Genomic DNA, 56784 nt, shown 5'->3' on the forward strand with positions numbered 1-56784 from the left:
CACGATCACGGGTCTACCTCGGGTGATGAGGACCAGTTCGCCAAACAGCAGTGCTGCAAGGACTTCTGTGGCGGTCTTGGCATCGTTTGTGAAGCTCATGACGTGGGCGGACCCGTCGTGTCTTCCATCCGGCAGTTCGTCAACGATCAAAGTCTGGTTGGCGAACTGCCGACCCTCCACCGGCCGCCTAACATCTGAATAGCGCTTAGCCCGTCGTGACGGGTCCGGAAGGCATGCCGTGGCGACAGCCGCGCCTGCCGGTCGATATCTGCTATTCGGATTTTTAAGATGAAATCTTCCATATTCGTGGTGGGGCTGCCCCTGTTGGTGGGCGGCTGCGCATCCACACCTCCCGATGTTATCTCGTCGGCGGACGTCAGGGAGACGTACTCGGTGCGTCCTCTTCGATATCGTTCGCCCATATCTGGCTTCGTTGCTCGCCAGCCGGTCGATCCCAAGCCCTGGCGGCAGCAGAACGAGCAATCGTCTCCGAAGAACGGAGACGCATCATGATCGCGATCAACAGGGCAATAGCTCTCACGGCCCTCCCGCTGATCCTTGGCGGCTGTGTCACCAACGCCGAGTACGCGAAGAAAGAAGCGGGCTTTTCCACCGTCTCCGCCAAGGTCGGCGGCGTCGCTTCCAAGCAGACCGTTTGGGTGCAAAATCAGCAACAGGCCCAGGCGGCTTCATCCCAGGTCAAGGCGATTCTTGCTCGGACGAAGGTGCTCGACACGGAGACAGCCGTTCAGGTGGCGCTGATCAACAACAAGGGCCTTCAGGCAGCCTATGCCGATCTGGGCGACAGCGCAGCTGATGCTTGGCAATCGACGATGCTCCTCAACCCGACCGTTTCGATTGGTTTCTCCGGCATGGGTGCGCCCGAATTGGAAGCATTCCGGACAATTGAAGGGGCGATCACGACCAATCTTCTGGCTCTGATGACCAAGAAGCGGGACATAGACATCGCTGATACCCGCTTCCATCAGGCGCAGTTGAATGCTGCGGTCAAAACGCTCCAGCTCGCGGCGGACACCCGCCGGGCTTGGATCAACGCGGTCGCGGCGTGGGAAAATGTCGGGCAACTACAACGCGCCCAGGCGGCGGCCGATGCAGCCTCAGAACTCGCAGAGAGGCTTGGCGAGACTGGTGCGATGACCAAGGGAGCCCAGGCCAGAGAGCACGTCTTCGTCGCCGAGTTGGCGGGGGAAACCGCAAAAGCCCGGTTGTCCGCTCGCCTCGCCAAAGAGGAACTTACCAGGCTGATGGGCCTCTGGGGGACCGATGTCGACTACCAGGTCCCCAACAGCCTTCCGGCGCTGCCCAGGTCGCTGGCCAAACGGGATGCTATCGAAGCCGAAGCGCTGCGGAACCGCATCGACCTCCAGGCAGCTCGTCTGGAGCTGGAGGCTACCGCACGCTCCTATGGGCTCACCGAAGCCACGCGCTATGTCACGGACCTCGAAATCCTGACGGGCGTCGAGGCCGAACGCGAAGTCGAGGATGGCAAGAAAAAGTGGGAGACGACCGCCGCTGTAGAGTTGGAGTTCGCTATCCCAATCTTCGACACGGGCAAGGCGCGGATGCGCAAGGCCGAGCTAGACTACATGCGGGCCGCCAACCAGTTGGCCGAGAAGGCTGTGAACGTCCGCTCCGAGGCGCGGTCAGCCTACGAAGCCTATCGCTCGAACTACGACATCGCCCGGCATTACCGCAACAACGTCGTGCCACTGCGCACCAAGGTCGAGGAAGAGTCGCTCCTCACCTACAACGGCATGATCACCAATACCTTCGAGCTGCTGACCGATACCCGGGACAAGACCAATTCGATCCTGCTGTCGGTCAACGCGAAGCGCGACTTCTGGCTCTCCGAGGCGAACCTTGCACCGTCGGTTTACGGAGGCGGCTCCGCCGCAGCTCCGGCTGAGACCGAAGTCGCATCGTCTTCGGTAGCGAGCGGCGGCGGTCATTGAGAAAGGACATCCAGATGTTCAACAGAAGACAACTTTTCGGCGCTGGAGCTGCGATGCTTGCGGCAGGTGCCTGGACCAAAACATCGGCAATGGGATTGCCGGATGCGCCGACAATGGATTCGGCGGATATGCAGCCGCCACTGCATCCGACCTCCGGTCCCGACTACCAGCCCGTCGTGACCCTGAACGGCTGGACACTGCCTCATCGGATGAACAACGGTGTCAAGGAGTTCCATCTGATCGCGGAACCCGTCGAGCGCGAGATGGCGGACGGCATGACCGCCTACCTCTGGGGCTACAACGGCCAATCACCAGGACCGACCATCGAGGCGGTCGAGGGTGACCGGGTTCGCATCTTCGTCACCAACAAGCTGCCGGAACACACCACGATCCACTGGCACGGCATGATCTTGCCATCGGGTATGGACGGCGTCGGCGGCCTGACGCAGCCGCACATCCCGGTCGGGAAGACCTTCGTTTACGAGTTCGACCTCGTGAAGTCGGGCACCTTCATGTACCACCCGCACTCTGACGAAATGGTCCAGATGGCAATGGGCATGATGGGCTTCTTCGTCATCCACCCCAAAAACCCGAAGTTCATGCGCGTCGACCGTGATTTCGTGTTCCTGCTCAACGCCTACGACATCGATCCGGGCTCCTACGTTCCGCGCATCATGGAGATGACGGATTTCAACATGTGGTGCTGGAACAGCCGCGTGTTTCCAGACATCAGCCCCCTGGTGGTTTCGAAGAACGACCGTGTGCGAGTGCGCGTCGGCAACCTGACGATGACCAACCACCCTGTCCACATGCACGGGTACGACTTCGAGGTCACCTGCACCGATGGCGGCTGGGTGCGTCCTGAAGCGCGCTGGCCCGAAGTCAGCATCGATATTCCCGTAGGCGCGATGCGAGCCTACGAGTTCGATGCCAAGTATCTCGGCGACTGGGCGATCCACTGCCACAAGTCCCACCACACGATGAATGCGATGGGCCACGACATCCCGACCTTCATCGGTGCCGACAAATCGAAGGTCGCGGAGAAGATCAAGAAGCTCCAACCAGACTACATGCCAATGGGAACCAAGGGCATGGCCGATATGGGCGAAATGGAAATGCCCATTCCCGAGAACACCGTTCCCATGATGACGGGCTGGGGTCCACACGGCCCCATCGAAATGGGCGGCATGTTCTCGGTCGTGAAGGTCCGCGAGGGTCTCTCTGCGGACGATTACTCCGATCCGGGCTGGTACGAGAACCCGCCCGGGACGCAGGCATGGGAGTGGACCGGCCAACTGCCGGACGCGACCAAAGCCAAAGATGCGAAAACGCAAATCACGCCGAAGCCGAGCAACGGCTGAGGTTCCAATCTCCCAACCCGAAAAAGGATCAGGCATGAAGAATTATGTACTAGCGCTGGCAATCGCCGCACTTGCGACCCCGGCCCTGGCCTCCGGCAATCACGCAGGCGGACACGGTGAAAAGATGGCCGTCGGTGATCCGGGCGACAAAGCCAAGGTTACCCAGACCATCCGCGTGACCATGAAGGAAACGGACGACGGCAAGATGCTCTTCCAGCCTGCCGTCTTCAAAGTCCGCAAGGACCAGACAGTGAAGATTTCCATCAAGAACGCTGGTCAGTCGGACCACGAATTCGTGCTCGATCGGGAAGACAAGATCATGGAGCACAAGAAGGTCATGGAAAATTTCCCGGAGATGGAACACGCCGATCCCAACTCAATCCGCCTTGCAGCCGGCGAGAGCGGCGAGATCATCTGGACGTTCACGACCGACGGTGAGTTCAAGTTCGCCTGCCTCATCCCCGGCCATTTCGAGGCTGGAATGCACGGCGATGTGACCGTGGCCGCCAAGTAAGGTGAAGGAGTAGAACAATGAAGAATATCCGCAAGATCGCGTTTGCCGTGACCCTGAGCATTGCAGCCGCATCCGGCGCTTTCGCCCAGGAGTTCACCAAGGGCGTCGTCAGCAAGATCGACGCCAAGGCGGACAAGATCACCATCAAGCACGAGGACCTGAAAAACCTCGACATGCCCGCCATGACCATGGTGTTTCGTATGAAGGACCCGGCGCTCCTTGAAAAACTACAAGTGGGCCAGGACATCGAGTTCGTGGCCGAGCGGGTCGACGGCAAGCTGACCGTGACAGAAATCAAGTGATCTGACGGAGCCCGGGTCGCACCGAGGCCCGGGCTCTGTCTGTTCGAAATTCCGGTCGATCGTATGCTCGGATAGCGTTGCTGCAGCCGATGTCAAAACACGGTTTTCCTTCAGGAGGAAGCCATTGTGCTTTCGAAAATGCATCGCGATCTTGCGTGAGGACGCGATGCGGCGTTTGAACATAGGCGCAGCATTCCAGGTGATTGCAGCGTTCCGGCTCTTCCCCGCGGGTGTGTCCGCCCTGGCGGCTTGAAACCGCCTGTGGTTTGCCTACCTACCATCACATTGCCTATCTTGAAGGAGCGCAGCCATGGAACTTTCCGTGGTGCCCATCGTCAAGCCGGACGCCGCCAACTTCATTTTTGGCCAGTCGCATTTCATCAAGACGGTGGAAGACATCCACGAGGCACTTGTTGGTGCGGTTCCTGGCATTCGCTTCGGGCTGGCTTTTTGCGAGGCCTCGGGCAAGCGGCTGGTGCGATGGTCAGGCAATGACGAATCCGCGATCGCCCTTGCACGGGACAATGCACTTGGTATTGGCGCTGGCCACACGTTCCTGATCTTCCTCGGGGACGGATTTTTTCCCGTCAACGTTCTGGCTGCGGTGCGCTCGGTGCCCGAGGTCTGCCGCATCTACTGCGCGACGGCCAACCCAACACAGGTGATCGTCGCACAAACCGAGCTCGGCCGCGGCGTGCTCGGTGTGGTGGATGGCGCCTCGCCGCTCGGGGTCGAAACCGACGCCGACATTGCGTGGCGCAAAGACCTTCTGCGACAGATCGGCTACAAGCTGTAGCGATCTGAGCGTGGCCCAATTGAAGGGTGGCGCGGTGGCCGGTGCAGCGTCGCATAAACGGAAGTTCATGCGCTGCGTTTGAGCCAGGAGCGCAACCGAGCTCGCTTGATCACCGAGTTCCAGCTTCTGGATACCAAGTTTCTTGCCTGCGGGGGCAACAGCGCAAAAGCCGAGGAAGCTTCGTCGACAGCCGAGCGTCGCGAATGGGCGAAACCCTAGGTGTCCATTGATGGAGGAAAAAATGGTCGGGCATCATTCAGACCCAAGCGGCCCCGATCTGGCCCTTGGCATCACACTCGCCGATCTTCCCGATGATGGCAAGCTGGTTGGCCATCGTGACGGTGAGGCCGTGCTTCTGGTGCGCCGCGGAGCGGAGATATTCGCCGTTGCGGCAGCCTGTTCGCACTATGGCGGACCACTCATCGACGGCCGTGTCGGCGACGACGGCATCCGCTGCCCGTGGCATCACGCCTGCTTCGACCTGCGCACCGGAGAGGCCCTGCGCGCGCCTGCGCTGTCGTCGCTCGCCTGCTGGTCCGTGGAAAGGCGCGGCGACAGGATTTTCGTCGGCGAGAAGCGCCAAAAGCCGTCGCCTGCCCCCGACGATGTTGGCAAGGCCGGGGTTTCCCCGCAAAGAATCGTCATTGTCGGCGGCGGCGCGGCAGGCTTTGCTGCGGCAGAGAGACTGCGCCGTGTACGGTTTCAGGGCGCTATCGTCATGATCAGCGACGACGAAGCGGCGCCCGTCGATCGCCCGAACCTGTCGAAGGATTATCTTGCGGGCAAGGCTCCGGAGGATTGGATCCCGCTGCGCAAGGAAGGCTTTTATGCCAGGAACGGCATTGACCTGCGCCTCGCAACCAAGGTGGCCTCCATCGATATTAGAACCAAAGAGGTCGTGCTCGCCGACGAGACACGGATTGCCTTCGACAAACTGCTACTTGCGACTGGCGCCGAGCCGGTGCGACTGACCATACCCGGTGCGGACCAGCCACATGTCCACACGCTCCGCTCGCTTGCCGACTGCCGCACGATCATCGCGCAAACCAGATCGGCGCGGCATGCCGTCGTTCTTGGCGCCAGCTTCATCGGCCTCGAGGTTGCCGCCGCCCTTCGCGCACGCGGTGTCGATGTGCATGTCGTGGCGCCCGAGGAACGGCCGATGGAACGGGTGCTGGGCCCTAAGATGGGCGACTTCATCCGCGCGCTGCATGAGGAAAATGGCGTCGTCTTCCATCTTGGGGACGCCGCGGCGAGCATCGGTCAAAGCGAGATCTTGTTACGCAGTGGCCGCACTCTGGCCGCCGAGTTGATCGTTGCCGGCATCGGCGTACGGCCACGGATCGATCTCGCCGAAGCCGCAGGTCTTGCCACGGATCGGGGTGTCGTGGTCGATGCCTACCTTGAGACCAGCGTTCCGGGGATATACGCAGCAGGCGACATCGCCCGGTGGCCCGATCCCCACACCGGCGAGAGCATCAGGGTCGAGCATTGGGTGGTGGCGCAGCGGCAAGGTGCTGCCGCCGCGCTCAACATGATCGGACGCAGAAAGAAGTTCACGGATGTGCCGTTCTTCTGGAGTCAGCATTATGACGTTCCTATCAACTACGTCGGCCATGCCGAGAGATGGGACGCAATCGAGGTCGAGGGCGACATTGCCGCGAAAGACTGCCTCCTGCGCTTCAATCGCGGCGGGGGAGTTCTGGCGGTTGCCACGATCTTCCGCGATGCCGACAGCCTCCAGGCGGAACTGGCAATGGAAAAAAGCAGCGCCTAAAGCTGATGGACGATCGCGTGTCGGTCAGCGGTGTCATCCACGCGCGACGATTGGCACAGGCGCCGACCCGCAAATCACATCGAGATGCGTCGGTTCGCTATGGAGCCCGCGGGTGGTAATCGCAGACTTCAACCTCGGCCAACACCGGGCCCTCAGGAATCAAACGATTTGCGGCCGCAAGCTCGCCATTTACGCGATGGATCATTTAGCATTGTCGCGTTAAAGAGACGCGCTACTTTCGGGAAGAGCCTTTTAGCGGGAACCGATGCCAAATCCACCCATATCCTCAACGCAAAGTGCCAGTGACGCGGGCACGAGTGCCGGCGGCTCGGCAAGTCTGGAGTTTACTGCCAACCACGTGGCTGAAGAGGCACCGGCCTCGGAGGCAACGCCAGGAGCAACCTCGTCCACCCCAGGGGACCACCCACAACAGCCTTACAAAGCCTTTGGCCAAAGCCGAAAGGCAGCGCCGGAACTGTTGCGTGCGTTAGCACAGGATCTGCAGGCGAGTTCAACCTGGGCAACGGCCCGGGCCAGGACAGCAGCTTCCTATCTGAGGGCAAAGATCCAAAAATCAACCTCCGCGAAAACCACCATGCGCACTCTTGGCAGAGGGCTGGCTACTGCTCGGGCTCACGCAGCAAGCGGTCTTCGTGGCCGCCTTTCGAGGCCACTTCAAAATCGCGGGCTGGCATCACTTCGAGCGCGATGGTGGAAAGTCACTATCGGTTCGACGTTTCTTGTCGGCCTTATCCTTGCAGGAAGTGTTTTGGCATGGGCATTGCGAGATGTTCCTTGGGGGGAGATCCGGGATGGAACCCTAAAACCTGTCGTGGTACTGGAAACCGCTGACGAAAAACCGCTGGTAAGACAGGGGCCTTATCAAGGGCCGTATGCGCAATACAACCAGTTTCCGCCGCAACTCATAGACGCTGTCCTGTCGATCGAAGATCGGCGGTTCATGGATCATTTCGGCATCGATCTTAGAGGGGTCGCAAGGGCGTTCCTGAGGAACTTCGAAGCTGGCGCGATTGTCGAGGGCGGCAGTACGATCACCCAGCAGTTCATCAAGCTGCAATATCTCGACAGCGACCGGACGATAAAGCGGAAGATACAGGAGCTCGTCATCGCCGTATGGCTGGAGTGGAAGCTCGGCAAAAAGGAGATCCTGACGCGCTATCTTAACAGCGCCTATCTTGGTGCCGGTGCGACCGGCATGCCTGCCGCCGCGCGAATCTACTTCAACAAGGATATCAGCGCCCTCAACCTCGCTGAATCGGCGATGCTGGCGGGACTGCTGCGGGCGCCGAGCCAATGGAATCCGATCGATAACTTCAAAGGCGCCCGGCAACGCAGCAGCGTCGTCCTCGACGCGATGGCAGCCAATGGCAAGATCACCGCATCGGAGGCGGAGGCAGTCAAGGCGACCTTCGCCAAGCTCAATCCAACGACGCCAACGCCGCGGTCCGGAAGTTGGTTTGCTGACTGGATTTCGCCTAAGGCGAGCGAAATCGCCGGCCCTTCGCCAGGTTCGACCACGGTGCGCACGACCCTGGTGCCACGCCTGCAACAGATCGCCGAAAGGGTTGTGACAAAAGCCCTCGAAAGGGAAGGAAAGGCTGCGGGAGCCTCGCAAGCCGCATTGGTTGCGATGACACCGGACGGCGCGGTGGTTGCCATGGTCGGCGGGCGCGACTATAAGGCAAGCCAGTTCAACCGCGCCGTCACAGCGATGCGGCAGCCGGGCTCCACCTTCAAGCTCTTCGTCTATTATGCAGCCCTGAAAGCCGGGCTCACCTTGTCTGATCGGGTTCTCGACGCGCCAATCACCATTGACGGCTGGTCGCCGGAAAATTCCGGCGGCCGCTATTATGGGTGGGTAACACTCGCCGAGGCCTTCGCCCGCTCGCTAAATGCCGCGACGGTGGCGCTTGCCGAAGAGGTTGGACTCGACAATGTGATTGCGGCCGCACGAGAGCTCGGCATCGATGCGCCGCTTGCCAACACGCCGTCTCTGGCGCTCGGTACATCCGAAGTGAGCCTGCTCGACTTGACCAGCGCCTACGCCTCTGTCCATCGCGGAAAGGCGCCCGTCAATCCCTGGGGCATCATCGACTTTCAGGCAGCAGGGCAGCCAAAAGCGTTTCGGGTTGGTTCGCAAGCTGTGCCAAGTGTCGACCTTTCGGCCCATCAGTCCGACCTGCTTGGCCTTCTGCAGTTGGTGGTCGAGCGCGGCACTGGACGCGCAGCCGACCCCGGAGTGTTTGCCGCCGGCAAGACGGGCACCAGCCAGAACAATCGCGATGCCTGGTTCGTCGGCTTTACCGAACCTCTCGTTGCTGGCGTATGGGTCGGCAATGACGACGACACGCCGATGAACGGCGTCACCGGCGGCGCCTTGCCAGCACGGATCTGGCGCGACTTCATGCAAGAAGCGATGAGCGAGCCGGCACCAAATGGGGCTGGGTCGACGGGAGCGATTATCGATGGCCAGGACGCACCGCAATCGTGCAACATCACCGCCTGCTCCCGCAGCTATCGTTCCTTCCGCCCGTCAGACTGCACCTATCAGCCCTATTCCGGAGGTCGGCGCCTCTGCGAGAAGTAGTTTTCGCTTCGAACACGACGGTTGTCATAAGATCAGGATAGCGAAGATCGAGGCGCACCGGTGCCCATATCGCTCAAACGAAGCGGCGAGCGCTCCGCGACCGACTAAGGGTGCCAGCAGGCGCATAAGGTTCGTTCGCGGGCGCCCTCCGATCCAACGAATTTGTCGCGGGTCGAGCCAGGCTTGACCAGAGGCCATTCTTCACCCCCTACTGGATCCATACGTCAGCTGATCAAGCTGGCTTGGGAGGGTACCCATTGACCTTGAGGCACCAAATCATCGCGCTGGCGATCGTTCCGCTGGTGATTGCCATCCTGGCAATCACCGCATTCATCACCTGGCAATCGGCTGACCTTGCGCGGGACAATATTGCGACATTCGAGCAGAATATGCTGAACGCCAAGGAGACGGAGATCCTCAATCTCACCAATCTCGCGCTATCTGCCATCCAGGCGACCTATGGTGGTGCCACTCAGGACGATCGGGTCGCCAAAGACAAGGTGGCAGCTATCCTGAACTCGCTCGACTACGGCGAGGACGGATATTTCTTCGTCTACGACTATGACGGAAACAACATCGTTCATCCGCGTCAAGGCTTCCGGCATGGGCAAAACTGGCTCAACCTCACCGATCCCGATGGCGACAAGGTGATCGCCGAACTGATCGCCACGGCCAAATCGGGCGGAGGCCTGCACCAATACAAATGGCAGAAACCGTCGAGCGGCCGGATGGCAGACAAGCTGTCCTTTGTCGTCAGCCTCGACAAGTGGCATTGGGTCGTGGGAACCGGTGTCTATCTCGACGACGTCTTTGCCCAAACGGCTGCAGCCAATCTCAGCATGCGGGCCAACATAAAGCGAACCTTCGTGATTGTGGCTCTGATCGCCGTGCCCGCTGTGCTGGTCGTCTTCACCACCTGCATGCTGGTGACCTTCCACGAGCGACGCATGGCGGACGGCAAACTCAAGGAACTGACGCAGCGGGTGATCAACGCACAGGAAGAAGAGCGCGCCCGACTTGCCCGCGAGTTGCACGACGGCATTTCGCAAAATCTCCTCGGTGTGCGCTATACCCTGGATCTCGCGGGACGAAAGGTCACGACAGACGTTGATGAGGCCGCAGGGACCATCAACCGCGGCATCGAAGCCCTGAACGGCGCGATCAGGGAAATCAGGCGGCTATCGCACGATCTGAGGCCACGCGTGCTCGACGACCTCGGCCTGGCGGCGGCGATCGAGGCACTCTGTTTCAATTTCGCCGAGCGTACCGGTATTCAAACCGACATTGAAGCTTCCACCTTCATCGAGATGCTAAAGCCCGAAGCCAGCACCGCGCTTTATCGCATTGCACAAGAAGCCTTCAACAATGTCGAACGGCATTCCGGTGCGTCACGGCTTTCTGTCAGGCTTTGGAGCCAGAAGGGCCGCGCTCGCATGATGGTTTCCGACAATGGTTCGGGCTTTTGTGACGCCAAGGAAGGCCGCCCCAAGCAACCTGGTCTCGGCTTGCGCAACATGCGGGAACGGATGGCGCATTTCCGCGGCCTGTTGCTGATCAACAGTGACGCGAGCGGCACCCGGTTGACCGCGATGCTGCCAAAGTCGGCCAATCGTCCCGCCAACCAACAGGCTGAGGCTGCATGAAGAAAGGCGATAAAATCAAGGTTCTGCTGATCGACAACCATCCGCTGGTACTGGATGGGCTGAAGGCCGTCCTTGAGACATTCCACCACATCGAAGTCGTTGGAACAGCCGGCCAAGCCCAGACCGGCCTTGAGCTCGCTTGCCAGGTCCGGCCAGATGTGTTGCTGATGGACATCAACATGCCGAAGCTCAGCGGCATCGACGCGATCGAACTTTTCAAGACACAGATTCCGGAAACGCGGATCGTGATGCTCTCCATGCATGATAGCCGCGAATACATATCCTCCTCGGTCATGCATGGCGCCGCAGGCTATATTCTCAAGGACGTGTCGACCGACGAGATCGTTTCTGCAATCGAGACCGTTGCGGACGGCAAAACTTATTTCTCGTCCGGTGTCTTTGACGTGCTGATGGAGGGGCAAGCCAGCAATGCCGCCGATCCCCTTACGCCGCGCGAACGCGATATCCTTGGCCTGCTGCTTGCCGGAAAGGCCAACAAGACGATCGCCGAGACGCTGGGGATAAGCCAGGCCACCGCCGAAACGCATCGCAAGAACCTCAAGAAGAAGCTCAAGATCGCGACAACGGCCGGTTTGATCCGGTATGCGCTCGACCACGGGATTTCGACCAAAACGCTCTGAAGGTCTTCTACCCACTTCTGGGTAGTCCCGGGCTTTTCGCAGCTTCCCTCCACTTGCTGCGCGCAAATCTTCGCCATAGGACTTCGCATGGGCTCGCCGGGCGCAGCCGTTGGGAGGACTTTCAAATGCGCAACGCTTTTTTCCGCCCTTGCGGAAGACCGGCCACCAGAAGGCGGTTCAGGCTCACCTTATCTGGCAACTGACAAACCATCTTCACCACCGACAACTGCAACTTGGCGCCGGAAACGGTGCCCGAGAGGATATTCGTCATGGAAAAACCAAAGAACAGAGCAGCGCTCTGGCTGCTCGTTATTCCGTATATCGGGCTGCTCTGGCCACCTTTTTATAATATCCACGAACCGGCTCTCTTCGGTTTCCCCTTCTTCTACTGGTATCAACTCGCCTGGGTACCGGTTACCGCGTTCCTGACCTGGATCGCCTACCGGAGCATGCGCCATGACGACTGAACTCAACACCACCGCGCTTGCAGTCTTCATCTTCTTCTTCGTGCTCGTCACGGTCATGGGTTTTGTTGCGTCCCGTTGGCGTAAACCCAAGACGCTTGCCCATATCGACGAGTGGGGTCTTGGTGGCCGCAGCTTCGGCACCTGGATCACCTGGTTTCTGGTCGGCGGCGACTTTTACACCGCCTATACGGTCATTGCTGTTCCCGCGCTGGTCTACACCGTCGGCGCTTACGGCTTCTTTGCCTTGCCCTACACCATCGTCGTCTATCCCTTTGTCTTCATGGTCATGCCTGTGCTGTGGAAGCGGGCGAGAAATTTCGGCTACGTCACCGCCGGCGACGTGGTTCACGGCCAATATGGTTCCCGTGGGCTGGAGCTTGCGGTTGCTGCAACCGGCGTCATCGCAACGATGCCCTATATCGCGTTGCAGCTCGTCGGCATGACCGCTGCGCTGAAGGCGCTTGGTCTTCATGGCGAGGTGCCGCTGGCGATCGCCTTCATTGTGCTGGCACTCTATACCTATTCGGCGGGCTTGCGCGCACCGGCGCTGATCGCCTTCGTCAAGGATATCATGATCTACATCGTGGTGATCGCCGCCATCGCCCTCATCCCCTTAAAGCTCGGCGGCTATGCCAACGTCTTTGCCGCCGCGGATGCAGCCTTCCAGGCGAAAGGCTCCGGCAGCCTGCTGCTCAAGCCAGACCAGTATGTCGCCTACGCGACATTGGCGCTCGGTTCGGCACTTGCGGCCTTCATGTATCCGCACACGTTGACCGGCATCTTTGCCTCAAACAGCGGCAACACCATCCGCAAGAACGCCGTGCTCCTGCCGGCATACACATTGCTGCTCGGCCTTCTCGCCCTGCTCGGCTACATGGGCCACGCGGCTGGCTTGAAGCTTGAAAGCGCCAACGACGTCGTTCCAGCGCTTTTCCAGACATTGTTTCCGAGCTGGTTTGCAGGCTTTGCCTTCGCGGCGATTGCCATCGGCGCGCTGGTTCCGGCGGCAGTGATGAGCATTGGCGCGTCCAACCTCTTCACCCGCAATTTCTGGAAAGCCTATGTCAACCCGGGAGTGACGGATGCTGGTGAGGCAAAGGTGGCGAAGGTGACGTCGCTTGTCGTCAAGGTCGGCGCGCTTCTCGTCATCGTCTTTTTGCCGACACAGTTTGCACTCGACCTCCAGCTTCTCGGCGGTATTTGGATCCTGCAGACGTTTCCCGCGCTGGTCTTCGGCCTCTACACCAACTGGTTCCGCGCGCCCGGTCTGATTGCCGGCTGGTTCGTCGGGTTTATCGGCGGCACCTATCTCGTGTGGGATGCAGGCTGGAAACCACTGCACCTGATCAGCCTCGGTGGAGACCCGTTTACCATCTACACCGGACTGCTTGCCCTTGCCGCAAACATTGTCGTCGCGGTGGCGGTCAATGCCATCGTTCCGGCAAAAACCTTGGTGCGCACATAAGCCTAGCAGGAGCGACGGGCATCATCCTTCGCTCCTGACCTCGACCACCCCGATGAAACTTGCCGGCCAAACACAAGGTTCGTTCCCGGCCGCAGCCCTTCATTCGCGCCCGCGGCCTCATCCGCCGTCTCCTCGACTGCAATTTTCGTCTGAAACACGGCACCTCGACGTTCATTGCCGCTGACAAATCGGCAGCAAGCAGGGTGGCAAAGCTGCGACTTTGCCTCCGATCCTCCTTCACGTTCAAAGCATCTCCACTTAGACAGGAAAGCGGTGAACAGAAGGCAGAAATCATTGGACCAGATGCGGCTTTGATTTTTGGTGTCGCAGCCGTGCCGGGCTGGAAATCCTCTTGGACCGGCAGTCCGGTGCACCCGGTCGGGATGCTACAGTCACGCGGAAGGACCAGCGGTCAGGCTACGCCGGTCCTGTGCTTCCTCGGCAAGGATCGTGATCTGACAGTGCTGTCCAACGCAGCCCGGGAAGCCATCGGCGATTTCGTCACCGGCTTCAGCATCGACGAGAGTTATTCTCAGGCAAAACGCGACGATCAGATGCGGCAGTCTTTCGCCTTGTGCTTTGATCGGGTCGGATTCAATGCATGGAGTAATACCGACGAAGAAGCGGTCGCCGGACACTAATCTTTCCTCTATGTCCTTCAGCCGAGCATGGACCAGGGAAGAGACCGTTAAAGTCTCAACGGCTGGCTTGCGGATTTCCGCAGGTGTATGTTCCTTAATCGGCTGGCGATGAAAGGCAGGCCGGCGCGGTAATGAACGTGGTTGCCGACGACATCGCAACACGCGGCAGCCTCCAGCCGTTGCTGAATAAGCGCCACGCAAGCTTTTCGTGCGGATCGTCTCCAGGCTGGGGCACGAACCGCTCGGCTTGGCCGGGTTTTCCATTCTGGCCTTCCTCGTGATCGTCGCGATCCTCGCTCCTGTGCTTGCACCCTATTGATCCCGACATACAGGTCCTGTCGGACGCGCTGCAGTCGCCAAGCGCTGCCCACTTTGCTGGCACCGATGAATTTGGCCGGCACATCCTCAGTCGCCTGATCCATGGAACACGGACACCGTCCAGACGGTCCTTTCGATTTCCCTGATCGTTGGTCCGATCGGTTTGCTGATCGGTGTGGTCGCAGGCTTCTTCGGCGGTCGCACCGATGCTTTGCTCATGGGGGCGACGGATATCGTCCTGTCCTCCCCCTCGCCGATCCTGGCGCTGGCATTCGCCGCAGCACTCGGCGCCGGGTTGACGACATCGATCATCGCCATTTCGCTGACGGGCATGGCCGCCGATCGCGCGCCTTGCGCGGGCCGAGGCACTAATCGTCAGGATGCCTGCTATGTGGCCGCAGCCCGCCTCTATGGTGCCTCGCCATTGCGCATTCTGTTCGTCTACATCGGCGCCCATGTGCATTCCCTCGGTAATCGTACGCCTGACCCTCAACATGGCCGGTATCATCCTGACGGCCGCCTCACTCGGCTTCCTCGGATTGGGCGCGCAGCCGCCGGCGTCCGAATGGGGCGCTATGATCTCGAGCGGGCGCAAGTTCATGCTCGACTACTGGTGGGTTGCAGTGATGCCTGGTGTCGCCATTTTGATCACCAGTCTTGCCTTCAACGTCGCAGGCGACGCTCTTTGCGACATTCTGGATCCCCGCCATGCCAGGGCCTGACATGAAGCCAATCCTGTCCGTCGAAGACCTCAATGTCAGCTTTTTTTCGAATGTGAGTTTCGGTGTCGGGCGCGAGCGTGTTCTGTATCGTCGGCGAATCCGGGTCGGGTAAATCGACGACCGGCCGTGCGATCATGCGCCTTCTGTCTCCAGGCGCGACTGTTTCGGTAAAGCGGCTCGACCTTAACGGTCGTCCGATCCGGTCGATGTCCGAGAGGCAGATGGGAAAGGTCCGTGGCAAGGATATCGCCCTCATCATGCAAGACCCCCGCTATTCGCTCAATCCTGTCTTGAGCGTTGGGACGCAGATCGCCGAGGCGGCAAGCCTTCATCTCAACCTACGCGGCCGAGCCGCCCGCTTGGCCGCTGAAACGGAGCTTGAGCGCGTTCGCATCGAGGACGTAAAGCGCGTGATGGCGCAGTATCCACATCAGATATCTGGCGGCATGGGCCAGCTGTGGCAAGTCCACTGTCTGGCGATGCCTGCCGGGTATAGAGAAGCAATGGTCGGGAGACATCGTGCTTTCGGGCCGGGTCGTTGGCAAGTCAAGAAGCCTCGATGAGCTCAAATGCGCTCAGATGGTGTTCGAGGATCGTTACCGCTCACTGCATCCGCGCCACAGGATCGGCACCGCGCTTGCCGAGCCTTTGCGGGCGATCGGCAGGCAGGAGATCTGGCAAACCGTGGAGCGTTCGCTGCGCCAGGTCGGCCTGCCGGCAAGCTTCGCAAACCGCTTTCCGCACGAACTTTCGGGTGGTCAGCGCCAACGCGTCGCAATCGCAAGAGCGCTGATCCTCGCCCCACCGATCCTGCTCCTCGATGAACCGACCTCAGCCCTCGATGTGTCGAAAAAGGCCGAAATCCTGAACCTTTTGGCAGATCAGCGCGACGAGCGTGGAATGACCTATGTGCCTGTCAGTCATGATCTCGCCGTAATCGCCCGCATGTGCGACCGCGTGCTGGTCATGAAGGACGGTCGCTTCGTGGACGAACAGTCCAGAAGCGATCTAAAGGCCGGAAGAACCAACGACGCCTATTCTCGCGAGCTGTTCGACGCCAGTTTCATAGAATTGGATGGCATCGTCGAATGGGACGCGATGTCGAGAAGCATTTCCGCTCAGGTCACAGCTCCGATCGCATCGAAAACCCAAATGGGCGGCCGAAAGGCTGCAGGTGCCGGCGAAAAAAGCTGGTAGATCGCTTCGGAAAGAACGGCGGGGCGCCAACTTCAACGAAGGCGTTCCGGCGACCTCAAGAACCATTTCCACGCGATAGCCAGCCGGGCGCCTGCGCAACCGGCTGGCTTGCGCCGGTCGCCATTAGTTTTTACTGTCGATGCTGATCCGCTTGACGTCAGCTCGCGCCTTCTCGGTCTTCGGCAGTGTCACTTCGAGGAGGCCGTTCTTGAAGGTTGCGGAGATGTTATCCTCATCGACTTGCCGACCAAGAGCCAGCCGCCTTTCGAAGCGTCCATAATAGCGCTCGCTGAACCGGCGGTCCTTATCCTCGGTCTTCGACTTGTTTTCGCCGCGAAGCGTAAGCACACCATCTTCCAGCAGCAGCTCGATATCATCGGGATTGATACCGGGAATCTCCGCTATCACGCGGAGCTCGTTATCATTCTCTTCGATCTCTACATGCGGCCAGGTGCCGTTGAGGGGCAAGGTGCCACCGAACAGAGACGGAGAGCCGAAGCCACGGAAGACTTCGTCGAACAGGCGGTTGACATTGCGGTGCAGGGACAGGAACGGGTCCATCTCGTCACCACGGTAAGCGCTCGGAATCTGGCCACTGCCACGGCTCCAGGGGATCAAATCACGTACACTCATGCTATCTCCTTTCTTCGGTTCAGTTCTTCCCTGTTTGGCGCAACTGCTTTTCCCGACTGTCCGGGAACAGCGGATGATGGGCAGTGCGCATCACGCCAGGCTCATCACGCTAGGCTGCCTTGTCGCCTTCGATCTGCTTCGAAGCGGGCTGCGTGGGCTCGGCTTGGATTGCGATCCGTCGCGGCTTCATCTCCTCAGGTATTTCCCTCTTGAGATTGATGACAAGTAGCCCGTTTTCGAGCATCGCGCTCTCGACGTTGACATGATCGGCGAGTTCAAATCTGCGCAAAAACGGCCTCATGGCGAGGCCCTGATGCAGATACTGTACCCCGTCATCCTCCGACTTGGCGCCGTTGACCACCAGCATGTTTGCCTCGTGGGTGATCGTCAGTTCGCCCTCGGCAAAACCTGCCACCGCGATCGCAATGCGGTACGCATCGTCGCCGAGTTTGAGGATGTTATAGGGCGGCCAGTTATCAGCACTGAGGCTGGCATTCCCCAAGAGGTCGAACATGCGGTCGAAGCCAATGCTCGACCTGTAGAAGGGGGTAAAGTCGAGGTTTGTTCTCATAGCTACATCCTCCTAAGAGCAACATAGATACAAGGAGCGCCAAGAAGCTCGGGCGCTCCGTGACTGCGCCGACCCCAATGGGGCGTCGACAAGAATGAGTTGGGGTTTCCACTAGGCTGCGTCAAGAGGAAGGACAAGACTATTCGAGGGCGACTGAGGTGAAAGCCTTCATGATTTCATAGCGTTAGCACTCGATATGCGCGAGTGCTAAAAGTTTCTCATCGCCTCGTTGAACTCGAACCCGCGCAAGCCTGTTCTCCTAAACTGCTGGCGATCGGGTCTCGTACGGGGCTGTTCGACCCTTTCAACGGCATGGTCGCATCATTGTGCTCGAGGCCCTGCTCTTTCCGATTAAGCAAACCGCGAACGCCTCTTGACCGGCACCGGCGACATAGATCCTCGATGTCGCGGTTCGCGGGCCTGCCGCCGACGAAAAGACGCAGTCGCTCAAGACCTCATGTTGCGGAATGCCGCCCTGATCTCCTGACTGAAGAGCTCAGGCTCTTCCCAGGCAGCGAAGTGCCCTCCCCTATCGGCTCGGTTGTAGTAGACAAGCTTCGGATACGCCGCCGACAGCCACTCCTTTGGCGGCTTGTAGACTTCCCCGGGAAAGATTGTCACGCCGACAGGTACACTGATAGGGGTCAGCTTCGCACCTGAGACTGTGTTCTCCCAATAGATGCGCCCGCTTGATGGTCCGGTGTTGGTCAGCCAGTAGAGCGTGATATTGTCGAGGATCGCGTCCTTCGTCAGTGCCTTTTCTGGCTCGCCACGGGTAAAGACCCAGTCGGCAATCTTGTCGTACAGCCAGGCAGCAAGCCCGACCGGCGAGTCCGCTATAGCGTAACCGACGGTCTCCGGACGGGTGTTCATGATGGCTGCATATCCGAAGCCATTGTTCAGGAAGTCTCTTGCTTCGTCGAAAACCTGCTTCTCGACAGGCGTCAGAGCATCGGGCGCCGGAGTGCCGCTCTTCAATGCCTGAGCAGCATCCGGCGGCAACGTTGTGGCTCGTTCGATGCGATTGACGTGAATGCCGAGGAGGCCCTTAGGAGCCTGCCGACCAAGTGCATCGGAGATAATTGCGCCCCAGTCGCCTCCTTGGGACACGTAACTGTTGTAGCCAAGACGCGTCATGAGCATGTCCCAAATGGTTGCGATGCGCTGCGGGTTCCAGCCGGTTCTGTTCGGCTTGTCTGAGAAGCCGAAACCAGGGATGGACGGCAGCACGAGATGGAAGGCGTCCTTTGCCTTGCCTCCGTTTGCTGTTGGATTGGTCAGGGGACCCACCACCTTGAGGAACTCGAACACCGAGCCTGGCCACCCGTGGGTCATGATCAGCGGCAAGGCGTCTTCATGTTTGGAGCGCACGTGAATGAAATGAATATCAAGCCCGTCGATCTTCGTCAGATATTGCGGAAATACGTTCAGCCTACGCTCGGCGATACGCCAATCGTAATCGGTCTGCCAATATTCGACCAGTTCCCGCAGTGTCGTCGGTTGAACTCCCTGGGACCCATCGGTGACGGTTTCCCCGTCCGGCCAGCGCGTTGCCGCCAGCCGCCGGCGCAAGTCAATCAGGGCCGGTTCTGGGACCTCTGCCTTGAAGGGGCGTATTTCGCCGTTCCCACCTGTTCCCGATTCCGCCGCATTCGCAAACGACGCCAAACTCGCGTTTGACAGTGCAGCAGCCGTCCCCCCAAGCAAGAGAGCACGGCGAGAAAGATCGACAGCCGCGGGTTTTACGCTGAGGGTCATAACGTTTCCTCCCGTTCTGGTGAACTACTTCACAGGTTCAACGAGCTTCGCATTATTGGTGACGATGTAGGTCGCCAGCTCCGACGCCTTGCCATCTCCAACGTTTCTTGCAGAATGGGCGACCCCATCCGGGATGAACAGGGTTTCCCCCGCATTCAACGTGACGGCATCCCTTCCCTCCAGCTTATACTCGAGTGTTCCCTGAAGAACGTAGGCCACCTCCTCGCCAGGATGCCTGTGGTTTCCGGCGAATGCGCCGGGATCGAAGTCGACGCGCACCTGGACGACCTCCTTGCCGGGCAGGCTGATATTTTCCTTTAGCAAGTCCGCCCGCCGGATCTCGCGCGGCTCGGCTTGTGCAGCCTGGAAGGTGAAAATGGCGGCAACCATTGCCACGGGAACGATAAATCGTACGTTCATTCGATTGCTCCTTCGTTGACAAGAACGGGTGCGACGACACCCTGCTTGCCGAGAAAAATCTGGCTAATCGGTATCTCGTATGTGTCTGAGAGCGGCTAAAATGTAAGGATGTGTCGCCGCCAGCGCGTCCAGGTACAATGCAATACAAAATCGTCCGCTGCGGCGCCCCGCCAGACGTTGACCAGATGTTGTACATGCATCATTCGATCCATTCGAAACCTGGTGTCCATCGCCCCCAGACAAGAAGGAGTCTTGAGATGTTGAAGCCCTCCTTACCACTGTTTTTCTCGTTCGCCCGAAGTGCTCCTTTTGCCGAGGACGCTGGCGCAGCATTCAAGACCGCGCGCATCGAGATCGGTTACACAGACGTTGGCCCGGACATCACGCTCCGGCGCATGGTCGCCCGTAACGCAAATCCGAAGGGCACTGTTCTCTTTCTGCACGGGTTTCCAGAGACTTTGCTTGTCTGGAAGGATATCACCACCGAGCTCGCAAAGGACTACGAAGTCCACGCCATCGACTGGCCAGGCTATGGGCTGTCTTCTCGTCCGGCGCCGACCAAATTCTCATATTCGCCAAGAGACTACGCAAATGTCTTGGCTGCCTACATCAAGGCTGAGCGCATCGATCGCTCAAACCTGACAATCTACGCAACCGATATCGGATCGCTTCCTGCACTTCTGGCTGCCATCGAGGAGCCGGATATCGCCAAAAAGATCGTTGTCGGAGACTTCGCCCCTTTCAACAGGCCGGAGTACATGTACGAGAGCCTCCAGAACCTCAAGAGCGAGCCGGCTGCATCGAAAACCCGTAAGTACATGAACGAGACCAGCGCCGAGATTCTGGAAAACGTCTATCGTCGCGGCCTGCCGCCCGAAAAACAGTTCGATCTTCCGCGAGACGTCTTCAACGACATGACGCGGGGATGGGAACAGGGAGGCATCACCTCCGCCGATGCTTTCTACCACTACTATTCGCACTTCACGCGCGACCAGGATCACCTCGAGACCCACCTTGGAGAACTCAAGACACCTGTGAAGGTCGTCTGGGGTGAGAACGACCTTTATATCAAAAAAGCGATGGGCGAGGAGTTTGCGCGCCGAGCCGGCACAACCCTTAACGTCTTGCCTGGTATTGGTCACTATCCGCACCTCCAGACGCCGCAAGACACCGTCGCAGAAATTCGCGCTGCGACTTAGCGCGCACGCCCGCCGCGCTCTTGCGGTTCGTCCTCTCTTGAAAGATTTTCGCCTATGTCGATGATTGCCTTGGCACCATTCTTGCCAATGAGCCGACCAGCTTGGCGTGGCCCCTGTCTCGAGCGAAAGTCTGGTCGGTTCATTTCGCCGCCAGATGACCCCATACAGAAAGGCCCGGGACCGACCCGAAACCTATCGGATTATTTTGGCTCCAGGGCGCGGGAGTTGCCCTTCAACTACGGCGTGGACATCGCTTGCTTGAGTGATGGTTGAAGGCGGTCGCGCCCGAACGCTTCGAGCCTGGCGAGAACTCTAATGACAGTCTACTCTCCAGTTGCGACGCCATGGCGATACTCCACCAACACCGGGTGATCGGACGATCGCCAATGGAGCTGATGGGGCTTCATCGCTTATGACCGCTGCCATTGAATTCGGCCGTCGCTCCAGCTCAATGAGAGGTAAAATCGGAGCTGAAGGGGCTGCGCGAACCCGTTCTTCGCGACAGCTATGCCGATACCGCGCATTAACTTTGGGTTAACCATAAACGTCGTTTACCATGAGGTAGCGGCTCAAGGGGCCATTGATTCGGAAATCCGGCGCGAAACCTGTGCATGGATGTGGGGAAAGACGATTGCGGCGACCCGAAGCGTTCAGTCTACTGAGGCCGTCATGCTTGGCACTGATTGGGGCGCTGCTGGCCGGATGCCAGTCGTCGGGAACTGTCCGGCCCCTGAACACCTCACAAACCGTTCCGGCCGAGAGTGCGCTTGCCCTGCCTCCACCTGGGGGGCCTTCGATCGTCAGCGTCGTCGAACACAAGCGCGGCAACGGCACGGAGCAGATGATTTCGCTCTACACGTCGTCCTCGGTGTCCGGACAGAACTTTCTCAAGGTACAGTTCCTTGGTGCATCAGGCGCCAACCCCGGCACCGGAAGCGCGCCATACAGCATGATCAGCGAGAACGGCATCATACGCGAGGCTTTTCGTGCGGTTCCGGGCGTACAGATGACGCGCTCCATGACCTATCTGCAAAACAGCTATGGGCCCTTCAGCTATGCCTCGGGTCAGAGCGGTTCGGGCGATAGCTGTATTTATGGTTGGCAGCAGATCCGCTCGAGCCGATCGGCACATACACAAGCGCGCAACTTTGGAATGATCCAGGTGCGGTTGCGCCTATGTGACGCACGGGCAACCGAAAGACAGTTGCTTGCGATCATGTACGGCTACACGCTGGTCGGGACGCTCGATGGAGAAATCTGGAATCCGTTTGGATCGGCGCTCAACACTGATCCTGCGCTTGGGCGACCCGGAAATCCGATCTATCCGGACGACAATGGTAACACAAGCACGCCGATGTCCTTCGGCTATGAGCCTGGCGTGCCGGAAATCCGGTCTCCTGTCGTTCGCCCGCGCAGCCTTCAGCCGAAGGCAGAGGAGGAGCCCGTGCAATTGCCGCAGCCCACAGGGCCTCGGGTCCCATCGCCAGACGGCGCCAACGGTTTGACGCAGCCGGACATGTCAGTCTTGCCTTCAAACGAACAGACGGCACCGGGAAGTGCGGCGGCGCTCGGCCCGACGGTGCCGTCACCAGAGTGTATAGGGGATGCGGCCACAACGGCCGCGTGCCGGAAATAGACGTGAACGGGCTGGGCTGTTCCCAAGCACCCTGCCTCACTTGTCAAAGGGATAGTGATGCATAAAGCCCGAAGCATGATGACCTGGGCCATCGTTTCTCTGTGCGTGATCGTTCTGATCACGCTGCCAGTGAACCTGCAGACGCAGCTGATTGCGAGCATTGTCGTCGTCGCCATCATGGCGATCATCAAAGGGCTGAAGGCGCAAGGTACCTGGAGGCTGATTGCGCTTGCCTTCGGCACCTCCATCGTTCTTCGCTATGTCTACTGGCGCACGACCAACACACTGCCGCCGGTCAATCAACCGGAAAACTTCATCCCCGGCCTGCTGCTCTATCTCGCGGAAATGTACAGCGTGGCGATGCTGGCGCTCAGCCTGTTCATCGTCGCCACACCCCTACCATCACGGCCTTCGCGCGCGAGCAAGGAAGAGCGCTTTCCCCACGTCGACGTGTTCGTGCCTTCCTACAACGAGGATTCGCACCTCCTGGCAAACACGCTGGCCGCGGCAAAGGCCATGGATTATCCCCCCGAGAGACTGCATGTCTGGCTGCTGGACGATGGCGGCACCTTGCAGAAGCGCAATTCCACCAAGCTTCTTGAAGCCCAGGCGGCAGTCGCACGCCATGACGAGCTGAAGAAACTTTGCGAGGATCTTGATGTGCGCTACCTCACGCGTGACCGCAACGAGCACGCCAAAGCCGGTAATCTCAACAACGGCATGAGGTATTCGAGCGGCGAGCTGATTGCCGTATTCGACGCCGATCATGCGCCTGCGCGCGATTTCCTTCTCGAAACCGTCGGCTACTTCGATGACGATCCGAAGCTGTTCCTTGTCCAGACCCCGCATTTCTTCATCAACCCGGATCCGCTGGAACGCAATCTGAAAACCTTCGAGAAAATGCCAAGCGAAAACGAGATGTTTTACGGCATCATCCAGCGCGGTCTCGACAAATGGAACGCAGCGTTCTTTTGCGGTTCAGCCGCGGTCCTCAGCCGCAGGGCGCTGGAATCCCAGGGCGGCTTCAGCGGCATCAGCATCACCGAGGACTGCGAAACCGCCCTTGCCCTTCACAGTGACGGGTGGAACAGTATCTACGTGGACAAGCCGCTGATCGCCGGACTGCAGCCGGCGACCTTTGCAAGCTTCATCGGCCAGCGCAGCCGCTGGGCACAGGGAATGATGCAGATTCTGCGCTTCCGCTTTCCCTTGCTGAAGCGCGGCCTGACGCTGCCCCAACGCCTTTGCTATATGTCCTCGACGCTCTTCTGGCTCTTTCCCTTCCCGCGCACGATCTTCCTGTTTGCGCCGCTTTTCTATCTCTTCTTCGATCTTGAAATCTTCACAGCATCCGGTGGCGAGTTCCTGGCCTACACGCTGGCCTATATGCTCGTGAACCTGATGATGCAGAATTACCTCTACGGATCGTTCCGCTGGCCATGGATTTCGGAACTGTACGAATATGTTCAGACGGTTCACCTGCTGCCTGCAGTGGTTTCGGTGATGCTCAATCCGCGCAAGCCGACGTTCAAGGTCACAGCAAAGGACGAATCGATCGCGCTCAGCCGCCTGTCGGAAATCAGCCGACCATTCTTCGTCATCTTCGCAGTCCAGCTCGTTGCCCTGGCGGTGACCATCTATCGTATCTACGCCGAGCCCTACAAGGCCGATGTGACCTTGGTCGTCGGTGGATGGAACGTCGTCAACCTGATCATGGCCGGCTGCGCCCTCGGTGTCGTATCCGAACGTGGCGAACGGGCAGCGTCCCGCCGTGTCCGTGTAAACCGTCGCTGCGAATTCGGCGTCAACGGCAAGTGGTACACGGCATCCATCGAGGATGTGTCGGTCCACGGCGCAAGGCTGCATGTGTTCAACAAGCAGTTGGACCCGATGGTGATCGGCACCGAAGGAGAAATCCGCTTCCAGCCCCACAGCGGCGCAAGCATCGAAACGCTGCCGCTGATCGTGCGCAACATCCAGCCTTCCGGTGAGGTTCTTGCCGTTGGCTGCCAGTATGTGCCCAAGAATGCCCTCGACCATCGCCTGATCGCCGACCTGATGTTTGCAAACTCCGATCAGTGGACGCAGTTCCAGCAAGCGCGTCGTCACAACCCGGGTCTTATCCGCGGCACGATCTGGTTTCTCGGCCTCGCGCTCTATCAGACAAGCCGAGGGCTCGTGTATCTCTTCCGCAGCATGCGGCCCGAACGCGAGCGCGAGCACCAGGTCGCGAAGGCAGGCAACTTATGAGGACGATCATATCGATCCTGGCGTTTCTGCTCGCTGCTTGCGCGGTCGCCTCTGCGCAAATAGCGCCCTTCGATATGTCGGGAGAACGTCAGCAGGGTAGCGCACCCATGGTGCCGAGACTGACATTGCCGTCAACGCCACAACCGGCAACAGACCCGCAAACGTCCGTGCCGGAAACGCCACCGCCTCCACCGGCCGCGCAGGCCCCGGCGTCACCACCTCCCTTTTCCATGGCACCGGCTTCGTCGTCAGCGCCAGCAGTCGTGCCTCCGGCATCCTCGCAAGCAGACGCTGTGCGCCCGAAAGCGGCAATACCGGCAAGCCCATCACAGGCAGGAGAACCGCCTCGACGCCCATCTCTTCTGCACATGGCGACCGGCGCATTCCAAAGATATGTTCTTCCCGTCGCCAAATTCGGTCTGGATGGCGAATATGATCGCAAGTCATGGTCGATTTACATCACGCCAGAGCAAGCCGCCGCGCCGGCGAAATTCAACTTTTCCTACCAAAATGCCGTTGTCGTTGCTCCGGAGGCATCACAGCTGACGGTTCTGTTGAACAATCGGATTGTCGGTCAACAACCGATTGCCTCATCGGATGCGCCATCGAACGTCACCTTCGACGTGCCACCTGGGCTATTGCAGCCTGGCGCAAATCTTTTTGCAATCGAAGCCATCCAACGCCACCGCACCGACTGCACCATACAATCGACCTATGAGCTGTGGACCGATATCGACCCGGCAAAGACCTACCTGGCCTTTGACGGGCAAGAAGCCGGTCGGTTCTCCAGTACAGACGCGATCCGCGCGATCGGCGTCGACGAAACCGGAAGGACGCAGATCAATTTCGTCGTGCCTGCACTTGAGCAACCGGGAACCACGAAACCTCTATTGCGCCTTGCCCAAGGCCTTGCGGTTTTAAGCGGCATGCCGAACGAAACGTTTTCATTCACCACGGACGCCTTGCCGCAAACGGGTGCAGGTCGCTTGACCGTCCTTATTGGAACACCCACAGACCTTCAGTCCCTCATTACCCCGCCGCCGGCCGCGCAAGCCGCGCCGCTTGCCTCGTTCGTGACCGACCCAAAGACGGGTGCACCCGTTCTTTTGATCAGTGGCCCGTCCTGGCCTGCTATCGCGTCTGCGATCGATACCATCGTTTCGACAACGGACCGACCCGCGACGGCCCGTCGTGATACGCTGGTAACACAGCGATGGAGCGCCCCGGATGCGCCGCTCGTCTTGTCGGCGACAAACCTGACATTTGCGCAATTGGGCGTGAAGACGACGGAATTTTCCGGACGACGCTTCCGCACCAGTTTCAATATCGCAGTCCCGTCCGACTTCTACGCGAATGCCTATGGCGAGGCCACCGTGCTGTTGGACGCAGCCTTTACGCAGAGCGTCCTGCCCGGCAGTCATATCGATATCTATGTCAACGGCAACATCGCTTCGACGGTGCCGATTTCGTCGACAGGTGGAGGCATCTTCCGGCACTTGCCTATCCGCGTCACCATGCGGCATTTCAAGCCAGGCCTCAACACGCTGTCGCTCGAGGCGATCCTGATGACCAAGGAAGACGAAGTCTGTGTCCCCGGCACGACAGCCGGTGCTGCACCGCGTTTTGCCCTCTTCGATACCAGCGAGCTTCACATTCCCGATTTTGCCCGGATCGGACAGCGGCCGAACCTCGCCGGACTGTCTGGGACCGCTTATCCCTACAATCGAGCCACCCAGCCAGTCCCGCTTTATATCGATCGGATTGACAGCGACACGCTGTCGGCCACGGCCACCCTGCTTGGACGAATGGCGATCGTTGCCGGCCGCCCAATCGACGTCGAGCCGGCTGCGACACCAGGTGCCATAGGCGAGCGCGACGCGATTTTCATCGGATCGATCTCGCAAATGCCGCCGGCGGTGCTGTCGCAGTTGAACATTGCGGCTTCGAGCCAGGCCTCGTGGCGGCCTCAGGTCACCGCTCAGTCCAACCAGGCCGAACCGTCCGTGACCTTTGACGATTGGCGCTCGAAGGTTAGCGGCGGCGTGTGGCGCGGACAGATCACATCCTTCCAGGAGTGGCTTCGCCGCAACTTCGACATTTCTTTGAGCTCACTGCAGTTCGTGCCTGGCTCGCAAGACGTGTTCACGCCCGGCAATGCCGACAGCTTCTTGATCGCGCAGGGCAAAAGCGCGAGCGGAGGGTCGTCCTGGACGGTTGTCACCGCGCCTTCGGCGAGCGACCTGCGTGAAGGTGCCGAGGCGCTTGCCAACCAGGTCAACTGGCCGCAAATTGCTGGTCATATCACCACCTACTCGAGCAAGACCGGCAAGATGGAAAGCATCCCCGTCGGTCGGTTTGATTTCGTAAGCTCCCAGCCCTGGTCGCTCTCGAACTATCGCCTGATTGCAGCAAACTGGCTGTCGACGAACATTTTGTCCTATGCCTTCCTCCTCGTCGTCCTTTCGCTTCTGATCGGCGTGACCACGGCAAGCATGCTTTCCAGGTTGGGCAGGCGCCAATGATGAGGATGCTGAAACTGATCTGCGCCGTAAGCCTCGCCGCTGCTTGCTGCGTCCAGTCTGCGCTGGCGCAGGGTCCAGGGATCAGCCCGCAGAACTGGAGCGCCTACAAGGGGAAATTTCTGGAGGCGAGTGGCCGGATCGTCGATGACGCGAACGGCAATATCAGCCACAGCGAGGGCCAGGGATATGGTCTGCTGCTTGCCTATCTTGCCAACAGCCGCGCCGACTTCGAGCAGATCTGGTCCTTTACGCGCACCGAGCTGTTGCTGCGCGACGATGGCCTGGCAGCCTGGAAATGGGATCCGGCCGTCACGCCGCATGTCACCGATACCAACAACGCCTCGGATGGCGATCTTTTGATTGCCTATGCACTGGCACTTGCCGGATCGGCCTGGAACAGGAGCGACTATATCGAGGCAGCCGCAAAGATGGCCCAGGCGCTTCTTTCGCGCGTCGTGGTCAGCTCAGGAGGACGAACGCTATTGTTGCCTGGTGTCAGCGGTTTTGATTCCACCGATCGCAAGGATGGCCCGATCGTCAACCCTTCCTACTGGGTCTACGAGGCGATCCCGATCATGGCGTTGCTCGCCCCCTCCAAAGCCTGGCAAAGGCTGTCGGACGACGGCCTGTCGCTGTTGCGGGTCATGCAGTTCGGACCTCGCAAGCTGCCAGGCGACTGGGTCAGCCTCAGTCACATGCCGGAACCGGCCAAAGGGTTCGATGCCGAATACGGATATAACAGCCTGCGCATCCCGCTTTATCTTGTTCGCGCGGGAATATCGGACAGGGAATTGCTGTTGAGAATACGCAAGGGAATGACAACGCAGGACGGCACGCCGGCGATAATTGACCTTTCGTCCGGCAGGCCGAAAACACTGCTGTCGGACCCGGGTTATCGAATTGTTAACGATGTCGTGGCCTGTGTGGCAGACGGAACGAAGCTGCCCGAGTCGTCGCGGCAGTTTGAACCAACGCTCTATTATCCATCGACCCTTCATCTTCTTGGGTTGGCATTTGTCGGGGAGAAGCATCCAGAGTGTCTTTAAGATCCTCATCCGTTGCAGTTGTTGTCGCGGTGGCGGTCGCCGGTCTGGTGACCGCTGTGAAGGATCGTCCAGCGCTTCGGGACATGCTTGGCTTTCAACGGACGAGCGAGCCCACGCCTCAATTCATGCTCATGGGTCGCGTCACGGGGCCGGACGGTCCCAAGGCGCACGTCGACGTGCAGGCGATCGCCGACCGGCTGCAGGCTGCAACGATGGTTGCGCCGCTGTCTCAGGACGGCGAGGAGGCCGAAAAACCGGCCACGGTCGCGCAAGCCCCGCAACAGCAGCCAAGCGCCGTTCAGCCGGAAAAGCCTGTCCAGCCAAAAGTTGACGAGAGTGCGTTGCGCTATTTCGCGAGCCATGGTGATACCGCGCGACTTCAGGCGGAGATTGCGCGTCTTCGGGCCCTCTACCCGAACTGGGTGCCACCGGCCGATCCTCTGGCCATTCCGCAGGGCGGCGACAAGCAGCTGGAACTCATGTGGCAGTTGTATTCGCAGGGACGCTACGGGGAACTGCGAAAGGCTATTGCCGATCGGCAGGCATTAGAATCGGGGTGGCAGCCGCCGCCCGATCTGCTTGACCGGCTGGACGTTGCCGAAGCCCGAGCCCGCCTCGTCAACGCGTCCGGGCTGAAGCAATACGCAACAGTCATCCAGATCGGCGCCAACACACCGAGCCTTCTGACCTGCAGCGACATCGATGTGCTGTGGCGGGTCGCCGAAGCCTTCGCAAAGACAAACCGCGAAGCTCGCGCTAAGGACGCCTATGCTTACATCCTGAAGAACTGCACAAATCCGCAGGAGCGTCTGGCGACCATCCAAAAGGCGTCGACGCTGCTGTCATACGCAACCATGCAGGATCTCCTTGGCCTTGAGCGCGCCGATGGCAATGGCGGTCGCGAATTTGACAGCATCCGCAATGACCTTGCCCGCCGCTTTGTCGCCGCTGGCAACGACGACCCTCATCTTGCCGTTGCGCCAACTTACCTTTCAATTGTGCAACGGCTTGCTGAAACCGAAGGGCTTGCATCCGATAGCCTGCTGCTCGGCTGGTATCAGCTTCGCCGGGAGAATTACGCGGATGCCGAAAAATGGTTCCAGGCAGCGCGTGAGAAGGAAGACACGGCCGCTGCCTCACAGGGAATGGCGCTGGCACTCATAGCACAGAGGAAGCCTCAAGAGGCGGAGGACGTGGTCTACAAGTGGCGCGCTGCCTCCAAGGACGCGACCGCGACCTATCTTGCGGCAACAGCAAACCTGATGGCCCTGCAGCCACCCGCCCACCTCGACGAGGAGGTGCTTTCGCGTATCGCTGCCGAGGTCATTGCGCAAAAATATGTGCCAACGGCACAGCAATTCGGCTGGTTTGCCCGCACGCTCAATCAACCGCAAACGGCAGCACGCTGGTTCGAAACCGCGTTGCGCTGGAAGCCGGATGACGAGCCGTCTGCTTACGGGCTTGCCATCACACGTCAGCAATTGCGCGATCGGGCGGGCGTGGCCGAGATCCAGCGCCTATGGGCCGGCCGGTCAGAGCGCATCGCACAGTTAGGCGAGACCACCAGGAGGTCGACCACGACACCTCTTCTGCCGGCTCCGGGTCCAACGACAGCGCCAGAGGCAGCATCGCCGAAGGTTGTGAACGAACCGACGGAACCCGTTGAAAGGACTGGCCCGCCGGTTGGCGTCGAAGCCTTGCGCGCGCCTGTGATGCAAACTGTAGTCGTTCGGCGCAGTGCGCGGCAGGTGCGCGGATGCACCACCACGCTCAATGCGCAGTTGCTTGATCCGGAAACGGCGTTGTCACGCGGCTGGTGCCTGATGGACATTGATCGGCCGATGGAAGCGACGAAGGCCTTCGAGGCGGCGCTGACCGCTTCAAACCGCAAGACGCGCGAAGATGCGGCCTACGGCCAGAGCCTTGCCTACCTCAGGGCGGGCCTATCCAACAATGCTGCAGTCGCCGCCACGAAGGCGCCGCAGACACAACAGCGGGCAGCCGAACTGCAGGTCGCGATCCTGGCCGACCGGGCGCTCGCCGCCTTCGATGCCAAGCGCTATCGCGAGGCATTGATCTATCTCGATCAGCGCGCGCAGCTGCGCCAGGAGCCGATCGATCTCTTGGTTCTTCGTGGTTATGCCTACCTGAACATGAAGATGTATGGGGATGCGGAGCGGATATTCACCGCTGCGGCTGCGACCGGCAGCAAGGATGCCAACCGTGGCCTGGCCGACCTGAAGGCATCGACACACCCCGATACCGTCGATTGACGATCCGGGGCCTGTAGGTGCATGTCGTGCACATAGGTCGGGCAAGGCGAGCCTCGCCGATAGCTCGCTCTTATCATAATCGAAACAAGGCGCGCGAAACAAAGGCCATCAAAAAGACCCGAACATCGACCCGAGCACCGTGACGACAGCGAGCGCAATGATGACATTGACGATGACAGTCATCACCATGTCACCATAGCTTTCGCGGTGCGTGAGTTTGCTGATCTGAAGCAGAAGCAGCACAGTGCCGTTATGCGGCAGGGCGTCCAGAGTTCCCGCACTGATCGTTGTCAGGCGATGCATAAGCTCGGGATTGATTGCGTACTCTCTCGCAAGGGTCATGAAGTTGTCGCCCAGCGCATTGAGCGCGATCGCCATTCCGCCCGAAGCCGTGCCGGTGAGCCCTGCAAGCACATTCATGGCGACAATGATCGAAACCAGCGGCCCCCCGGGGACCTCCAGCACGGCGTCGCGAACTGCCGCGAATGCGGGCAGCGAGCCAATGACGGCGCCGAAGCCCACGAGACTGGCGATCATCAGGATCGGCACGGCGGAGGAGTTGGCGCCGGCATCAAGCGTTTCGCGCAAGGCGGGTAGTCGTCGGAAATTGACGATGATGACGGTCAATATGGCTGCAGCAAGCGCAAGCACGACGGACCATATGCCGGCCACGGCTCCGATGGTGGTCTGGCCCCAGCCCTCCTCGGCGAGGAACGCAAAGTCGAGGCGCGGAAGTACGACCAGCGCCATCAGGAAATTCACGAGGATAACCACCACGAGCGGCAAGAACGCAAGGTAGAAGGGCGGCAAGCTGGCACTGCGCTTGCCATGATCGATCTCCGCCGGATCGAAATCGCCGGCCATTGCCGCTTGCTCGCGGGTCCTGTCGTCGAGGGCGAAGGCGGTTCTTGTGCCGACGTAACCCTCGCCGGCCTTGCGTGCCGCGGCTTCGGCCCTGGCAAGCCACCACATGCCCAAAACAAAGATTATGATTGAAGCAATGATGCCCAAACCAGGCGCGGCAAAGGTCGTCGTACCGAAATACGGCATCGGAATGGCGTTGTTGACCGAAGGCGTGCCCGGCATCACCGACATGGTGAACGTAAACGCGCCGAGACCGATGGTGGCCGGCATCAACCGCCGCGGGATGTTGGCCGCCCGGAACATCTCGTCCGCCATGGGTACGAGCACGAAGAAAGCGACGAAGACGCTGACGCCGCCATAGGTGACCAGAGCCGAGGCGAGTACGACCGACAGCATCGTGCGCTTCGTTCCGAGCCGTTCGGTGAAAAACCGCGCGATCGATATGATCGAACCGCTGTCGTCCATGAGCTTGCCGAACAGTCCACCGAGCAGGAACATGGGAAACCACTGCGCCACGAAGCGGGCAGCGCCTCCCATGAACGTCTGCGTCCAGCTGGCAAGAAGCGGTTCGCCGGAGATTGCCGCCGCCACCAATGCGGCCACCGGGGCCACGATCAGCACGCTCCACCCGCGATAGGCCAGCCATATCAGCAAGGCGAGCGCGAGCAGTATCCCACCCAATCCCATGTTTCAGCCTCCCATCCTAACTGTTTCGATGTCCACACTCATCGGCAATCCATGCGGATCGCCGTTGCCGCCCCTTTTCCAAGAGACCGGATCCAGTCCAAGCTTTACCTGTCTGCAACCTTGCATTCTCAGCGTCGTCATTCGCCCGCTGTTCCATCGGCTGCTCCAGGCGAGCCCGCCGCGCCATCGGTCAGGATCGAAACAGGCGACTATATTGTGTTTCATGCCACGCGCTCGCCATCGCCTGCGCAACCGACAGATTGCCGATCTCGCTATCGTCAAGCGTGATGGCCAAGGCGGCACCTCGTTCGACGACCGTAACGGCGTCGATCAATATGCGTTGGCCAGCGACGTGACCGAGCGGGACCAAGCGGATAGCGGCTGCGACCTGGGCCTCCGCGACCGCCCACATCAGCCCCTCCAGGGCCGGTAACGGCGCCACCTGCCAGTGATGGGCGGCAATCGCGAAGCTTGCAGGATAGGTCAGCTCGACGCCCGGATAGGCTTCCGCCGCCGGCACGTGGAGTTCTTTGAGGAGAAAGATCAGGGCTTCACCCATGCGTCGGTCCTCAGCCTGCATCTCGCTGCTTTCACGACAGGCCGCAAGCCAGGCGTTCGCATAGGCAAAGGCAGAGCGATCTTTTGCATAGAGCGCCTGGATCATCCGCCAGAACAATGCGCCATCCGCGACTGCAAAGATGTTTTCAAGGGTACCAAGGATCCAGTCGCGTGCCGTCGCATGATCCTTTACCCAACCGGCGTTGACGGCCCATTCCAGGCCACGCGAATAGGAAAAGGCACCGACTGGCAGGCTTGGACTGACAAGCCGCAGAAGGTGAAGTGGGATAGCATCGTGCATGTCCACAGCGCCTTTCAGCCGGACGGGTTGCGCCATTTGCCGTGCGGCATCGGACGCGCGGCGGAAAATCTCAAGTGCGTCGCTTGCAGAGCGGTCAAAGGTCATGCTGTCCAAATCCCCTTGTTGCTTGCCACTTCAAGGTCACGCTGTTCTTCGGTCTGAGTGGCGCGTGCTTCTGTCCGCTTGCAGGTGGCGTCGCCGATTGTCCTCCGGCGTCGTCGCTTCAGCCGGCGGGACCGGCGCCAACGCCTTGAACGCATATGCGCCCAACAGCATCAGCCAGGTGACGATCACGAAGGTTGAGGTCAGGACCGGCATGCCGATCGGTTCGAGGAAGATTGCAACCGATGCCCATAGCCAGGTCGTCACGACCACCCCAAAGAGTGTGTAGGCAAAACTCTGCCACGTCAGGACAAGAAAAAAGCCGCCGAGCGCCAGAGCGGTAAGCGCTGCATTGTACCCGAACAAGCCGTCCCTGATAGCGCCTTCCGGCCCGCCGAAGATGGCCGCGACCAGCGCCGCCAGCGCTGCACCGATCAAAGCCATTGCGGCGGCGACCCGAGAATGAATGGCAATGCCGACGATGATCAGATAGCCGCTGATCCAGTTGTCCTGGAAGAAGATCTGTCCGATCCCGTTTCCGATCCCCATGTACCAGGTCGGCAGCACATAGGCGACGTCGTCTGCATATTGGTCCGGCGAGACCGGTTTGGCCAGCGGACCGGCGTCGATGTTGTCGAACTTCAGCACCGCGAAAAGAAAGAGCCATCCGACCATTACGAAAGGCATGGTGAGTGCCGCCACCCGGTACGGGCCAAGGAGGTTAGCCAGCGCCGCAAAAACCACCGTCGTCATGGCTGCAGCAAAGACAATGTAGACGGTGAGATAAAGCGAAGGCACCGCGCCGGTGCGGAAGTTCTCGCTTGTGAAAGCGACGAGCGCAAGGCCGACAAGCGCGCCGTTAAAGCCGTATAGGCCGTCGCGGATCGAAGCGCTATCGGCTCTCAGTGCGATGGCGCTGACTGTGCTTGCGACGACGCCGAGGACGCAGATCAGCCCATAGATCCACGAGTTGTAAAACAGCGCCGCCAGGATGACTAACCCACTCACGGGATTGTTCTGAAACACGACCTGACCGATGCCTCGCAGCGACCAGTCGATCAATCCGAATGCCCGGTGGTCCTGGAAGTAGTTCTGGTTCACCACATTCTCCCGCGCGCTGCCGAAGTTGCGCCGTTTGGACCAGATTTCGTGGCCTCCCGTCGCAGCCTTGTTCAGAACAGGTAATAGCGCTGCGCCATCGGCAGGACCGCCGCCGGCTCACAGGTGATGATCTGGCCGTCCACACGCACCTGGTAATTCTGCGGATCTACTTCGATGTTTGGCGTCAGCGCATTGTGGATCATGTCCTTCTTGCGGATCGACCGCGTGCCCTTCACTGCAACCAGAGCCTTGTTCAGCTTGAGTTTGTCGCCGATGCCAGCATGAAGCGCTGCTTTCGATATGAAGGTGACGCCGGTAGAAAAGCGTGCGCGGCCGAGGACGCCGTACATTGGGCGGAAATGCACTGGCTGTGGGGTGGAAATGGAAGCGTTCGGATCGCCCATTGGCGCCGTGGCGATCATGCCGCCCATAAGAACAAGCGACGGCTTTACGCCGAAACTGGCCGGCTTCCACAATACCAGATCGGCCCGCTTGCCGAGCTCGATCGAGCCAAGCTCGTGGGCAAAGCCATGGGTGAGCGCCGGGTTGATCGTGTATTTGGCGACATATCGCTTGGCGCGGAAATTGTCGTTGCGCGGGCTATCCTCAGGAAGCGGCCCGCGCTGCACCTTCATCTTATGGGCAGTCTGCCAGCAACGCACTGTGGTCTCGCCGATCCGGCCCATGGCCTGCGAATCCGATGACATCATCGAAAGCGCACCGATATCGTGCAGGATGTCTTCTGCCGCGATCGTCTCCTTGCGGATCCGCGATTCGGCAAAGGCCACGTCTTCCGGTATCTGCGGGCTCAAGTGGTGACAGACCATCAGCATGTCGAGATGCTCGTCGATCGTGTTGATGGTGTAGGGCCGCGTCGGGTTCGTGGATGAAGGGAGGATGTTTTCCTCGCCAACCGCCGTGATGATATCGGGAGCGTGGCCGCCGCCGGCTCCTTCGGTGTGGAATGAGTGAATCGCCCGCCCTTTCATGGCCGCAAAGGAATCCTTGACGAAGCCGCTCTCGTTTAGCGTGTCGGTGTGAATGGCGACCTGGATGTCCTCTTCGTCGGCAACCGTCAGACAGGTGTCGATGGCAGCGGGCGTCGTTCCCCAATCCTCGTGCAGCTTCAATCCTATGGCGCCGGCGCGGATCTGTTCGCGCAGGGGTTCTGGCAAGCTTGCGTTTCCTTTGCCGAGTAATCCGACGTTGATCGGAAGGTCCTCTATGGCTTCGAGCATCCGGTGAATGTTCCAAGGTCCGGGCGTCACAGTGGTCGCCAGCGTTCCGACAGAAGGCCCCGTGCCGCCTCCCACCAGCGTCGTCGTACCGCTTGCGAGAGCTTCGTCCGCCTGCTGCGGCGCGATGAAATGAATGTGGGTGTCAACCGCGCCTGCGGTCAAAATCTTGCCTTCGCCCGCGATGACGTCGGTACCCGGGCCGACGACGATGGTGACACCCGGCTGAATATCGGGATTACCGGCTTTTCCGATGCCTGAGATGCGCCCTGCCTTGATCCCGACATCGGCCTTGACAATGCCCCAGTGGTCGAGGATCACGACGTTGGTGATGACGAGGTCGGCGACCTCGGCTGCCAGCGCCTGGCCTTGGCCCATGCCGTCGCGGATGACCTTGCCGCCGCCGAATGTCACTTCCTCGCCGTAAATGGTGTGATCGGTCTCGACTTCGATGATGAGTTCCGTGTCGGCGAGCCTGATCCTGTCGCCTTTGGTTGGGCCGTACAGGGAGGCATAATTCTCGCGCGTGATCGTGCCCATCTCAGTTTCCCAATCTGCCCATGATCAGGGCATTGAAGCCGTAAACCTTGCGCTCGCCGGCAAGCGCAACCAGTTCGACGGGGCGCTCCTGCCCCGGCTCGAAACGGACGGCGGTTCCAGCCGGAATATTCAGGCGGAATCCCTTCGCTTTTTCGCGATCGAAGCGAAGCGCAGTATTCGTTTCGTAGAAGTGGTAGTGGGAACCGACCTGGATTGGCCGATCGCCGGTATTCGCCACATCGATCGTGCAGACCTCTCTGCCCGCGTTGAGGCTTACCGTGCCGTCCTCGATGAAGAATTCACCCGGGATCATCCTAACGTCTCCTCAAATCACGCCGAAGGCGAGGCCGACGCCGATTGCCGCACAGGCGGCTCCTGCCGCCCGAATTACGTTGCGCAGCTTCAGGCCGAAGCCGCAAGCGGCGGCGATCCCGATGGCGTGGAGCAAGAGGGTGGCAAGCGCAAAGCCAGCCATATATTCGAGCCCATCCGCATTTTCCGGCACTTCGCTTCCATGGGCATAGCCGTGCAGGAGCGCAAATAGGCCGATGACAGCAATGCCGGCAGAAACCGGAAGCTTGACCGCAAGCGCGACCAGGATGCCGAGCGCCACGACCGAGGCCAGGATCCCCGGCCCGACAAGCGGAACCGGCACATGGAGCATGCCGAGGGCCCCGCCAGCTAGCATGACGCCGATGAAGGTCGCAGGCCACACCCAGATCGCCTTGCCGCCCTTCAGCGCTGACCACAGGCCGACGGCGATCATCGCTGTCACATGATCAAATCCCAAAAGCGGGTGCGTAAAACCCGCATTGAAGGACGATGTGGTCCCCACGCCGACATGGGCGTAGGCGGGCAGCGCCGAGGCAGTCAAAAGGGCAGCGGCGAGTGCGGCTTCTTTGATCGTTGCAATGGCGGACATGGGAGGACCTTTCATGAAGAGCCAACAAATGCGGCGGTGCGGTCTCGCGGTGCGACGAGGGGCAGGAAGCATGCGGTCAGGCGAAATGGGAGCAATTTTTCTGTCCTAGCGGATCGGTTCATGCACGGTCACCAGCTTGGTGCCGTCTGGAAAGGTCGCTTCGATCTGGATGTCGTGGATCATTTCGGGAATGCCTTCCATGACCTCGTCTCGACCCAGAATGGTTGCTCCATACGACATCAGCTCTGCGACCGTCCGGCCTTCGCGCGCACCCTCAAGAATGGCGGCGGAAATATAGGCAATCGCCTCCGGATAGTTGAGCTTGATGCCTCGAGCCCTGCGGCGTTCGGCAAGTAGTCCTGCCGTGAAGACGATCAGCTTGTCCTTCTCGCGCGGTGAAAGTTCCATTGTCTCTGTTCCTCGCTCACCGATGCCTACGTTGCCCAGATCCGGGGAGCGTTCGCCGGCTTGCCGAGGCATGCGGTCCGCAGCACGTCCCACGCGCTGGCAAACAAGCTCTTGGCCTCAGACACCCGCTGACCGAGGTAGCGGCATACCACGACGCGCTCCAGCTGACTGACGCAGAAGACCTCTGCGGCATGCCCCGTTAGCGCACCCCGCACCCGTTCGGCACAGTCTTCGGCTACGTCCCCGACATAGATCATCGTGCCGAGGATCGGATGGCCTGCGAGCGCATAGGTCGCCTGAGAAAGCGGCGAGCCACCGGTCAGATGCAGGCGTTCGAACCAGATCGGCTTGGCGTCGCAAAGGACCGCCATCCGCTGACTGAGCCGGCCGTTTTGGAACGCCTCGTCTGCTGCGGGCCGCCCCAGGCTCAGGAAATCCCAGCCCACATAGGTTGCTCCCGCGGCAAGCAAGACCCTGGTATCGATTAAGGCGTCGGCGCCGTCGAACAGGATCGTCTCCTGGGGCAGATGCTCCAAGATCGCACCCTCGCCGACGCTGATCGATAGATGCTGTTCACCACGGCCGTGTGTGCTGCGGTAGAACTTCGTGGCGCCGGGGGTCGTCAGCAGCACCCGCGTGCCGGGACCAAGATGAATTTTGGTCTCGAGCTTGTCGCCGCCGGCGATGCCGCCCGGTGGGTGCAACAGGTAGACGTGGCAGGTGCCGTCTGCCTCAGGGTGAAAAGGATGCTGGACGACAAGAGGACCGATATGACGCTGTCGCACCAGCGTGGTCCTTTCGCCGCGCGACTGAAAACACAACTCCAGTTCTCCCAACCAGCTGCTTGGCAGCGCGGCACACTGCGCGTGCCCGGTTGCGGCACGGCTGGACGGCAAGTCGGGCAAAGACTGCGGACGCCTCATCTTCGTCACCGATTTCGAAAAAGTTATCTGAAGAGGCTATCATCCGGGCATGAGGATGTGATCGGCTTTCCGTCCAGATCCTCGTGCTTTCGTCCTAAACTTCGTCGTTCTCGATTCCCACGATAGAACATCGCATGACAATCAAGTAAAAGAAGCTAAGCTGTTTCCACGCGGATTAAGGGCTCTAGGGCTCTGACGTTCGGGGGAATTCTGGTGTTGAGTATGGTCGCCGTGCTGTGCCCGTTGGGGAGTGGGGACAACGAGCAATTTCGCCGTCGCCAGCCAAAGTCTCCTCAATCCGTTCGTGCCTCACTTGAATGGCGTCATGTCAGACGGCGCCAACCGAGGGAAGACCGACATGGCGGGCAAGCCCCCTGCATGCGATCGCCACCACGACGACTGCCCGCGTCACCATGGCGCATCTCGTCGCCATCAACACGACGATTCGGAATGAGGGCGATATTTCGCGTCGCGCCCCGGATCTTCGCCTGCCTGCGGTATCATAGCCAAGGGGATCAGTTCACGAACGACGAAAGGCACAGCGCATGTCTTCGAAAAACGGTCCGCTTCGCGTTGGGATTGGCGGCCCCGTCGGTTCCGGCAAGACGATGCTGACGGGGCAGCTCTGCATGTCGATGCGTCGAGATTATTCCATCGCCGTCGTCACAAATGACATTTACACGAAGGAGGATGCCCTCATATTGGCGCGCCGGCAGGCCCTGTCGCAAGATCGCATCATGGGCGTTGAGACCGGTGGATGTCCGCACACGGCGATCCGTGAGGATGCCTCGATCAATCTGCAGGCCATCGCCGAGATGAACCGGAGATTCCCGGACCTCGACATCGTCTTCATCGAGTCCGGTGGTGATAATCTCGCAGCCACCTTTTCGCCCGACCTTGCCGATTTGACCCTTTACGTCATCTCGGTGTGTCAGGGCGAGGAAATTCCCCGCAAGGGCGGTCCAGGCATTACGAAATCTGATTTCCTGATCATCAACAAGTGCGATCTAGCCCCTTATGTGAACGTTGACCTGGAGGTCATGCGGAGCGATGCGGCCAAGATGCGAGGAACAAGGCCGTTCGCATTTACGGATCTTTCGCGCGGAAAGGGCCTGAGGGACGTCATTGACTTTATCGTTGAGAATGGCGGACTGACCTGAGCCTTCGCACGGTGGGTAAACTCCCGACTTCCCCGCCACCGATCACCGCCCGCTCGCGTTTGGCTGCGGACGCTTTTCGCCGGACAAAATGCGGCGCAAGTCCCGTGGCCGATGGCCGGTCTGCTGTTCCAGCCCGTGACCAGGTCAAATTTGCAGCGTGGTGGTCCAACGAGTTTGGCAGGAACGTTTCCGACTGATGCGCGTTGATTCTCTCTATCCCGCGCGCGGAGGCGCGGGCTGCTCGAGGGAGGTTATGATGAAAGTCAGCAATTGCATGACCACAGATGTGCAGATCACCGATCCAGAGCACACATTGCGGGATGTCGCCTTAATGATGGGACGTCTGGATGCCGGCGTTCTGCCGGTGGGTGAGAATGACCGGCTGGTCGGCATGATCACCGATCGCGACATTGCCATTCGTGGCGTGGCAGAGGGCAAAGGCCCGGACGCGAAGGTCCGCGACGTCATGAGCACCGATGTCAAATACTGCTTCGACGACGAAGATGTCGAAGACGTCCTGCACAACATGGGCGATCTTCAGGTGCGGCGCTTGCCGGTGCTGAACCGCAGCAAGCGGCTGGTCGGCATCATCTCGCTCGGCGATCTTGCCATGAAGGGCGAGGCCATGGAAACTGGCAGAGCGCTGAATGGCATTTCGCAACGCGGCGGCGCACATTCTCAAACCGCCCACTGACGGTAGGCGCAACGCCGCAGTGAAACTGGCAGCATGCTTCCTGCTTTGCTCGTCCGTTCGGGCTGCGTTCGGATCGAAGATCGAGACATGTTCGTGTCTGGCCGCAATCCACCTCAGCTCGGGCTGGAGAATTCGGCTCAATCAACAGGCGCACTGCAAGCTCGAGATCATATGGGCTACCCGTCGTCCCGCGGTGAAACACGCGGGACATGCGGGTAGCTGACCAGATGTGGGGAACCAAGACCGCAAACGCAGGTTTAACCTGAAGTCTCAAGATCAAGGCGAAAAGAGCCCGGAGGAGAAGTCCGATGGTCAGCGAAGCAGAGCGGGACCCGCGTCACCATACGCAAAAGATGCAGATGCGCCTTCAGGAGATGATCGATCATCTGCGCGGAGATATCCAGAAGGTCGAAGAGCCGCAGTTAAAGGCGATGTTTGAAACAGCAGCCGAAGTGCTGATCGGTCTCAAGAAGACCTTCAGCGACTATGAACAGAAAAACGAGACGGCCTGGCGATAGTGCACCAATCGCGAGGACGCCGGCGTGAACGAGTTCTTCGTTCCCTTCGTCCAAACGACCCCAGCGCCTGTCGGGCGCAGTCCCGTCGGCTCAAAATAGCACTTTTTCCCTGTTGGCGCTTGATTAAGCCGTCTAGCCTCGGGTCATCTCGACCATCGTCGGGCGAAAGCCCATGGAGGCAAACAGGCGCTGTGCGGCTTCGTTTCCGTATGCTGTAGACAGTACGATCCGTTCGGCGCCCCGTCTGTCCATGTCTGCAACGACAGCGTCGAGCAGCAGTCTACCAACACCCTTGCACCGACGTGCTGGATCAACGAAGAGGTCGTGAATAACGCCTGCCGGGCCACGCAGAGACATGTAGTCGGCTCCCTCCAATGCCGCGTAGGCGTATCCAAGGATCGTGCTTTCATCTTGCGCCACAAGAACGATCGCATCGGGACGGTTCGATTCGCGTGCGAGGAAATGCGCGTAGCCTTGCGGCGTGTTCGTCGAGGCTGCGATAAAGCGGGCGGGGTCGATCTCGTGGTGGAGGGCGACCAGGAGTGCACCAAAATGGCCGAGAATGGCCGCATCCGACGAGGTCGCGGGGCGTATTCTTACGGTGGATTTTATTGATGCGGTTGTCATTGGTCTGTGAAGTCTATGCTATGTCCGGGGCCACCGCTAGCCAGTTTGCGCATCAAGACGGGCGACCGAGCGGGCTCCTCGTCGCGATTTCTAGCGACGGCTCCAGGCTAGGAAAGGCCGGTAATGACGTTCTGCGATAAGCAAGGATCGGTCAGGCTGAATGACATAGATCTCCTCGACTTCGCGTCCCGTCTGATCCGTGAACGTGTGGGGAAACGAAGAACCGATCGGCGACTTCGTGAGCTTCGTACGCGGTTGACCATTGTAGGTTATGCTGCCGGGAATGGGCGCCAGACCGTCAGACGAATAGGAGCCTGAAACGACCATGCAGCTTGCGAGGAGCAATGCGCTCAGCGCCAATATTCCGATCTTCTCAAGCATCTCAACCTTCAGCCTCATCCGCGAGCATGGATCGCGTCCGCGTTCCTCCGCGACGATTCCTTAGCAGATATTAGGCGTTCGCCATAGCCTTCACCGGCCTGTCGCAGGTTGCGCTCGCAACCCAGCGGCAATCGCGCTGGCCGTTGTCGGCCAGTTGAAGGCTCCGTCCTGGATCAATTCGGGTTTCGCGCTTCGACGCGCGTAACGTCGCTGATAGCTGTCGCTGATTGAGGCAAGTGCATGTCGCACTCCTTGTGGCATTCAATTTTGCCGACAGAACCTCTCCGAGGCCGCGCCGGCTGGCACGGCCTGCCAATGTTCGTTACTGACACCTTCGAGGGCTCGCCAACGATGCGTTGGCAAACCCCCGGTCGTCAATAATCGACGGGGTCTCTGATAATGGGGCATGTCATGCAATGGCCGCCACCACGTCCGCGACCAAGTTCCGCGCCGGTAATGGTGATGACCTCGATGCCTTCCTTTCGAAGCAAGGTGTTCGTATATGTGTTGCGGTCATAGGCAAAGACGACGCCTGGTGCGGCGCAAACGAGATTGGCGCCGCTGTCCCACTGGGTACGTTCACGCACATAGTCGTTGCCGCCAGTTTCGACGACCCGCAGCTTTTTAAGACCGAGAGCGTCACGGACCGTTTCGACGAAGCTGCCCTTGTCCTTGTGCAGTTCGACACCCCCCTTCCCGTTTGGTCGGTAGGAAAAGGCATCGATGCCATCGACAATATCTGGATAAAGCAGCACGCAGTCTCTGTCTGCGAACGTAAATACCGTATCGAGATGCATGGCGGCGCGCAGCTTTGGCATGGCCGCGACGATCACGCGCTCGGCCGCTCCCTTGTCGAACAGCGCCGCCGCGACCTGGCTGATCGCCTGGCGCGACGTGCGCTCACTCATTCCGATCAGGACATTGCCTTTGCCGATGGGCATGACATCGCCACCTTCGAGAGTGGCAAGACCCCAGTCCTTGGTCGGATCACCCCACCAGACGTTGACCCTGCCTGCGAAATCTGGATGAAACCTGTAGATTGCGGCGGCGAGGATGGTTTCTTCGTGGCGCGCGGGCCAGTAGAGCGCGTTCAGTGTAACGCCGCCGTAGATCCAGCAGGTCGTGTCACGCGTGTAGAGCGTGTTCGGGAGCGGCGGCAGCAGGTATTCGTTGACACCGGCTGCATCGCGAATGAGTTCCAGCTGCTCGCCTCCGATTGCCTCGGGGAACTCGTAGGTCGACAAACCGCCGATGAGCGTCTCGGCGAGATCACGGTCAGACAGACCCTCGAGATAGGATCGCACCTCTTCGAGCAGGCCGAGGCCGATCTGGTTGGGGGTCACCTGATGGTCGAGTATCCACGTCTTGGCTTCGGGCACGGCAACCGTCTGGGTCAGCAGATTGTGCATTTCCACGACCTCGATGCCACGGTCTCGCATCTTGTGCATGAAGTCGAAGTGGTCGCGCTTGGCATTGTCGACCCAAAGGACATCGTCAAATAGCAATGCATCGCAATTGCTCGGTGTCAGCCGCTGGTGGGCACGCCCAGGAGCGCACACCAAAACCTTGCGCAACTGCCCGACTTCGGAATGGACGCCAAGTGCCTGAGGGGTGGAACTTGCAGAAGACATGCGCTTTCCTCCTTTTCAGATTGTCATATATCCCGTAGCCAAAGCAATGATCGCGACCATGCAGCCGATAACGGCTGCGGCGAAGATTACCCAGTCTGCGGCCGTGTTGAAGATCTGCTTGCGCTGCTCCCGCCGCGCCCAGAAATAGAGAACTGTTCCGGGTGCATAGAGAAGAGCCGACAATAGGACGAACTTCATGCCACCTGCGACGATCATGAAGATCGTGTAGATGGCGGCAATACTCGCGATGATCAGATCGCGGTTGCGTTCCTCCGGCTTCTGGTCATAGGTCAGTCCGCGCTTTGCCAGCAGGAAACCGAATGCCGCAACAAAGAGATACGGGATCAACGACATGGCGCTGGTCAGGTTTAGCATCAGCGCGAAAGCGTCCCGGGACCAGTAGGTGCTGATGACGAAGAGCTGGACGATGCCATTGGTCAGCCAAAGGGCTGCGGCTGGAACTTTGTTTTGGTTTTCCGTACCAAACAGGCGGGGCATGTCGTTAGTGCGGGCGGCGATGTAAAGCACTTCCGCGCACACCAGCGACCAGGCGAGATAAGCACCCAGCACCGAAATAACTACGCCCATGCTGATGAAGACCGCACCCCAGGGGCCGACGACGGCGGCAAGCACGCCCGCCATCGACGGCTGGCTCATGGCCGCGATCTCGGGGCGCTCAAGGACCGCATAGGGTAGCAACGTGACGAGGACCATCAGGGCGCTCACACCGACGAAACCCATGATCGTGGCCGTGCCGACATCGGCGCGCGTGCGCGCATAGCGTGAATAGTTGCTGGCGCCCTCGATGCCGATGAAGACGAACACGGTTGCCAGCATCGTGGCTCGCACCTGCTCAAGCAGGGAAGCTTCGGGCATGCCCACGCCACCCCAAAAGTTCATCCGGAAAAGATCAAGCTTGAAAAAGACGAAGAGGATGATGATGAAGGCGATGATGGGTACGACCTTTGCGACCGTCACGACGGTGTTGATGAGGGCCGCCTGCTGAATGCCTTTCAAGATCATGAAGTGGAACAGCCAGATGCCAATCGATGCGACGACGATTGCGACCACCGTGTTGCCGTCGCCGAAAACCGGGAAGAAGCCACCGAGCGTTGACTTGATAAGGACCCAGTAAGAGACGTTGCCGATGCAACTGCCGATCCAGTAGCCAAAGGCCGACAGGAAGCCCGGATAATCACCGAAGCCTTCCTTGGCGTATGCATAAACACCTGCATCAAGATCGGGCTTGCGTTCGGCAAGTGCCTGAAAAACACGCGCCAACATGTACATGCCACCACCGGCAATGCACCAGGCGATGATCGCCCCAAATGGACCGGTTGCGATACCAAAAGTACGTGGCAAAGAGAAAATTCCGGCTCCTACCATGGAGCCGACCACCATTGCAGTGAGCGAAAATAATGAGAACTTCTGCTGCGAGTCTGCCATTTGAGAAAACCTCTCAGTTCAAGCATTGTCTCTGTTCAGCTGTCAGTTTGATAAGGCTTTTGCATTCGCGAACGGGCGTGATTTTGCCCTTATGAGTTGTTTCAGGCTATATGCTAATTGCGCCGTTTGCAATTTCGAATATAGCCGCAACTGCACTCACAAATAGCAGGGCGAAAGCGGCCTTTTCCCAACGGTTAAAGACTTCTTTGCGTTGCTCCCTTCTCGCCAAGAAAAACAGAACCGTTCCAGGACAATAGAGAAGAGTTGTGAGAAGCAAATGCTTGGCGCCAGCGGCATATATCAGGCCCCCCGTATAGATCAGCGCCAGCAAAGATTGCATGAATTCTGTTCGACTGGGGCTTCGGCTCGTTTCCTTCATACGCCAGCAGAGTTTGACGCCGTAGGCCGCGACAAAAAAATACGGGATCAGGATCATCGAGCTCGTCATCGCCACCGCCAATGCGAAGGCGTATTGGGTAAAGAGCGTAATGAGAAGAAATAGCTGAACCAGAATATTCGTCAGCCAAAGCGCGTTAGCAGGTACTCCCCTTCTATTTTCCCTCGATAGAAATCGAGGCATCGTCTCATATTTCGACGCGGAGTACAAAATCTCTGCAGCAAGAAGGACCCAGGCGAGATATGCACCAGCCACCGAGATGATCAATCCCGCACTGACGAACACGGCGCCCCAGGGGCCAACCGCCGCCGCAAGGACACCCGCCATGGACGGATTGCGAAGCCGGGCAAGCTCGCCGGGCAAGAGTATGCCGTACGACAGCAGTGTTACAGCAAGCATCAAACCTAAGACGATCAGAAATCCGCCTACCGTGGCGACCCCGACGTCCGAGCGGTTCTTTGCATATCGCGAATAGACGCTCGCGCCCTCGATGCCAACGAAGACGAATACGGTGACCAGCATCGTGCTGCGGACCTGATTAGCGATTTCAGTGAAAGTGTGATTTCCACTTCCCCAGAATCCGCTACTGAAGATCTCCCATTTGAAGGCGATGAGCACCAACAAAATGAAAACCATGATCGGAATGAGCTTTGCGGCTGTTACGACAGCGTTCAACGCGGCGGCCTGGCGAATGCCCTGAAGAATGAGCCAGTGCATGGCCCAGAGCAAACAAGAAGAGGTCGCGACCGCAATGACCGTATTCCCGTCTCCGAAAACTGGAAAGAACAAGCCAAGGGTCGATTTTATGAGCACAAAATAGGAGACGTTCCCGAGAAGGGCAGCACTCCAGTATCCGAGCGCCGACAAGAAACCGGCGTAGTTGCCAAATCCCTCCTTGGCGTAGGCATATATACCCGCGTCAAGGTCAGGTCGCCGTTCCGATAGGGTCTGGAACACGAAAGCAACCATCAGCATTCCGACACCGGCAATTGTCCAGGCAATCACTGCACCCAGTGGTCCAGTCGCCTGGCCGAAGGCTTGAGGCAGGGAAAAAATCCCCGCCCCAACCATGGAGCCGACCACGATTCCCATCAGTGTCCAGGCGGCAAACTTCGTCTGTTGAGAGGAAGCGGACATCTTTGCTCCAATGAAAGAACACAAGGGGCAGAACACCGCCATTTGCCGGCTTTTCCTTGGGTTCGGTTATGTTTTGACCGGCGTTGGAGCCGATCGGCTAAACCTTTTGCTTTCGATGGACAGGTGTTTTTCGTCCTTCGGTTCTCGAACCATGCTCCAATGCGTGACCCTGATGCCTGTGGCTTCGGTCACAAAATGGCGTTCGGCTCCCGGTTTCCCATTCTCCTGAAAGAGCGCAGCCCAGTCCTGCCGGGCTCGCTAAGCCGATTTATTCATCTGCCACAGAACCACCGGAGCTCTATTTCTGCGTGCATGAGTATTGCGCAGTACAAGAAAAAATCAAACTCGTTGTCAACATCTTCGACAATCGGGAAACCGGTGTTGCAGCACCATTTCAACCTATTGCCGCCGGAGGGCGTTGCCCGTTCCGATTGGTTCCTTGCGAGCTCACGGCGGGATCGACAAGGATACCGTGTTAGTGGTACTCAAATGCTAACCACCAATAGTGCTTTCGTTTTAACGAAACTGACCTGCGAGCAAGCCGTTTTCCGGGACGAGACGAATGATCGCTGTGCTATTGAGTTTGCGTTACGTCATGGCATTGGCATCCGTCGGTGTCATTGCCGCGTCTTTCTTGATGTTCTGGGAAGGTCTCCTCACCATCTGGGACGCGTTTGCCTACATCCGAACTGATCCGGACCAAGCCGTTATTACCGCGGTGCTGCAGGGTACAGACAAGCTGCTGTTCGGCATCGTGCTGGTGATTTTCGGCTGCGCGATTACCGTAGGATTCGTCATTGACCGGTCTTCGCCCTGGCGAAAGAAATTGCCGGAATGGATGGTGATCGAAGATATCGCCGAGCTGAAGAACCTCTTCTTCCAGATGATTATTCTCTATCTCGTCGTTCACTTCGTCACACTGGTTGCCGAGACTGCCGATGCCATGCCCCAATGGAACGCTCTGGTTTTGCCCGCCGCTATTTTGCTGTTGGCCGCTGCAATGAAGATCATCGCGACCGTTTCCACCCACACGCCTCCCGCTGAGGTTAGGACAGATGCGACAAGCGATGATGGGACCTCTGGCACTTAAGGCGCTTCATTCCTTCCTCCGACAGTGTCGTTGTCGCCGCTCAAGGCCTGCAGACACCGGTTTAAATTACACATTGACCTCCCGACAATAATAGAACAAAATGAGAACATTCCCATGGAGGTTCTGATGACCCGTACAGATCAAGTCATTGCAAATGCGCTGGCAGTCGTTGCAGCCAGCCGCGCAGAACGAGAGCGGGACGCTGAGCGTCGCAAACGTGTTTTTGGCAAGATCGAGATAGGGCGGCCACTGCCTGTCCTTAAAGGTCAGCAACTCAGCCTGGATCTGCACTAATGTTGCCGATGACGAAGGAAGACGTCGATTTCGAAGTGCAAGCGGCGCTCGCTTGGCACGACGACGACGTAAAGGCGACCATTGCCACGCTTCTGGAAGATATCAGGCATTTGCGCCACCAGCTTGCCTTGGCTGAGAGTGCGATGAGCCGCGGCATGACGCGCGGCTGGAAGCCGGCCTTTGAACGGAATTGAACATGCGTCACCGCAAGGGCATCAACCTGGCGCGTCCCGCTGACTACGCCGTCGATCTTACTCATGATACGCTGGGGTCACTGCCTGAAATGTTCGTGCTCGTGGCGGCCTGCCCCGCCTGCCACAAGCGCGCACCAATCGATCGCTGGGATCTTGGCCGGCAGCTAGGCAAACGCAGTATCCTCGCCAACGTGGCGAAGATGTTGAAATGCTCTAGGTGCGGAAACCGTGCCGGCAATAGACTGCTGCTCGGCAAGTTGCCGCGAGACTGACGCCAATCCCTATCCTTGCGAACATAAACTCGACCGGGCTGCTTTGCCGCAGGGGGCCAGGCTCAATTCGCCAATAGTTGTTCTTTGCCCTTTTTCCTAAGATACGTCGCTTTTCGAAACGACCGAGCTTTCGAGACAATCGCATCACTCCTCCAAAAGCTGAACTTGCAGAAAGGCGGCTTCGCGTTAAACTGGATCTATTGTATCTCAGGCGCTGACCACGGATGTACTGGCAGTTGCTTCTTGGATGCATCAAGGAAGGCCGGGCACGAGCATTCGTTCCGGCCTTTCCTTTTTGCAGCGCGCCGCTCTTCTTACCCCCTGCCGGACTGTGATCGATAAAGATCATGAAGACCTCTGTCTCCGAGCCGTCGGGTGGATGGCGTGATGATGCCTATCGAAAAAGAACTGATCTCTTCCGGGCAGCGGATTTGCCTGGCGTCAGCGGCAAACCGGCATCGCAATTTCGCATAATCAACGTTTCGGTCACGCACGGATCCGCATAGGTCTCTTGCGTCCGGATGTAGACGGCTGACAGGTTCGGATCGAGGAAAAGTGCCTGACGAACCAAAAGTTCGGCTGTTCGGTCCTCGCCGCAGGCCATGCGGGCAGCAACCTGGTAGAGCAACGTGCGCCTTGCTTGAAAAGGGAGTGTCAGGGCAACGCGCGTCATATCTCCAAAGCGGTCCAGCGCGTAGAGAGCCGCCACTCGCTCTTCGGTAATCCATACCGGCAAAAAGGATGGCAAATCCTGAGCACCCTGGCCGCTTTCGACGACAGCCAATGAGGTCATCCATGACGCCAATGACAGGCTAGCGCTTCTCGAGGACAAGGAGGCAACCCTTCTCGTCCAGGTGGAACCGCACAGATGAGATCATCTCCCTGTCACCAGCGGCGCAAACGGCACTACCAAGCAGTCCAGTTGCACCGGAGAAATGAATTTTCATAGAACGACCTTAGCGCTCAATGGCCCCGAACTTGTGCCTGCACCGTTTCGCTCCCCTGCCGGTCTTGCGTGTCAAGCTTCGCGGAAATCTGTTGGCCGACAGCCAGGCGACAAGCCGAGCTGGCTGCGCCAAGCTTGAAATCACGAACGGCACGCAAAACCAACCGCTTCGGGGGCATCTTGCTTGAATACCGGACGTTTGACACCAAATAAGCGAAATGCTTGACCATTCGTCTCGACCGCTGTCACCGGCAAATATCCCAATGGACGCGCTGAGCGAAGTCCTGCAAGACTTTCGCTTGAGTGGAGTGAACTATGGGCGCTGCGAACTCAGACATCCATGGAGCATCGCCTTTCCGCAACAACAGCTGCTTCGTTTTCACTTCGTCAGCCAGGGTCCGTGCTGGATCCATACCGAGGCTCAAGGGTGGCAGGAGTTGAACGATGGAGATCTGGTACTGTTGCCGCAAGGCCTCCCACATCGATTGGCCAGCGCACCAGATGTTGAGGGCGACTCGCTAAAAAATTGTCAGATCACGAAGTTGGGAAGCAACGTCTGCGAAGTGGTGCGCGAGGGAACGGGCGCCAACAGCACCCTTTTTTGCGGGTCCATGACTTTAGGTGCGCATGCGCTCAATCCCTTGATCGCGCTGATGCCACCAATCATCAAGGGCTGCGATGTGGCGGGCAATGACCCGGTCGTTGGGCCCCTGCTGGCGGCTATGTCGGCGGAGGCGACACAGCCCCAAATGGGTAGCGCAACCGTGTTGTCGCGAATGGCGGACCTGCTCGCAGCGCGGCTAATCCGCTGTTGGGTCAATTGCAGCGGAGCCTCGACCACCGGTTGGCTCGCCGCCATCCGCGACCCCCACATCGGTCGTGTGTTGGCAGCCATGCACCGAGACCCCGGCCATAACTGGACCCTTGAGCGCCTCGCCGGCGTGGCAGGCCAGTCGCGCTCGATTTTTGCCGAGCGCTTCAGCGCTGTCTTGGGAGAAGGCGCGGCACATTATCTCGGCCGTCTTCGAATGCAGCTTGCCCGGGAATTGCTGGGGCAAGGCGGCATGTCGGTTGCCGAAGTCGCTTCCCGCCTCGGTTACGAGTCGGAGGCATCCTTCGCCCGCGCCTTCAAGCGCATCACCAATCTCTCACCAGGTGTTGTGCGTCGCACAAGTCCCGGACGAATGGACATGGATTTCGGATTTTAGGATACATATTGACTTGAAAACTTCGTCTATGAAGGTCTCCGAACCTAGGAGATGCATCAATGACGGACACAACATCACAGCTTGACGCAGCCGCAATCGGCCTGGAGGCCGCAGATCGATCCACGTGGACCGCGGCGACCTGGTTTGCCGTTCTTTCGATGGCGGCCACGAGCTTCGCTCTGGTCTCGGCTGAGTTCCTCCCGACGGGCCTATTGACGCCAATGGCGCGCGATCTCGGGATCAGCGAGGGGACAGCCGGACAGGTTGTCACCGCGACCGCCTCCGTGGGCGCCGTAACGGCCCTGTTGAGCAATGTTCTCATTGGCAGATTGAACCGCAAGGCGGTGCTCGTCAGTCTCAGCGCGTTGGCGATCGGCTCCAATATTCTTGCATCCTTAGCAACCGATTTTTGGCTGTTGTTGCTGGGCAGGGCCGGGTTGGGCATCGCACTTAGCGGCTTCTGGGCACTTTCAGTTGCTGTCGTGGCGAGGCTGGTGGGCGCCAATGCAACTGGTCGAGGCATGGCGGTCGTTACACTCGGCGTCTCGCTCGCTACGATTGCTGCACCATCGCTGGGTGCTTTGATCAGCGACTGGCTGGGATGGCGCATCGCCATGGCCATGACAGCGGGGCTTGCCGCGCTTGCCATGCTGCTGCAGGTCACCAGCTTGCCAACTTTGCCTGCAAGCACAAGCAACAGTCTCGCCGATGTTTTCGGGCTGACGCGACGGCGCGGTGTTCAACTTGGAATGCTTGCCATCCTTTTGCTGATGACCGGGCATTTCGCTGGCTCGGTTTATGTGCGTCCCTTCCTTGAACAAGTGACGTTTCTTGAAACCAGATCGATCGCACTAGCGCTGCTTGGGTTTGGCATCGCCTCCGTGATCGGCAACATCGCTGGTGGCCGAATGGCCGACGCCAGTATCCGCAGGGCACTCGCTGTCACCGCGGCGCTGATGGCCTTAGCGGCGCTCGCCTTGCTGCTTTGGGGCGCCTATTTCGGTATTGCCTTTGCTCTGGTTGCGTTATGGGGCTTTGCGTTCGGCATGGCGCCGGTGGTGCTGCCGACCAATCTTTCGCGCGAGGCATCCGATGCTCTGGAGGCGGCAGGCAGCCTGATGGTCGTCTCTTTCCAGGTCGCCATTAGCATCGGCGCGGTTCTCGGCGGCTATGTCGTCGACCACCACGGCGCCGCAGGGCCCCTGACCCTTACTGCCGTCCTGGCTGCGGCGACGGTCGGCTTGGCACTGCTGCAACCACGCAGCTGATCTTTCGGCTTGACAGAACATGCACCGGCCGCTGCCCATGTGAAATGCGCAGCGGCCGGTGCATAACGGAGCCCATAACTCTATCCCAGCGTTTTTGATCTGCAGTCGAGCAGGTTATCGGAAGCCGGATCAGCCAGGGTGGCGCTCGACTGCCGGTTCCGCCCATCGTTGCGTCGAATGGATTGAACGAGGCCAGAAGTCAGGCGAGTGGCGTGGCAGGTTCTTGTCCGGCTTTCGCTTTTCACGAAAGTTCATCTCGCAATGGCAAGCTATAACAGCCACCTCATCCGATACGATGGCCGCTTCCATCGAAATAATGCAGACTTGAGGCTGCTGCCCCGGTCATGACACAGGCGTCGATTGCGATCTGAGAGCGGCCTGGGACGCGGAAGACGATGTCCTGGTTGTTTCCCAGCCTGCCGTGGACGTAGCTTTCGGCACCCACGAGTTCGACCGCACCAACCCGGACCTCCGCGCTAAAGGCATCCGGCTTTCCGGCTGTGGCCAAGTGAAGATCTTCGGGCCGGATGCCGAGCGTTGCCGTGCCGGGCGGCAGGGTCATGCCGGGCCCGAGCGAAAAACCGCGGTCGCTGGTTTCCAACAGGTTCATCGACGGTGAGCCGATGAACGTTGCAACGAAGGTGGTCACGGGCTTTTCGTAGAGCTCGATCGGCGTGCCGACTTGTTCGATTTGGCCGCCGTTCAACACGACCAGTCGATCGGCGAGCGTCATCGCTTCCATCTGGTCGTGAGTGACGTAGACGCTCGTTGTCGCCAGTGTTCGCTGCAGCCGCTTGATCTCGACGCGCATTTGCACGCGCAGCTTGGCATCGAGGTTGGAAAGCGGTTCGTCAAAGAGGAAAGCCGCCGGTTCGCGCACGATGGCACGGCCCATGGCGACGCGCTGGCGCTGGCCGCCCGAAAGTTGGCGCGGCTTGCGCTCCAAGAAAGGCTCGATCTCCAGCGATTTCGCCGCCTTTTTGATCCTGCGCTCGATCTCGTCCTTTGGCGTGTTTCGGTTCTTCAGGCCATAGGCAAGGTTCTGACGCACGGTCATGTGCGGATAGAGCGCGTAGTTCTGGAAGACCATAGCGATATCGCGTTCGGACGGTTCCAGATCGTTGACGACGCGCTTCCCGATGGCGATCTCACCCGACGTGATACCTTCAAGCCCGGCGATCATCCGCAGCAGCGTGGACTTGCCGCAGCCGGATGGGCCGACGAGTACCACCAGTTCGCCATCGGCAATATCGAGCGATACGCCCTTGATGACTTCGATGCCGCCGCCATAGGTTTTGCGAACGTCTTTGAAAGTGATCCTGGCCATTACTTCTCCGTCTCCACGAGACCCTTTACGAACCAGCGCTGCATCAGCACCACAACGAGGATGGGTGGTATGATCGCAAGGATCGCCGTCACCATCACGAAATTCCACGGCGTCGCTGCGTCAGCGAAATCCATCATCTTCCTGAGTGCGATGATGATCGTGTTCATCTTGGCGTCGTTGGTGACGAGCAACGGCCATAAATACTGCGTCCAGCCGTAGATGAAGAGGATCACGAAGAGGGCCGCGATATTAGTGCGCGACAGCGGCAGCAGGATATCGCGCATGAAGCGGAACGGGCCGGCATGGTCGATGCGTGCCGCCTCCAGCAGTTCGCCGGGGATTGTCAGGAAGAACTGGCGGAACAGGAAAGTGGCGGTCGCCGAGGCCATCAGTGGCAGCGTCAGTCCCGCATAGGTGTCGATCATGCCGAGATCGACAATCACCTTGTAAGTCGGCAAAATGCGCACCTCGACCGGCAGCATCAGCGTGATGAAAATCATCCAGAAGAACACCATGCGCAGCGGAAAGCGGAAAAAGACGATCGCGAAGGCCGACAGGAAGGAAATGAAGATCTTGCCGACGGCGATTAGCATCGCCACGACGAAGGTGTTGAAGAGCAGCCGCTCGAGGCTGACGCCGACCACGCGTTCGACGCCCCCGAAAAGTGCCTCCCCGTAGTTCTCGGCGAAATGGCTGCCCGGCAGTAGCGAAATCGGTGGTTTGATGATCTCGGCCGACGTCATCGTCGAGGCGACGAAGGTATAGTAGATTGGGAACGCGACGATGATAATTCCGATGATCAGCATCAGATGCCCGATGAGGCTGGCGACGGGGCGCTTTTCGATCATCGTCAGCCCTCACGCATAATGCACGCGCTTCTCAACGAAGCGGAATTGGAAGGCCGTCAGCGCGATGACGATGATCATCAGGATCACCGACTGGGCCGCGGACGAGCCGAGATTGAGGTTCACGAAGCCGTCATTGTAAACCTTGTAGACCAGTGTTTCCGTGGCTTTGGCGGGGCCACCGCCGGTCACAGAATGGATGATGCCGAAGGTGTCGAAAAAGGCATAGACGGTGTTGACGACGAGCAGGAAGAAGGTTGTTGGCGCGAGCAGCGGGAAGACGATCGTCCAGAAGCGCCGGTTGCCGCGCGCGCCGTCGATGGCGGCTGCCTCAATCAGCGATTTCGGAATGGCCTGCAAGCCGGCGACGAAGAACAGGAAATTGTAGCTGATCTGCTTCCAGGCGGCGGCGATGATGACGAGGGTCATCGCCTGGGTGCCGTTCAGGAGCGGATCCCAGAGAAAACCGTTCCGACGCAGGAGATAAGCGAAAGTGCCCATCGCCGGATTGAACATGAAGAGCCACAGCATGCCGGCGACGGCAGGCGCTACCGCATAGGGCCAGATCAAGAGCGTGCGATAGAAGGTCTGTCCGCGTACCACCTTGTCGGCGGCGGATGCCAGCGCGAGCGCCACGACCATGGAGAGCAGCGCCGTCAGAAGGCTGAAGACGATGGTCACATAGAGTGAGTGCAGGTAGTTCGGATCCGCCATCACGGCGTGGAAATTCGCCAGTCCGACGAAGCCGCTCTTCAGCCCGAAGGGATCCTCGCGCTGTGTCGACTGATAAAGCGCCTGGCTTGCCGGCCAGAAGAAGAAGACGACGGTGAGAATGATCTGCGGGGCGACCAGAAAATAAGGAAGGAGCTTGTTCGGAAAGACGACACGCTGCACGGCGATCTCCTTGGCATGAAAGGGCCGCCCGCGGCCGTAAGGGCCAGGGGGCGGCCGTTCGCCGGTATTTTACTGGCCGATCGCCTGCTTTATCGCGGCGTTGCCGCGCTCGACGGCCTTGTCGAGTGCTGCCTTTGCATCCTGCTTGCCGGCGAGCATCGATTCGAGCTCCTCGTTCAAGATGTCGCGCACCTGTGGCAGGTTGACGAGGCGCACGCCCTTGGAGTTTTCGGTTGGAGCCTTGCCCATCATCTGCAGGATCGGCGTTTCGCGGCCCGGGTTCTTCTCGTAAAAACCGGACTTCTTGGTATCGTCGTAGGCCGCCATGGTGACCGGCATATAGCCGGAGACTTGGTGTAGGCGCGCCTGGATTTTCGTCTGCGACAGGAAGTGGAAGAACTGGGCGATGCCCTTGTATTCGTCATCGCTCTTGCCAGCGAAGACCCAAAGGCTTGCGCCACCGGGGATCGTGTTTTGCGGGCGACCGTCGCCCTCGTAGTAGGGCAGCTGTCCAATACCGTAGTTCACGCCTGATTTGATGATGTCGCCAAGGCCACCGGAGGATTCCGTCATTATACCGCATTCACCCGACGTGAAGAATTGCTTGGCTTCAGAAGTGCGGCCGCCATAGCGGAAGGTGCCGTCCTTGGCGAGGTCGGCGATCGACTGGAAGTGCTGGACGAAGAGCGGCGAGTTGAACGCGAGCGTGACGTTGCTACCAGCCAGACCGTTCTCGTTTGAACCGTAGGAGACGTTGTTCCACGCAGCTAGGTTCTCTGTCTGGATCCAGGTGAGCCAAGTGGACGTCAGACCGCACGACGACGCGCCGCCCGACTTGATCTTTTTTGCGGCTGCGAACACTTCAGGCCAGGTCTTGGGCGGGTTTTCCGCATCGAGGCCGGCCTTCTTGAAGGTATCCTTGTTATAATAGAGGATTGGCGAGGACGAGTTGTAGGGGAACGAGAGCATCGTGCCATCCGGCTTCGAATAATAGGCGACAATGCCCGGCAGATATTCGGACTTGTCGAACTTGAAGCCTCCCTTCTCGAGAACCTGAGCCGCTGGCATGATCGCTCCCTCGGCCCCCATCATCACGCCACTGCCAGCATCGAAAACCTGCAGGATCGCCGGCGACTGCTTGGCGCGGAAGGCGGCGATGCCCGCATTCAGGGTTTCCGGATAGGAGCCCTTGAACACCGGAACGATCTTGTAGTCCTTCTGGCTGTCGTTGAATTCCTTGGAGAGCTGGTTGACCACCTCGTTGTTGGCACCAGACATGGCATGCCACCACTGGAGTTCGGTGAGGGCAAAGGCGCCGGAAGCGAAGGAAAGGGACAAGGTAACGGTTGCCGCCGACGCGGCGATGAAGCGAATGGACATGGTTCCTCCCTGTATGTCTTGCCGGGCCGACACCAAGAACGGCATGCCAGCGCGGTCCCCCGAAATCTCGTCGGTCCGTTTCGTTACGAAACTTCTTGTATACAAAAGGAAAACAAACGAACTGGCAAATGGAATTGTGAAGATTTTGTGACAAAGTGTTTTGACATGAATTGCGACATGGGACGCAGGCCAAGTGGCGTCAACGTCGTCTGGGTAGGCCCTTGCCTTTCCATGCGGCGAGGCCCGCCGCCTTCAGCAAAGCTGTCGTTATGAAGATCGACATGCGCAAGTGTAACGGTCCCATAGATCAGGGAAATGATCGTCAACCTGTTAGAGGGAGCGACGTAATTTGCCTGTTAGAAAATCACAATCCGAAGAATGACGTCCTTGCGGCCCTGAGCGTGGCGGTCGCTGGTCGACGGCCGAAAAGCTGCCATCGTTCACGAGCGTATAGGCAGACGCTCTGGTTGGCAGTTGCCCGGCGTCACGGATCCAGCCGCCAGTTGTCCAATTGACGCGGGCATTAGGACGTCCGCTCGCTATTCGAAAACGGAAGACTTGACACAAGCGACCTCGCAACACATAGCTCCAACCCATCGCTATATAGGGAATTTTTGTGGTGTTGACCTTACGTGAGGCTGTCCGCGGGGATGCGGCGACGCTTTTGGCCTTCATCCGCGAACTCGCGATCTACGAAAAGG

Annotated in this window: 54 protein-coding genes and 3 pseudogenes (2 of these 57 only partly in view); 32 read left to right on the forward strand and 25 right to left on the reverse strand. The window is 59.2% G+C overall.

Annotation, left to right across the window (positions count from 1 at the left end; translation table 11 throughout):
* The 11 genes from ATY80_RS27885 to ATY80_RS27935 form a co-directional block, all read left to right on the forward strand.
* Positions 1-198: the end of a hypothetical protein gene (locus ATY80_RS27885; RefSeq protein ID WP_088695509.1), read on the forward strand. The gene continues 222 nt to the left of window position 1, outside the view; only the last 198 of its 420 coding nucleotides appear in the window; its start codon lies off the left edge, out of view; the stop codon is at positions 196-198.
* 90 nt (positions 199-288) lie between these two features.
* On the forward strand, positions 289-513 hold the full coding sequence (locus ATY80_RS29905) for a hypothetical protein (protein ID WP_088695510.1): 225 nt from the start codon (positions 289-291) through the stop codon (positions 511-513).
* Entirely contained in the window at positions 510-1973 is a 1464-nt protein-coding gene (locus ATY80_RS27895) for a TolC family protein (protein ID WP_088695511.1), read from the forward strand. The genes ATY80_RS29905 and ATY80_RS27895 overlap by 4 nt, the downstream gene beginning before the upstream one ends.
* A gap of 14 nt (positions 1974-1987) precedes the next feature.
* Positions 1988-3334 (forward strand): copper oxidase, encoded by a 1347-nt coding sequence (locus tag ATY80_RS27900; RefSeq protein WP_088695512.1) that lies wholly within the window; start codon positions 1988-1990, stop codon positions 3332-3334.
* Between the two features lie 34 nt (positions 3335-3368).
* Positions 3369-3848: a plastocyanin/azurin family copper-binding protein gene (locus tag ATY80_RS27905; protein WP_088695513.1), complete on the forward strand. Its 480-nt coding sequence runs from the start codon at positions 3369-3371 to the stop codon at positions 3846-3848.
* Between the two features lie 17 nt (positions 3849-3865).
* The gene (locus ATY80_RS27910; RefSeq protein WP_088695514.1) at positions 3866-4150 is read left to right on the forward strand and encodes a copper-binding protein; all 285 of its coding nucleotides are present in this window, start codon (positions 3866-3868) and stop codon (positions 4148-4150) included.
* A gap of 310 nt (positions 4151-4460) precedes the next feature.
* Positions 4461-4946 carry an adenosine-specific kinase gene (locus ATY80_RS27915; RefSeq protein WP_088695515.1) on the forward strand — a complete coding sequence of 162 codons (486 nt, stop codon included), beginning with the start codon at positions 4461-4463 and terminating at the stop codon, positions 4944-4946.
* Between the two features lie 241 nt (positions 4947-5187).
* The gene (locus tag ATY80_RS27920; protein WP_088695516.1) at positions 5188-6723 is read left to right on the forward strand and encodes an FAD-dependent oxidoreductase; all 1536 of its coding nucleotides are present in this window, start codon (positions 5188-5190) and stop codon (positions 6721-6723) included.
* A gap of 265 nt (positions 6724-6988) precedes the next feature.
* Positions 6989-9331, forward strand: a complete 2343-nt coding sequence (locus ATY80_RS27925) for a PBP1A family penicillin-binding protein (RefSeq protein WP_088695517.1) — start codon at positions 6989-6991, stop codon at positions 9329-9331.
* 257 nt (positions 9332-9588) lie between these two features.
* A complete protein-coding gene (locus ATY80_RS27930; protein WP_088695518.1) occupies positions 9589-10974 on the forward strand; it encodes a cache domain-containing protein in 1386 nt (461 codons plus the stop codon).
* Complete coding sequence (locus ATY80_RS27935) at positions 10971-11615, forward strand: response regulator transcription factor (RefSeq protein ID WP_088695519.1); 645 nt, start codon at positions 10971-10973, stop codon at positions 11613-11615. The genes ATY80_RS27930 and ATY80_RS27935 overlap by 4 nt, the downstream gene beginning before the upstream one ends.
* A 121-nt stretch (positions 11616-11736) precedes the next feature.
* Here the strand turns inward: ATY80_RS27935 and ATY80_RS29175 are convergent, their stop codons facing one another.
* Positions 11737-11886: a hypothetical protein gene (locus ATY80_RS29175; RefSeq protein ID WP_189637288.1), complete on the reverse strand. Its 150-nt coding sequence runs from the start codon at positions 11884-11886 to the stop codon at positions 11737-11739.
* Here ATY80_RS29175 and ATY80_RS27940 point away from each other — a divergent pair.
* Both ATY80_RS27940 and ATY80_RS27945 read left to right on the forward strand, forming a co-directional pair.
* Positions 11885-12082, forward strand: coding sequence for a DUF3311 domain-containing protein (locus tag ATY80_RS27940; protein ID WP_088695520.1), 198 nt, complete (start codon positions 11885-11887; stop codon positions 12080-12082). The genes ATY80_RS29175 and ATY80_RS27940 overlap by 2 nt on opposite strands.
* The gene (locus ATY80_RS27945) at positions 12072-13547 is read left to right on the forward strand and encodes a sodium:solute symporter family protein (RefSeq protein ID WP_088695521.1); all 1476 of its coding nucleotides are present in this window, start codon (positions 12072-12074) and stop codon (positions 13545-13547) included. The genes ATY80_RS27940 and ATY80_RS27945 overlap by 11 nt, the downstream gene beginning before the upstream one ends.
* Positions 13548-13939: 392 nt before the next feature.
* Here ATY80_RS27945 and ATY80_RS29180 read toward each other — a convergent pair whose 3' ends face one another.
* The gene (locus tag ATY80_RS29180) at positions 13940-14452 is read right to left on the reverse strand and encodes a hypothetical protein (RefSeq protein ID WP_189637297.1); all 513 of its coding nucleotides are present in this window, start codon (positions 14450-14452) and stop codon (positions 13940-13942) included.
* On the opposite strand from ATY80_RS29180, the pseudogene ATY80_RS30080 reads away from it, so the two are divergent.
* From ATY80_RS30080 to ATY80_RS27965, 3 pseudogenes are all read left to right on the forward strand, one after another.
* A pseudogene (locus tag ATY80_RS30080) lies at positions 14397-15228 on the forward strand (ABC transporter permease). The gene ATY80_RS29180 and the pseudogene ATY80_RS30080 overlap by 56 nt on opposite strands.
* Positions 15215-15683 (forward strand): annotated as a pseudogene (locus ATY80_RS27960) (ATP-binding cassette domain-containing protein); the annotation flags it as partial. The pseudogenes ATY80_RS30080 and ATY80_RS27960, both read left to right, overlap by 14 nt.
* Positions 15679-16296 (forward strand): annotated as a pseudogene (locus ATY80_RS27965) (ATP-binding cassette domain-containing protein); the annotation flags it as partial. The pseudogenes ATY80_RS27960 and ATY80_RS27965, both read left to right, overlap by 5 nt.
* Positions 16297-16548: 252 nt before the next feature.
* On the opposite strand, the gene ATY80_RS27970 reads toward ATY80_RS27965, so the two are convergent.
* The 4 genes from ATY80_RS27970 to ATY80_RS27985 all read right to left on the reverse strand — a co-directional run bounded on the left by ATY80_RS27970 (position 16549) and on the right by ATY80_RS27985 (position 19807).
* A complete protein-coding gene (locus ATY80_RS27970; RefSeq protein WP_088695523.1) occupies positions 16549-17058 on the reverse strand; it encodes an Hsp20/alpha crystallin family protein in 510 nt (169 codons plus the stop codon).
* A 109-nt stretch (positions 17059-17167) separates the two neighbouring features.
* A complete protein-coding gene (locus ATY80_RS27975) occupies positions 17168-17629 on the reverse strand; it encodes an Hsp20 family protein (protein WP_088695524.1) in 462 nt (153 codons plus the stop codon).
* A gap of 447 nt (positions 17630-18076) precedes the next feature.
* A complete protein-coding gene (locus tag ATY80_RS27980) occupies positions 18077-19387 on the reverse strand; it encodes an epoxide hydrolase (protein ID WP_088695525.1) in 1311 nt (436 codons plus the stop codon).
* Positions 19388-19411: 24 nt separating this feature from the next.
* Positions 19412-19807, reverse strand: a complete 396-nt coding sequence (locus tag ATY80_RS27985) for a cupin domain-containing protein (RefSeq protein WP_088695526.1) — start codon at positions 19805-19807, stop codon at positions 19412-19414.
* Positions 19808-20064: 257 nt separating this feature from the next.
* Between ATY80_RS27985 and ATY80_RS27990 the strand changes: the two genes are divergently transcribed.
* From ATY80_RS27990 to bcsA, 3 genes are all read left to right on the forward strand, one after another.
* The gene (locus ATY80_RS27990) at positions 20065-21006 is read left to right on the forward strand and encodes an alpha/beta hydrolase (RefSeq protein ID WP_088695527.1); all 942 of its coding nucleotides are present in this window, start codon (positions 20065-20067) and stop codon (positions 21004-21006) included.
* 673 nt (positions 21007-21679) lie between these two features.
* On the forward strand, positions 21680-22642 hold the full coding sequence (gene bcsN, locus ATY80_RS27995) for a cellulose biosynthesis protein BcsN (RefSeq protein ID WP_245306943.1): 963 nt from the start codon (positions 21680-21682) through the stop codon (positions 22640-22642).
* Positions 22643-22699: 57 nt separating this feature from the next.
* Positions 22700-24892, forward strand: coding sequence for a UDP-forming cellulose synthase catalytic subunit (gene bcsA, locus ATY80_RS28000; protein WP_088695529.1), 2193 nt, complete (start codon positions 22700-22702; stop codon positions 24890-24892).
* 88 nt (positions 24893-24980) lie between these two features.
* Here bcsA and ATY80_RS29925 read toward each other — a convergent pair whose 3' ends face one another.
* Positions 24981-25262, reverse strand: coding sequence for a hypothetical protein (locus tag ATY80_RS29925; RefSeq protein ID WP_245306944.1), 282 nt, complete (start codon positions 25260-25262; stop codon positions 24981-24983).
* On the opposite strand from ATY80_RS29925, the gene ATY80_RS28005 reads away from it, so the two are divergent.
* Genes ATY80_RS28005 through ATY80_RS28015 form a run of 3 tightly spaced genes read left to right on the forward strand, consistent with a single transcriptional unit; the run spans position 25261 to position 30733 of the window.
* Entirely contained in the window at positions 25261-27414 is a 2154-nt protein-coding gene (locus tag ATY80_RS28005; protein ID WP_245306945.1) for a cellulose biosynthesis cyclic di-GMP-binding regulatory protein BcsB, read from the forward strand. The genes ATY80_RS29925 and ATY80_RS28005 overlap by 2 nt on opposite strands.
* On the forward strand, positions 27411-28460 hold the full coding sequence (locus ATY80_RS28010) for a glycosyl hydrolase family 8 (RefSeq protein WP_088695531.1): 1050 nt from the start codon (positions 27411-27413) through the stop codon (positions 28458-28460). Before ATY80_RS28005 ends, ATY80_RS28010 begins: the two co-directional genes overlap by 4 nt.
* Positions 28451-30733: a cellulose synthase gene (locus ATY80_RS28015; protein WP_088695532.1), complete on the forward strand. Its 2283-nt coding sequence runs from the start codon at positions 28451-28453 to the stop codon at positions 30731-30733. The genes ATY80_RS28010 and ATY80_RS28015 overlap by 10 nt, the downstream gene beginning before the upstream one ends.
* Positions 30734-30841: 108 nt before the next feature.
* Here the strand turns inward: ATY80_RS28015 and ATY80_RS28020 are convergent, their stop codons facing one another.
* The 8 genes from ATY80_RS28020 to ATY80_RS28055 form a co-directional block, all read right to left on the reverse strand.
* Positions 30842-32284 carry a GntP family permease gene (locus tag ATY80_RS28020; RefSeq protein ID WP_088695533.1) on the reverse strand — a complete coding sequence of 481 codons (1443 nt, stop codon included), beginning with the start codon at positions 32282-32284 and terminating at the stop codon, positions 30842-30844.
* Positions 32285-32474: 190 nt separating this feature from the next.
* Positions 32475-33248 carry an urease accessory UreF family protein gene (locus tag ATY80_RS28025; protein WP_348626666.1) on the reverse strand — a complete coding sequence of 258 codons (774 nt, stop codon included), beginning with the start codon at positions 33246-33248 and terminating at the stop codon, positions 32475-32477.
* Between the two features lie 36 nt (positions 33249-33284).
* Complete coding sequence (gene yut / locus ATY80_RS28030; RefSeq protein ID WP_088695534.1) at positions 33285-34346, reverse strand: urea transporter; 1062 nt, start codon at positions 34344-34346, stop codon at positions 33285-33287.
* Between the two features lie 71 nt (positions 34347-34417).
* Positions 34418-36121 carry an urease subunit alpha gene (gene ureC, locus ATY80_RS28035; protein WP_088695535.1) on the reverse strand — a complete coding sequence of 568 codons (1704 nt, stop codon included), beginning with the start codon at positions 36119-36121 and terminating at the stop codon, positions 34418-34420.
* A gap of 1 nt (position 36122) precedes the next feature.
* Positions 36123-36434: an urease subunit beta gene (locus tag ATY80_RS28040; protein ID WP_088695536.1), complete on the reverse strand. Its 312-nt coding sequence runs from the start codon at positions 36432-36434 to the stop codon at positions 36123-36125.
* A gap of 12 nt (positions 36435-36446) precedes the next feature.
* On the reverse strand, positions 36447-37043 hold the full coding sequence (locus ATY80_RS28045) for a HupE/UreJ family protein (RefSeq protein WP_088695537.1): 597 nt from the start codon (positions 37041-37043) through the stop codon (positions 36447-36449).
* A 105-nt stretch (positions 37044-37148) separates the two neighbouring features.
* Entirely contained in the window at positions 37149-37451 is a 303-nt protein-coding gene (gene ureA / locus ATY80_RS28050; RefSeq protein ID WP_088695538.1) for an urease subunit gamma, read from the reverse strand.
* Between the two features lie 26 nt (positions 37452-37477).
* Positions 37478-38236 (reverse strand): urease accessory protein UreD, encoded by a 759-nt coding sequence (locus tag ATY80_RS28055; protein ID WP_245306946.1) that lies wholly within the window; start codon positions 38234-38236, stop codon positions 37478-37480.
* A 683-nt stretch (positions 38237-38919) separates the two neighbouring features.
* Here ATY80_RS28055 and ureG point away from each other — a divergent pair.
* The 3 genes from ureG to ATY80_RS28070 all read left to right on the forward strand — a co-directional run bounded on the left by ureG (position 38920) and on the right by ATY80_RS28070 (position 40746).
* Positions 38920-39534, forward strand: a complete 615-nt coding sequence (ureG, locus tag ATY80_RS28060) for an urease accessory protein UreG (RefSeq protein WP_088695540.1) — start codon at positions 38920-38922, stop codon at positions 39532-39534.
* Between the two features lie 256 nt (positions 39535-39790).
* Complete coding sequence (locus tag ATY80_RS28065) at positions 39791-40228, forward strand: CBS domain-containing protein (protein WP_088695541.1); 438 nt, start codon at positions 39791-39793, stop codon at positions 40226-40228.
* Between the two features lie 308 nt (positions 40229-40536).
* On the forward strand, positions 40537-40746 hold the full coding sequence (locus ATY80_RS28070; RefSeq protein WP_088695542.1) for a hypothetical protein: 210 nt from the start codon (positions 40537-40539) through the stop codon (positions 40744-40746).
* 132 nt (positions 40747-40878) lie between these two features.
* Here ATY80_RS28070 and ATY80_RS28075 read toward each other — a convergent pair whose 3' ends face one another.
* The 5 genes from ATY80_RS28075 to ATY80_RS28095 form a co-directional block, all read right to left on the reverse strand.
* Complete coding sequence (locus ATY80_RS28075; RefSeq protein WP_088695543.1) at positions 40879-41373, reverse strand: GNAT family N-acetyltransferase; 495 nt, start codon at positions 41371-41373, stop codon at positions 40879-40881.
* A 90-nt stretch (positions 41374-41463) separates the two neighbouring features.
* Positions 41464-41754, reverse strand: a complete 291-nt coding sequence (locus ATY80_RS28080) for a hypothetical protein (protein ID WP_088695621.1) — start codon at positions 41752-41754, stop codon at positions 41464-41466.
* Between the two features lie 374 nt (positions 41755-42128).
* Entirely contained in the window at positions 42129-43385 is a 1257-nt protein-coding gene (gene arcA / locus ATY80_RS28085) for an arginine deiminase (protein WP_088695544.1), read from the reverse strand.
* Between the two features lie 15 nt (positions 43386-43400).
* Complete coding sequence (locus ATY80_RS28090) at positions 43401-44831, reverse strand: basic amino acid/polyamine antiporter (protein ID WP_088695545.1); 1431 nt, start codon at positions 44829-44831, stop codon at positions 43401-43403.
* Positions 44832-44937: 106 nt separating this feature from the next.
* Positions 44938-46365, reverse strand: coding sequence for a basic amino acid/polyamine antiporter (locus ATY80_RS28095; RefSeq protein WP_088695622.1), 1428 nt, complete (start codon positions 46363-46365; stop codon positions 44938-44940).
* 562 nt (positions 46366-46927) lie between these two features.
* Between ATY80_RS28095 and ATY80_RS28100 the strand changes: the two genes are divergently transcribed.
* The 4 genes from ATY80_RS28100 to ATY80_RS28115 all read left to right on the forward strand — a co-directional run bounded on the left by ATY80_RS28100 (position 46928) and on the right by ATY80_RS28115 (position 48215).
* Positions 46928-47455, forward strand: coding sequence for a YqhA family protein (locus ATY80_RS28100; RefSeq protein WP_088695546.1), 528 nt, complete (start codon positions 46928-46930; stop codon positions 47453-47455).
* A gap of 126 nt (positions 47456-47581) precedes the next feature.
* Positions 47582-47749 carry a hypothetical protein gene (locus tag ATY80_RS29185; protein WP_189637289.1) on the forward strand — a complete coding sequence of 56 codons (168 nt, stop codon included), beginning with the start codon at positions 47582-47584 and terminating at the stop codon, positions 47747-47749.
* Positions 47749-47943, forward strand: a complete 195-nt coding sequence (locus ATY80_RS28110; RefSeq protein WP_088695548.1) for a hypothetical protein — start codon at positions 47749-47751, stop codon at positions 47941-47943. The genes ATY80_RS29185 and ATY80_RS28110 overlap by 1 nt, the downstream gene beginning before the upstream one ends.
* A gap of 2 nt (positions 47944-47945) precedes the next feature.
* Positions 47946-48215, forward strand: a complete 270-nt coding sequence (locus ATY80_RS28115) for a hypothetical protein (protein WP_088695549.1) — start codon at positions 47946-47948, stop codon at positions 48213-48215.
* A gap of 394 nt (positions 48216-48609) precedes the next feature.
* Here the strand turns inward: ATY80_RS28115 and ATY80_RS28120 are convergent, their stop codons facing one another.
* Positions 48610-49008, reverse strand: coding sequence for a hypothetical protein (locus tag ATY80_RS28120; protein WP_245306947.1), 399 nt, complete (start codon positions 49006-49008; stop codon positions 48610-48612).
* A 371-nt stretch (positions 49009-49379) separates the two neighbouring features.
* On the opposite strand from ATY80_RS28120, the gene ATY80_RS28125 reads away from it, so the two are divergent.
* Both ATY80_RS28125 and ATY80_RS28130 read left to right on the forward strand, forming a co-directional pair.
* A complete protein-coding gene (locus tag ATY80_RS28125; protein WP_189637290.1) occupies positions 49380-50369 on the forward strand; it encodes an AraC family transcriptional regulator in 990 nt (329 codons plus the stop codon).
* Positions 50370-50428: 59 nt separating this feature from the next.
* Complete coding sequence (locus tag ATY80_RS28130; protein WP_088695551.1) at positions 50429-51637, forward strand: MFS transporter; 1209 nt, start codon at positions 50429-50431, stop codon at positions 51635-51637.
* 283 nt (positions 51638-51920) lie between these two features.
* Here the strand turns inward: ATY80_RS28130 and ATY80_RS28135 are convergent, their stop codons facing one another.
* From ATY80_RS28135 to ugpB, 4 genes are all read right to left on the reverse strand, one after another.
* Positions 51921-52964: a sn-glycerol-3-phosphate import ATP-binding protein UgpC gene (locus tag ATY80_RS28135; RefSeq protein WP_088695552.1), complete on the reverse strand. Its 1044-nt coding sequence runs from the start codon at positions 52962-52964 to the stop codon at positions 51921-51923.
* The gene (gene ugpE / locus ATY80_RS28140; protein WP_088695553.1) at positions 52964-53812 is read right to left on the reverse strand and encodes a sn-glycerol-3-phosphate ABC transporter permease UgpE; all 849 of its coding nucleotides are present in this window, start codon (positions 53810-53812) and stop codon (positions 52964-52966) included. The genes ATY80_RS28135 and ugpE overlap by 1 nt, the downstream gene beginning before the upstream one ends.
* 9 nt (positions 53813-53821) lie before the next feature.
* On the reverse strand, positions 53822-54703 hold the full coding sequence (gene ugpA / locus ATY80_RS28145) for a sn-glycerol-3-phosphate ABC transporter permease UgpA (protein ID WP_088695554.1): 882 nt from the start codon (positions 54701-54703) through the stop codon (positions 53822-53824).
* Between the two features lie 69 nt (positions 54704-54772).
* Positions 54773-56083 (reverse strand): sn-glycerol-3-phosphate ABC transporter substrate-binding protein UgpB, encoded by a 1311-nt coding sequence (gene ugpB / locus ATY80_RS28150; protein WP_088695555.1) that lies wholly within the window; start codon positions 56081-56083, stop codon positions 54773-54775.
* Between the two features lie 616 nt (positions 56084-56699).
* Between ugpB and ATY80_RS28155 the strand changes: the two genes are divergently transcribed.
* Positions 56700-56784 carry the 5' end (the start) of a GNAT family N-acetyltransferase gene (locus tag ATY80_RS28155; RefSeq protein WP_088695556.1) on the forward strand. Its footprint extends 395 nt past the window's final position, so 85 of the gene's 480 nt are visible here — the first part of the coding sequence; it begins with the start codon at positions 56700-56702; its stop codon lies beyond the right edge, outside the window.

The organism is Rhizobium sp. R711 (assembly GCF_002211365.1).
Taxonomy (GTDB): Bacteria; Pseudomonadota; Alphaproteobacteria; order Rhizobiales; family Rhizobiaceae; genus Rhizobium.

Excerpts from the sequence above, each read along its gene's own strand:
- ATY80_RS28135 (WP_088695552.1), bottom strand. The coding sequence starts at position 52,964 with ATGGCCAGGATCACTTTCAAAGACGTTCGCAAAACCTATGGCGGCGGC.
- ATY80_RS29925 (WP_245306944.1), bottom strand. The coding sequence starts at position 25,262 with ATGTGCAGAAGAGATGGGCGTCGAGGCGGTTCTCCTGCCTGTGATGGG.
- ATY80_RS27900 (WP_088695512.1), top strand. The coding sequence starts at position 1,988 with ATGTTCAACAGAAGACAACTTTTCGGCGCTGGAGCTGCGATGCTTGCG.
- ureG (WP_088695540.1), top strand. The coding sequence starts at position 38,920 with ATGTCTTCGAAAAACGGTCCGCTTCGCGTTGGGATTGGCGGCCCCGTC.
- ATY80_RS28045 (WP_088695537.1), bottom strand. The coding sequence starts at position 37,043 with ATGTCCGCCATTGCAACGATCAAAGAAGCCGCACTCGCCGCTGCCCTT.
- ATY80_RS27940 (WP_088695520.1), top strand. The coding sequence starts at position 11,885 with ATGGAAAAACCAAAGAACAGAGCAGCGCTCTGGCTGCTCGTTATTCCG.
- ATY80_RS28110 (WP_088695548.1), top strand. The coding sequence starts at position 47,749 with ATGTTGCCGATGACGAAGGAAGACGTCGATTTCGAAGTGCAAGCGGCG.
- bcsA (WP_088695529.1), top strand. The coding sequence starts at position 22,700 with ATGCATAAAGCCCGAAGCATGATGACCTGGGCCATCGTTTCTCTGTGC.
- ATY80_RS27990 (WP_088695527.1), top strand. The coding sequence starts at position 20,065 with ATGTTGAAGCCCTCCTTACCACTGTTTTTCTCGTTCGCCCGAAGTGCT.
- ATY80_RS28115 (WP_088695549.1), top strand. The coding sequence starts at position 47,946 with ATGCGTCACCGCAAGGGCATCAACCTGGCGCGTCCCGCTGACTACGCC.
- ureC (WP_088695535.1), bottom strand. The coding sequence starts at position 36,121 with ATGGGCACGATCACGCGCGAGAATTATGCCTCCCTGTACGGCCCAACC.
- arcA (WP_088695544.1), bottom strand. The coding sequence starts at position 43,385 with ATGTCTTCTGCAAGTTCCACCCCTCAGGCACTTGGCGTCCATTCCGAA.
- ATY80_RS29180 (WP_189637297.1), bottom strand. The coding sequence starts at position 14,452 with ATGGAAAACCCGGCCAAGCCGAGCGGTTCGTGCCCCAGCCTGGAGACG.
- ATY80_RS28090 (WP_088695545.1), bottom strand. The coding sequence starts at position 44,831 with ATGGCAGACTCGCAGCAGAAGTTCTCATTATTTTCGCTCACTGCAATG.
- ureA (WP_088695538.1), bottom strand. The coding sequence starts at position 37,451 with ATGGAACTTTCACCGCGCGAGAAGGACAAGCTGATCGTCTTCACGGCA.
- ATY80_RS27975 (WP_088695524.1), bottom strand. The coding sequence starts at position 17,629 with ATGAGAACAAACCTCGACTTTACCCCCTTCTACAGGTCGAGCATTGGC.
- ugpE (WP_088695553.1), bottom strand. The coding sequence starts at position 53,812 with ATGATCGAAAAGCGCCCCGTCGCCAGCCTCATCGGGCATCTGATGCTG.
- ATY80_RS29185 (WP_189637289.1), top strand. The coding sequence starts at position 47,582 with ATGACCCGTACAGATCAAGTCATTGCAAATGCGCTGGCAGTCGTTGCA.
- ATY80_RS28075 (WP_088695543.1), bottom strand. The coding sequence starts at position 41,373 with ATGACAACCGCATCAATAAAATCCACCGTAAGAATACGCCCCGCGACC.
- ATY80_RS27895 (WP_088695511.1), top strand. The coding sequence starts at position 510 with ATGATCGCGATCAACAGGGCAATAGCTCTCACGGCCCTCCCGCTGATC.
- ugpB (WP_088695555.1), bottom strand. The coding sequence starts at position 56,083 with ATGTCCATTCGCTTCATCGCCGCGTCGGCGGCAACCGTTACCTTGTCC.
- ATY80_RS28070 (WP_088695542.1), top strand. The coding sequence starts at position 40,537 with ATGGTCAGCGAAGCAGAGCGGGACCCGCGTCACCATACGCAAAAGATG.
- ATY80_RS28095 (WP_088695622.1), bottom strand. The coding sequence starts at position 46,365 with ATGTCCGCTTCCTCTCAACAGACGAAGTTTGCCGCCTGGACACTGATG.
- ATY80_RS28080 (WP_088695621.1), bottom strand. The coding sequence starts at position 41,754 with ATGCTTGAGAAGATCGGAATATTGGCGCTGAGCGCATTGCTCCTCGCA.
- ATY80_RS28130 (WP_088695551.1), top strand. The coding sequence starts at position 50,429 with ATGACGGACACAACATCACAGCTTGACGCAGCCGCAATCGGCCTGGAG.
- ATY80_RS29905 (WP_088695510.1), top strand. The coding sequence starts at position 289 with ATGAAATCTTCCATATTCGTGGTGGGGCTGCCCCTGTTGGTGGGCGGC.
- ATY80_RS28065 (WP_088695541.1), top strand. The coding sequence starts at position 39,791 with ATGAAAGTCAGCAATTGCATGACCACAGATGTGCAGATCACCGATCCA.
- ATY80_RS28120 (WP_245306947.1), bottom strand. The coding sequence starts at position 49,008 with ATGACCTCATTGGCTGTCGTCGAAAGCGGCCAGGGTGCTCAGGATTTG.
- ATY80_RS29175 (WP_189637288.1), bottom strand. The coding sequence starts at position 11,886 with ATGACGAATATCCTCTCGGGCACCGTTTCCGGCGCCAAGTTGCAGTTG.
- ATY80_RS27945 (WP_088695521.1), top strand. The coding sequence starts at position 12,072 with ATGACGACTGAACTCAACACCACCGCGCTTGCAGTCTTCATCTTCTTC.
- ATY80_RS27985 (WP_088695526.1), bottom strand. The coding sequence starts at position 19,807 with ATGAACGTACGATTTATCGTTCCCGTGGCAATGGTTGCCGCCATTTTC.
- ATY80_RS28025 (WP_348626666.1), bottom strand. The coding sequence starts at position 33,248 with ATGACCTTTGACCGCTCTGCAAGCGACGCACTTGAGATTTTCCGCCGC.
- ATY80_RS28100 (WP_088695546.1), top strand. The coding sequence starts at position 46,928 with ATGATCGCTGTGCTATTGAGTTTGCGTTACGTCATGGCATTGGCATCC.
- ATY80_RS28010 (WP_088695531.1), top strand. The coding sequence starts at position 27,411 with ATGATGAGGATGCTGAAACTGATCTGCGCCGTAAGCCTCGCCGCTGCT.
- ATY80_RS27915 (WP_088695515.1), top strand. The coding sequence starts at position 4,461 with ATGGAACTTTCCGTGGTGCCCATCGTCAAGCCGGACGCCGCCAACTTC.
- ATY80_RS28040 (WP_088695536.1), bottom strand. The coding sequence starts at position 36,434 with ATGATCCCGGGTGAATTCTTCATCGAGGACGGCACGGTAAGCCTCAAC.
- ATY80_RS27970 (WP_088695523.1), bottom strand. The coding sequence starts at position 17,058 with ATGAGTGTACGTGATTTGATCCCCTGGAGCCGTGGCAGTGGCCAGATT.
- ATY80_RS28125 (WP_189637290.1), top strand. The coding sequence starts at position 49,380 with ATGCTTGACCATTCGTCTCGACCGCTGTCACCGGCAAATATCCCAATG.
- ATY80_RS27905 (WP_088695513.1), top strand. The coding sequence starts at position 3,369 with ATGAAGAATTATGTACTAGCGCTGGCAATCGCCGCACTTGCGACCCCG.
- ATY80_RS27910 (WP_088695514.1), top strand. The coding sequence starts at position 3,866 with ATGAAGAATATCCGCAAGATCGCGTTTGCCGTGACCCTGAGCATTGCA.
- ATY80_RS27920 (WP_088695516.1), top strand. The coding sequence starts at position 5,188 with ATGGTCGGGCATCATTCAGACCCAAGCGGCCCCGATCTGGCCCTTGGC.
- ATY80_RS27980 (WP_088695525.1), bottom strand. The coding sequence starts at position 19,387 with ATGACCCTCAGCGTAAAACCCGCGGCTGTCGATCTTTCTCGCCGTGCT.
- ATY80_RS27935 (WP_088695519.1), top strand. The coding sequence starts at position 10,971 with ATGAAGAAAGGCGATAAAATCAAGGTTCTGCTGATCGACAACCATCCG.
- ATY80_RS27925 (WP_088695517.1), top strand. The coding sequence starts at position 6,989 with ATGCCAAATCCACCCATATCCTCAACGCAAAGTGCCAGTGACGCGGGC.
- ATY80_RS28005 (WP_245306945.1), top strand. The coding sequence starts at position 25,261 with ATGGCGACCGGCGCATTCCAAAGATATGTTCTTCCCGTCGCCAAATTC.
- ATY80_RS28020 (WP_088695533.1), bottom strand. The coding sequence starts at position 32,284 with ATGGGATTGGGTGGGATACTGCTCGCGCTCGCCTTGCTGATATGGCTG.